We start from the raw sequence: 54887 nt of genomic DNA on the forward strand, positions 1-54887 counted from the left end.
GAAGAGCGGTTTGAAGCCGTTGAAGAGCAGGGTGAGGTCGAGCGCGGGCGTGGTGCGCTCCAGGGGGATCGTGTCCCCTGACCGGAGGGTGCCGGACAGGTCGCCGCTGCCGCGGTCGAGGGAGACGTACCGCTGGCCGACCATGTTGAGGTACTTCACGGCGGCGGTCGCGGAGCGGGGCAGGGTGCGGTCCTCGCGGACCGTGAAGGTGACCTGGGCGGTGCGCCGTTCGACGACGCGCACGTCGGTCACCTCGCCGACCTTCACCCCGGCGATGCGGACGGAGTCGCCCTCGGTGAGGCCGGTGACGTCGGTGAACAGCGCCTTGTACGAGGAGGTGTCGGAGCCGACGCCGGTGTTGGCGATGCTGAGGCCGAGGACGGTGGTGGCGAGCGCCGTGACGAGGACGAACACCAGGGACTTCAGGACCGTGCCGGTCAGGCCGCGCCGGCGCGTGTGGGCGGGGGGCTTCGTCATCGGAGGGTCACCTCCGCTCCGCGGAAGGCGGGTCCGGCCAGGAGGCTGCTCCAGTCGGGGAGGTCGCCGGGCCGTTTCTTCGCGGCGGGGGCGAGGAGTTCGTTGACGAGGTCGTTCTCCTGCGGGGAGTTGGCGGGCCCGAGGTCCTGGCCGGCGGCGGCGGAGGCCTGGGCGGCGGGTGCGGCCGGGGCGCCGAGGTAGGGCACGGGGTGGCAGCGCGGGCCGCCGCCGGAGCCGTACGAGGGGGTGTCGCGGCCGGGGACGTAGGCGCCGCGCGGGGCCACGGCGGTGACGTTCACGTGGAGTCCCGGCCGGTTCGTGCCCTTGCCGAGCGCCTTGTCCATGGCGGGCACGAACTGGGCGAGGGTGCGCAGGGTGCACGGGAAGGACGGGGAGTACTCGGCGAGCCGTTCCAGGGTGGGCCTGCTCGTGGCACTGAGCCGGATGATGTTGTCCTTGTTCTGGCGCAGGAAGGCGGTCAGGTCCTGGGACGTCCGGGTGGTGGCGCCGAGGGTGCCGGCCAGTTCGGCCTCCTTCTCGGCGAGGGTGCCGCTGGTGGTGGTGAAGTCGGTGAGCGCGGTGAGGATGTCCGGGGCGGCGTCCGCGTAGAGGTGGCTGACCTTCACGAGTTCTTTCAGGTCCCTGTTGAGGGTGGGCAGGTGGGGGTTGAACTCGCGCAGGTGGGCGTCGAGTTGCGTGAGGGTGTCGCCGAGCTTGTCGCCGCGTCCCTCCAGTGCCCGGGAGACGGCGGAGAGGGTCGCCGAGAGCTTCTGCGGCTGGACGGCGGTCAGCAGGGGCAGGACGTTGTCGAGGACCTGCTGGAGTTCGACGGCGTTGTCGGAGCGGTCCTCGGGGATGACGGCGCCGGGGCCGAGCGGCTTCGCCGAGGGGTTGCCGGGCGGTACGAGGGCGACGAACCGTTCGCCGAAGAGGGTGGTGGGCAGCATCTGGGCACGTACGTCGGAGGGGACGTGGCCCAGGGTGCCGGGCCGCATGGCGAGGGTGAGCCGGGCTCCGGTGCCGGTGGCCTCGATGGCGCGGACCTCGCCGACGACGACGCCGCGCAGCTTGACCTCGGCGCCGAGGTGCATCTCGTTGCCGACGCTGCCGGTCTCGACGACGACCGGGTCGGAGTCGGTGAAGCGCTTCTCGTAGACGGCGACCGCCAGCCAGGCGAGCAGGGCGGGCACCAGGAGGAAGACGACGCCGGCGCACCGGCGGCGCAGGGTCTGGGCTCGTGGATCGCTCATCTCACCCCGCCACCTTCACGGTCGTGGTCGCGCCCCAGAGGGCCAGCGACAGGAAGAAGTCGGTGACGCTGATCAGCACGATGGCGTTGCGCACGGAGCGGCCGACGGCGATGCCGACGCCGGCGGGGCCGCCGGAGGCGCGGAAGCCGTAGTAGCAGTGGGCGATGATCACCATCACGCTGAAGATCAGCACTTTGAGCACCGACAGGAGGACGTCCGTCGGTGACAGGAAGAGGTTGAAGTAGTGGTCGTAGGTCCCCGCCGACTGTCCGTTGAAGAGGACGGTGACGTAGCGGGAGGCCAGGTAGGAGGAGAGCAGGCCGATCGCGTAGAGCGGGACGATGGCGACGACGCCGGCGATGATCCGGGTGGTGACCAGGTACGGCACGGAGCGGATGCCCATGCCTTCGAGGGCGTCGACCTCCTCGTTGATGCGCATGGCGCCGAGTTGGGCGGTGAAGCCGGCGCCGACGGTCGCGGAGAGGGCGAGTCCGGCGACGAGGGGGGCGATCTCGCGGGTGTTGAAGTAGGCGGAGACGAAGCCGGTGAAGGCGGCGGTGCCGATCTGTTCGAGGGCGGCGTGGCCCTGGAGGCCGACGACGGTGCCGGTGAAGAGGGTCATCGCGACCATCACGCCGATGGTGCCGCCGATGACGCCGAGGCCGCCGGAGCCGAAGGCGACTTCGGCGAGGAGCCGCTGCACCTCCTTGAGGTAGCGGCGCAGGGTCCGCGGGATCCAGAGCAGCGCCTTGACGTAGAACAGGAGCTGGTCGCCGGAGCGGTCGAGCCAGACGAACGGGGAGGCCATCGGCCTCAGCCTCCCTTCGGCGGGACGATCTGGAGGTAGAGGCCCGTCAGCACCATGTTCACGAAGAACAGCAGCAGGAAGGTGATGACGACGGACTGGTTGACGGCGTCGCCGACGCCCTTGGGGCCGCCGCGGGGGTTGAGTCCCCGGTAGGCGGCGACGATGCCCGCGATGAACCCGAAGATCAGGGCCTTGAGTTCGCTGATGTACAGGTCGGGCAGCTGGGCGAGGGCGGAGAAGCTGGAGAGGTAGGCGCCGGGGGTGCCGTCCTGGAGGACGATGTTGAAGAAGTAGCCGCCCAGGGTGCCGACGACGGAGACCATGCCGTTGAGGAGCACGGCGACCGCCATGGTGGCGAGGACGCGCGGGACGACCAGGCGCTGGACGGGCGAGACGCCCATGACCTCCATGGCGTCGAGCTCCTCCCGGATCTTGCGGGAGCCGAGGTCGGCGCAGATGGCGGAGCCGCCGGCGCCGGCGATCAGGAGGGCGACGATGAGGGGGCTGGCCTGCTGGATGACGGCGAGGACGCTGGCGCCGCCGGTGAAGGACTGGGCGCCGAACTGCTGGGTGAGCGAGCCGACCTGGAGGGCGATCACGGCGCCGAACGGGATCGAGACGAGCGCGGCCGGCAGGATGGTGACGCTCGCGACGAACCAGAACTGCTCGATGAACTCGCGGAACTGGAAGGGGCGCCGGAAGACGGCCCGGCTCACCTCGGCGGCGAGGGCGAAGAGGCGGCCGGTCTGCCGCAGCGCGCCGGTGATCACGCGCCGCTCCCGGCGGCCGGCATGCGCAGGGTGGGGGCCGCGGCGGTCCGCGCGTAAGTGTCCTGGATGGCGGCGCGGGCGGCGGGCGGCAGCCGGTCGAGCATGCCGAGGACCCGTTCGCGGCGGCGTGCGACGGCCGCGCGGGGCGGCAGGCCGGGCGAGGGCTCCAGCTGCGGGACGATGACGCGGGGGGTGTCCGTCCGTACGCCTCCGGCGCTGTCCGCCTCGGCGGCGAGGGTGGCGGCGTCCTTCTCCTCGGACATGCCGATGGGGCCTTCGCGGCGGCCGGCGAGGAACTGGGTGACGACCGGTTCGTCGCTGGTGAGGAGGACTTCGCGGGGGCCGAAGGTGACGAGGTCGCCCCGGAAGAACATGCCCATGTTGTCGGGGACGGTGGCGGCGATGTCCAGGTTGTGGGTGACGATGAGCATCGTCGCGTCGATCCGCGCGTTGAGGTCGATGAGCAGCTGGGAGAGGTAGGCGGTGCGGACGGGGTCGAGCCCGGAGTCCGGTTCGTCGCACAGGACGATCTGCGGGTCGAGGACGAGGGCGCGGGCGAGGCCGGCGCGCTTGCGCATGCCGCCGCTGATCTCGCCGGGCAGCTTCCCCTCGGCGCCGAGGAGGCCGACGAGTTCGATGCGCTCCATGACGATGCGGCGGATCTCGGACTCCCGCTTGCGGGTGTGCTCGCGCAGCGGGAAGGCGATGTTGTCGAAGAGGGTCATGGAGCCGAAGAGGGCCCCGTCCTGGAACATGAGGCCGAAGAGCTTGCGGGTCTCGTAGATGTCGCGTTCGGGGCTGCTGACCATGTCGACCCCGTTGATGAGGACGCGGCCGCGCTGGGGTTTCAGCAGTCCGATGAGCGATTTCAGGAAGACCGTCTTGCCGGTTCCGGAGGGGCCGAGCATCACGCTCACCTCTCCGGCCGGCAATGTCAGCGTCACGTCCTGCCAGATTTTCTGCTTGCCGAAGGACATGGTCAGACCCTCAACGGCTACTTCGATTCCCATACCACCTCCAGCAGGCGTGAGTCGGGGCGTGCACCGCGGGCGCACGTTAAGTCGGTGCGGATCACCGGGACAATAGGCGCGTCGCCGTGATCCTTGCTCCGTTGCCGTTCTTGTCACCGTGGAGACAAACCCCGATCCGGTTTTTGTCTCCGCCGAGACACAGCGGGCGTCGCTTCTCCTCGGGGCCCGGCGAGCGGGTCTCCGTCGCCGGAGTCCCGCACCGGCGCGGCGGCCGGACCGACCTGTGGGTGCGCGCCGACCTGCGACTGAGCGCCGCCCGGGGAACGTTACGGCCGAGTAACCTCCCGGGGCAATACCGGGTTCCGAGTTTTCGGAAGTCGGGGAAGAACGGCCCGATATTTGTCATCGGGGAAACAGGTTCGCCGTCCGACTTGTCATCGGCAAGAGCGAATACGTGCCTCTTCAGGGCCCCCCGGGCCACTGCGCGGAGGCCTCTTCCCGACCCTCGGGCGATCGATCATAATTGTCGACATTGCGCACCCCGGAACCAAGGCGATTCCTGATATCGCTCACCCACTTGACAGGCGATGAGGCATCTTCAAAGAATCATGGACTTCGCCATTGTTCAGCTAAGTTTCCCGCAAGTAACGTCAGGTTTCGCAGCCGGGGAAACCCGAGCCGCCGGCCGCTCGCCCCCCTCCGACGTGGCCGTCCTCCGCTGGTCGATCCCCAAGGAGAGTCCCAGAGCCATGAAGAAGACCATCAGAAAGACCGCCGTCGTCGCCGGAGCCGCCACGGCCGCCCTCGCCCTCGCGGTGACCCCGGCCATGGCGGTGCCCTCGACGGTCTGGACCGTCAGCCCGGCGCCGTCGCCCGTGCCCGTCTCCGCGACGAACACCGGGAACATCGTCCTGAGCGTCAACGGCATCGCCATGACGTGCACGAAGTCGGCCGCCACGGCCTCGATGTCCAGCGCCACGGGCAACCCGGCGACCGTCGCCTCCATCAGCGCCATCTCCTTCGGCGCCACCGGCGCGCCCTGCACCAGCGTCCTGGGCAACGTGACCACCGTCGCCACCACGCCCTGGACCATCGTGGCCCAGGACTACAACTCCTCCACCGGCATCACCTCGGGCTACGTCGGCAACGTCGACGCCAAGGTGACCGTCGGCGCCTGCGTCTTCCGCGTGACCGGCAAGGCCTCCGGCACCTACCAGAACTCGACGGGCAAGCTGGCCGTCAACAGCGTCGCCGGCGAGCTGACCGTCGTGTCGTCGACCAGCTGCGGCGCGGCGGTGCCGGTCGGCGCCAAGCCGCTCTTCAAGGGTGCCTACCTCGTCAAGAAGACGGGCACCACGATCATCCCGACGATCGTCGGCTCCAACCCGTAAGGGTCCGGGAACCCGCGTCCGTCCGGCCGGCGCCACCGGCCGGACGGGCGCGGGCTGTCCGCGCACCCCACCGCCCTTCCCCCTCCGCTCCCGCACGCGGGGGCGACGCCCATCGAGGAGAGTCCCGCACCGTGAAGAAGCCGATCAGGAAGTGCGGCACCGCCGCCGGAGCGGCCGCGGCCGCGTTCGTCCTCGCGACGGCCCCTGCCTCGGCGGCCCCCTCGACCGTCTGGACCGTCGGTCCGTCACCGGTCGGCGTCTCCGCGACGAACAGCGCGAACGTCGTCGTGCTCATCGAACTCGTCAAGGACAACGGCATCGCCGTGACGTGCTCGCGGTCGTCCTTCTCGGGCGGCCTGCGGAGCGCCACCGGCAACCCCGCCACCGTCGGCACCGTCGACTCCTTCGCGTTCGGCGCCTCCGGCGCGCCCTGCAGCAGCGTGCTCGGCACCATGAGCTTCGCCCCCACCACCCCCTGGACCCTCGTCGCCCGGGACCACGACGCCTCCACCGGCGTCACCAGGGGCCACCTCGGCGACGTCGACACCCGGGTCACCTGGGGCGCCTGCGTCTTCCGCGTCCGCGGGACGATACCCGTCGCCTACACCAACGCGACGGGCAGGCTGACCCTCGCCGGCACGACCGGCGGTCTGACCGTCGTCTCGCAGACCAACTGCGGTGCCTCCGCCCCGGTCGGCGCCAGTCTGATCGTCAAGGCCGACTACCTGCTCAAGAAGACGGGCACCGCCACCGTTCCGACGATCGTCGGCTCCCACCCGTAAGGGTGCGGCTCCCCGCCTTCGCGGACCGGCCGCGCCCCGCGCCGACCCCTCCTCCCGTCGGCACCCAACGACCCGAGCGGAGCACACAGATGAGAGGCCCCGGGCCCACCACCCGATCCCCCCGCGTCCGCGTCCGCGCGCGCGGCGCGACGATCGCCGCGTTCGTGGCGCTCGCCCCCCTGCTCCCGGCCTCGGCCGTCGCCGTGGGGACGCTGAAGGTCGACACCGCCCTGCCCTACGTCTGCACCCTGCCTTCGGGACAGCAGCCCGCGACGGTACGGATCACGGCGGCCTTCCCCGAACGGGCGGCCGTGGGCGAGGAGATACGCCCCGTCGACGTCACCACGACGGTGGAGCTCCCCGCCGGGGCCGTGGCCGACCTCACCGCGCCCAAGGCCGCCACCGTACGGGCGGAGACACGGCTCGCGGTCGGCGTGGCGCAGCGGGAGCAGCGCGCGGAAGCCGTGTGGAGCGGTACGTCGCAGCCCGTCGCCGTGCCCGCCGAAGGGCCCCTCGTGCTCACCACGACCGGTGACGTCCCCTCCCTGACGACGGACGTCCCCGGCGATCTGACCCTCGTCGCCGGGGCGTTCGCCGTCGACCTCGCCCCGAGCACGGCCGACGGCGCGGCCACCACCCCCGCGTCCCTCTCCGTCACCTGCGCCCCCGGCCCGGACGCCGGGGAGCGCACGCGGCTCGTCACCCTCCCGGTCGGCGCGGACGCCCCCACCCCGGAACCGACCCCCCTTCCCACGTCACCGGCCGCCCCTTCGCCGTCCGCCTCCTCGTCCGGCCCGCCCGTGCCGTCGCTTCCGCCGGACCGGACGACCCCGGCGGAGCCGGAGACCGCGAACGGGGCGAGCGGGGCCCCGAAGGGTCCGCGGGTCGGCCCGCGGGCGGACGACGGGACCGCGTCCCCCGCACCGGCGGACCGGCCGGCCGCGCCCCCCTGCCTGACCGAGAATCCGACGCCCACGTCGCTGTCCGCCTACGTCACCGGCTACAGCAACGTGCGGAAACAGAAAGGCGCCTCGCTCCTCCCGGTGTCCTGCATGCTGATCGAACAGGGCCTCTCGGGGGAGCCGCCCTATCCCCCTCCGACGGACGAGATGCACTTCTTCGTCCCGTCGACGGCCAACCTGTCCTACCAGGGGCGCAAGCAGACCCCGCCCTTCACCTCCACCTTCCTGTCCTTCGACTTCCAGCCGGTCACGGCGACCATGGTCCTGGAACAGGCCGGCCCCATCACGATCGAAGCGCTCCTGCGCATCTTCATGTCGGACTTCTCGAACTCCACGGACACCGTGGTCCGGGCACCACTCGTCCTGCGCGTCCTCGACGTCGAGGTCAACGGCGTCGCACTGGACGTGGGCCCCTCCTGCCGTACGGCGGAGCCGCTCACCTCCACCGATCCCGACCCCTCCCGGCACCCCGGGAAGCATCTGGTGCTCCAGGGGAAGGGACGACTCGTCAACGGCACCGACGCCGTCGGCTACCTGCTCTCCAGCGGCGGCCCGCTCACCGGCGAGACGACCATTCCGGCCTTCAAGGGCTGCGGTGCCAATGGAGAGAACCTCGACCGGCTCCTCACCGCCTCCATCTCCGGCCCCGGCAACTACGTGAAGCAGACGCAGGGCCAGGCCTGTGCCGTCGACCCCGACGCCTGGAACCCGGCCGAGTGCACCGAGGACTCCCAGCCCCTCGTGATCCCCAAGCCCGAGCGCTGACCCGCCCCGCCCCGTCCCCTTCCGCCAGAAAGGCCTCCGCCATGCCCCTCGTCCCCGCCCGCACGAAGCTGGCCACCGTCTCCGCCCTCACCGCCCTCGGCGCCTTCGCCTCCATGGGCACGGCGACCGCCGCCGCCCCCGAACTGAACGGCGGCTGGGGCCCGTCCACCCGCTGCCCCGTCGACGCCCCCGCGATGCTCGCCACCGACGGCCTCGACAGGTCGCCGCAGTGCGTCGTCTCCTTCTCGCTCAGCGGCTCCATCAAGCTGGGCAAGACGACGGTGCCCACCGGGAAGACCAACCTCCAGATGGGGGTCGTCCAGAACGCCGACGGCACCAGCACGGTCGTCGCCCCGCCCGCCGGCGCGCTCATCGCCGACTCCGCCACCGTCCCCGGCGGCCTGCTCGGCCTGATGTGTCCGAGCGACATCCCGTTCATCACCAGCATCTGCAAGCAGCTCTCCGACGGGAAGCTCAACAAGATCACCGCCACCATGGAGTCGGTCGGCTCCCCCTCGGACTTCGACCAGATCGCGGGCGTCCTCACCGACCAGCCGATCGTCACCCTCCCGGTCCGGATCCGCCTGGAGAACCCGTTCCTCGGCGGCAACTGCTACATCGGGACGAAGGAGAAGCCGATCCTCCTGCGTCCGCGCAACTTCACCGCGCCCGAGTTCGGCCTGGAGCGCTTCGGCACCGACGGCACCCCGAACGAGGAGGGCGACCTGAGCCGCATCAACCTCCTCGGCTCCACCCAGGGCGACAACACCTTCGCCGTCCCCGGCGCCAGCGGCTGCGGCCTCGGGCTGTTCGGCCTGATCGACGGCGCGGTCAACCTCAAGACGGGCCTGCCCTCCCCCGCCGGGAAGAACAGCCTCGTCCTCAACAACACCCAGACCTACCTGACCGGCCTGTACGCGCCGGGCGTCGTCGCCCCCGACGCCGGGAAGGTCTTCTCCCAGAGCTGGCACTCCGCCGTCAAGTAACGGCCACTCAGGGGCGATTACCGGCCTAGTCGGCGGCACACGCCCTCCCCGGGACGCCAACTCCTGCGCAAGTTGTGTACAGCAACGAGCAGGTGTCCTAGCTTCAGCAGTCCCCGCAGGTACGCACCTGACGGTCGTGGCGGCGCCCCGTACTCCGGGCGGGGCGCCGCACCGCCGTTCCCCCACCGGTCGCGCAGAAGAGCAAGGGATCGGTCCATGCCCGCTATCGCACAGCCGCCGAGCGTCGGCGAACCCCTCGACCCGCTCCCCCGGGAGTTCGCCGAGCTGATGAGGCCGGAGATCCCCGGTCTCATCAAGGAGATCGGCGTGGAGGTCCAGCGGACCTACCCGGTGTACGCCCACCTCTTCAACGGGCCCCACTCGGACGCGATCCGCCAGGGCGTGGAGCAGGCCCTGGCGGCCTTCGTGGACCGGGTCGCCGACCCCGGGACGAACTCGGCCCTCCGCGACGAGCTGCTGCGCAAGTTCGGCCGGGTGGAGGCCTACGAGGGCCGCGACCTCGACACCCTGCAGGGCGCCTACCGCCTCGGCGCCCGCATCGCGCTGCGCCGGGCCAAGAGCATCGGGCGCACGTACAACCTCTCCCCCACCCTCATCCTGGCCTTCGCGGACGCCCTCTTCGCCTACGTCGAGGAGCTGGAAGCGCTTTCCCGCGAGGGTCACGCCATGGTCCAGGGGCGCGCGATGTCGGACACGGCGGCGCTGCGCAGACAGCTCCTCCACCTCCTGCTCGCCGGGCCGCCGCTGCCCCGGACGACCATCGCCGAGCTGTGCCGGGAGTCCTCCTGGGAACTGCCCGCCGAGTGCACGATGGTCGCCTTACGGGCCCCGGTCGCCGAGCTCGTCCAGGCGGGCCTGGACCGCGACGTCCTCGCCGACCTCAGCCTCCCCCAGCCGCACCTGCTCATTCCGGGCCCGCTCACCGCCGAGCGCCTCGCGATGCTCGAATCCGCCCTGGCCGGCACCCCCGCCGTCGTCGGCCTGACCGTGCCGCCGCCGCAGGCCGCCCACTCCATCCGCTGGGCGCGGCGCGTCCTCCAGCTCATCGACGACGGCATCGTGCCGGACGCGCCGCTCGTGCGCTGCGAGGAGCACCTGACAACGTTGTGGCTGCTGTCCGACCCGGCGCTCACGCACCACCTCGCCGCGCGCGAACTGGCCCCGCTCGACGGCCTGTCGGGCAGCCGGCGCGACCGGCTGATCGAGACCCTGCGGGTGCACGTCTCCACCCGGGCCCCGGCCGAGCAGGTCGGCGAACTGCTGGGCGTGCACGCCCAGACGGTCCGCTACCGGCTGCGGAACCTGGACAACCACTTCGGCGACCGGCTCCTCGACCCCGATCACCGCTTCGCCCTGGAGGCGGCGCTGCGCGCGCTGCACCTGCGCGACAAGAAGCGGAAGGGCTGAGTCCGGACCGAGTTCGCTCTCGTACGACCGTCATGTGATCGGATGGTGGTCATGAACGATCGGACCCTGTACCTGTTCAGCAGTGCCGCCTCACCCGTCTTCGACGTCGCACGGGTCGTCGAGGAGGCGCAGGCCGACGGCTGGGACGTGTGCCTCGGCCTCACGCCGACGGCCGCCCGCTGGCTCGTCGGCTCCCTCGACGGTCTCGCCGCGCTCACCGGCCACCCCGTGCGCTGGGACCACCTGCTCCCCGGCCAGCCGGACGCGTGGCCGGAGCCGGATGCGATCGTGGTGGCGCCGGCCACCTTCAACACGGTCAACCGGTGGGCGCTCGGGCTCACGGACACATGGCTGGTCGGGGTGGTGGCCGAGGGCATCGGCAGGCGGATCCCCACGGCGGTGATGCCGTGCGTGAACTCCGCGTACGCCGCGCACCCCCGGTTCGACCTCTCCCTGGAGATCCTGCGGGGCGCCGGGGTGCGGGTCCTGTACGGCGAGGGAGGGTTCGTCCCGTACGAGCCTGGCGGGGAGGACCCCGCCGGCTACCCGTGGCGGACCGCGCTCGACGCGGTCGCGGACGTGCTCCGGCCGCTCTGACGCGTCCGCCCCGCACCCCGGGAAGGGGTGCGGGGCGGACGTACGCCTCGGTGGGCCGGCCTAGGGTCTGTCCGGCGGATCAGGGCCTACTTGGCGATCGTGCGGCTGATGACCAGGCGCTGGATCTCACTGGTGCCCTCGAAGATGGTGTAGATGGCGGCGTCGCGGTGCATGCGCTCCACCGGGTACTCGCGGGTGTAGCCGTTGCCGCCGAGGATCTGGATGGCCCGGGCGGTGACGTCCTTGGCGACCTCGCTGGCGTACAGCTTGGACATGGAGCCCTCGGCCGAGGTGAAGGGCTTGCCGGCGGTCGCCATCCAGGAGGCGCGCCAGACCAGGAGGCGGGCCGCGTCGATCCGGGTGGCCATGTCGGCGAGCTGGAAGGCGACGCCCTGGTTCTCGATGATCGGGCGGCCGAACTGGACGCGGGTCTTCGCGTAGTCGAGGGCCACCTCGTACGCGGCACGGGCGGTGCCGACGGCCATGGCGCCGACGGCGGGGCGGGAGGCCTCGAAGGTGGCCATGGCGGCGTTCTTCACGCGCTCGCCGCCCGCCTTGGCCTTCTCCCGGGCGCGGGCGAGGCGCTCGTCCAGCTTGTCCTTGCCGCCCAGGAGGCAGTGACCGGGGATCCGGACGTCCTCCAGGACGACCTCGGCGGTGTGGGAGGCGCGGATGCCGTGCTTCTGGAACTTCTGGCCCTGGGAGAGGCCGGGGGTGTTCGGCGGCACGATGAAGGAGGCGTGGCCCTTGGAGCCGAGCTCCGGGTCGACGACGGCGACGACGACGTGGACGTTGGCGATGCCGCCGTTGGTCGCCCAGGTCTTGGTGCCGTTGAGGACCCACTCGTCCTTGGCCTCGTCGTACACGGCCCGGGTGCGCATGGAGGCGACGTCCGAGCCGGCGTCGGGCTCGGAGGAGCAGAAGGCGGCGACCTTGACGTCGTTCGCGTCGCCGTACATCTGCGGGACCCAGGTGCCGATCTGCTCCTCGGTGCCGTTGGCGAGGACGCCGACGGCGGCGAGGCCGGTGCCCACGATGGAGAGGGCGATGCCCGCGTCGCCCCAGAAGAGCTCCTCCATGGTCATGGGGACGCCGAGGCCGGTCGGGTCGAAGAACTGCTGGGCGTAGAAGTCGAGGGAGTAGATTCCGAGCTTGGCCGCCTCCTGGATGATCGGCCAGGGGGTCTCCTCACGCTCGTCCCACTCGGCGGCCGCGGGACGCATGACATCGGCCGCGAAGCCGTGGAGCCAGTCGCGCACCTGCTTCTGGTCCTCGTTGAGCTCGAACGTGAACTCGCCCATTTTCCCTCCCAGCAGTATGTTACTTGCGGTAACAGCAGTCTGTTACCGCCGGGTAGGGGCTGTCAACCTGCGCGGCGGCGTTCGGCCCGACCGGCACCGGGGCCGGGCCGGGTGTTACGTTGCGACGGCCCGACAAAGACAGCACACAGGACCGCGGGGCCGCCGGGCACGGAACCGCGGGATCGAGACCGTACGGCCGGGGAGACAGGCACATGGACATCGCGCACCGGACCACCGACCAGCAGACGCCCGCCGAGCAGCGGCGGCGCGAACTGCTGGAGGCGGCGGACCGGGTGGTGCTCCGGGACGGCCCCAAGGCCTCCATGAACGCGATCGCGGCCGAGGCCGGCATCACCAAGCCGATCCTCTACCGCCACTTCGGCGACAAGGGCGGCCTCTACCGCGCCCTCGCCACCCGGCACACCGACGCGCTCCTCGACGCCCTGCGGGCCGCGCTCGACGCCCCCTCCGACCGGCGCCGCCGGGTCGAGTCCACCCTCGACACCTACCTCGCCTCGATCGAGGCGATGCCGCAGGTCTACCGCTTCCTCATGCACCCCGCCGAGGAGCCCCACCAGAACGAGCAGGGCTTCGACGTCGGCCGCCACTCGGCCCCGCTGCTGCGCCGCATGGGCGAGGAGCTCGGCCAGGTCATCGCCGAGCGCGTCGACCTGGGGCCGGGCGCCGAGGCCCAGGCCCGGATCTGGGGCCACGGCATCGTCGGCATGATGCACGCGGCCGGCGACTGGTGGCTCGGCGAGCGCCCCTGCTCCCGCGCCGAGCTGGTCCGCAGCCTGGCGGACCTCCTCTGGGGCCGCCTGGCCGAGGCCGACGACCGCGCGGACGGGCCGGGTTTCTGAGGACCCGCGGACGGGCCGGGCTTCCAGCCCCTGGCCCGAGGCCCCCCGGCGACCCCTCAACCCTCCAGTACCGACACCCCACCGCCCCACGGCTGCTTCCGGACCGCCCGCAGCAGACGTGACCTCCGCCACCCCGTGACGTGGTCCGCGTAGACCCCGCCCTCCAGGTGGTCGGCCTCGTGCTGGAGGCAGCGGGCGAAGAAGCCCGTGCCCTCGATCCGCACCGGGGCCCCGTCCAGGTCCACGCCCTCGACCACCGCGCGGTCGAACCGGGGCGTCGGGGCCTCCAGACCCGGCAGCGAGAGACACCCTTCCGGCCCCCTGACCACGTCCCCGTCCGCCTCCACCAGGCGCGGGTTCACCACGTGCCCCAGGTGGCGGACCTCCTCGTCGTCGGGGCAGTCGTACACGAAGACCCGCAGGCCCACGCCCACCTGGTTCGCCGCCAGACCCACCCCGTTCGCCGCGTACATCGTGGCGAACATGTCCTCGACGAGCCGGGCCAGTTCGGGTCCGAAGTCGGTGACGGGCGCGCAGGGCGCGTGCAGCACGGGGGCGCCGAGCAGGGTCATCGCTCGGACCAGGCCGGAACTGCCGGGGATGGGGCGGTTTCGCATGCCGGTAAGGGTACGGTCCGCCGTGACCTGCCTGTTTCGTACGATCGCTCGGCGGTGCCGCTGTTCGGGCTCCTGGCCGGATCTCGATAGGCTGAGCCCGGACCGACGCGAGGAGGAACAAGAACGATGTCAGGACACCCCGGTAATCCAGAGCCGCTGTCGCCGCGTGCCAAGCTGGCCGTGACGGCGGGCAGGGCCGCGGCCGCGGTGTCGCGGGCGGCGGGTCGCGGAAGCGGATCGGTGATCGGCGGCCGGGTGGCGCTGAAGCTCGACCCCGACCTCCTCGGGCGCCTCGCCCAGCATCTGGACGTCGTCCTGGTGTCGGCGACCAACGGCAAGACGACCACGACCCGGCTCATCGCGGAGGCGCTGCGCGCCGCCGGCCCCGTCGTCTCGAACGCGCTGGGCGCGAACATGCCCGCGGGCATCACCTCGGCGCTCGCCGGCGGCTCGGACTCCAAGTACGGCGTGATCGAGGTCGACGAGAAGTACCTCGCGGGCGTCGCCCGGGACACCACGCCCAAGGCGATCGCGCTGCTCAACCTCTCCCGCGACCAGCTCGACCGCGCCGCCGAGACCCGGATGCTCGCCGAGAAGTGGCGCGAGGGCCTCAACGGCACCAAGGCCGTGGTCATCGCCAACGCCGACGACCCGCTGATCGTGTGGGCCGCCTCCTCCTCCCCCAACGTGGTGTGGGTCGCCGCCGGCCAGGAGTGGAAGGACGACGCCTGGTCCTGCCCCGCCTGCGGCGGTGTCATGCAGCGCCCCGGCGACGACTGGTTCTGCGGCGAGTGCGGCTTCCGCCGCCCCGCGCCGAGCTGGGCGCTCAGCGGCGACCACGTGCTCGACCCGCACGGCTCGGCCTGGCCGATCCGCCTCCAGCTCCCCGGCCGCGCCAACAAGGCGAACGCCACCACCTCGGCCGCCGTCGCCGCCGTCTTCGGGGTGCCGCCGCAGGTGGCCCTGGAGCGCATGTACCAGGTGCAGGCCGTCGCCGGCCGCTACGACGTGGTCTCCTTCCAGAACCGCGACCTGCGTCTGCTCCTGGCGAAGAACCCGGCCGGCTGGCTGGAGACGTTCTCGCTGATCGACGGCCCGCCGGCGCCGGTGATCCTCTCCGTCAACGCGCGCGGCGCCGACGGCACGGACACCTCCTGGCTGTGGGACGTCGACTACGGCCGGCTCGCCGGCCACCCGATCATGGTGATCGGCGACCGCCGGCTCGACCTGGCGGTCCGCCTGGAGGTCGCGGGCGTGGACTTCCGCGTCTGCGAGACCCTCGACGAGGCCGTCGCGATGGCCCCGCCCGGGCAGATCGAGCTGATCGCCAACTACACCGCCTTCCAGGACGTCCGCCGCCGCGTCGGCAACTGACCCGTAGAGGACATGCAGCATGAGTGACAGCAGCCTGCGCCTGGTCTGGGTCTACCCGGACCTGCTCAGCACCTACGGCGACCAGGGCAACGTCCTCGTCGTCGAGCGCCGCGCCCTGCAGCGCGGCCTCAGCGTCGAGCGCGTCGACGTCCGCAGCGACCAGCCGGTGCCGACCTCGGGCGACATCTACCTGATCGGCGGCGGCGAGGACCGTCCGCAGCGGCTCGCGGCCGAGCGGCTGCGGCGCGACGGCGGCCTGAGCCGGGCCGCCTCCAACGGCGCGATCATCTTCTCGGTCTGCGCCGGCTACCAGATCCTGGGCCACGAGTTCATCAACGACCTCGGCGAGCGCGAGACCGGCCTCGGGCTGATCGACGTGATCTCGACCCGCGGCGAGGGCGAGCGGTGCGTCGGCGACGTCCTCGCGGACATCGACCCGCGCCTGGGTCTGCCCCAGCTCACCGGGTTCGAGAACCACCAGGGCATCACCCACCTCGGCCCGACGGCCCGGCCGTTCGCCCGGACCGTCCTCGGCAAGGGCAACGGCACCGGCGACGGCACCGAGGGCGCGTACAACGACACCGTCTTCGGCACCTACATGCACGGCCCCGTCATGGCCCGCAACCCCCAGATCGCGGACCTGCTCCTGAAGCTGGCCCTCGACGTGAACGCGCTGCCGCCGACGGACGACCGCTGGTACGAGGCGCTGCGCGCCGAGCGCATCGCGGCGGCCACGCAGCCCGCCTGACCGTCCCGCACGGTCCGTCCGCACCGCTCGTACACACGTACGTTGTCCACTGGGCGGACATCAGGTTCGGCCCCGCCACCCGGCGGCGATAGGGTGGCGGGGATCCAGCCGGACGACGTGGTCCGGGAGTCGGCCCACGTTGCAAAGGTTTTTGGGCTATGCGCATTGGCGTGCTCACCTCCGGCGGAGACTGCCCCGGTCTGAACGCTGTCATCCGGTCCGTCGTGCACCGCGCCGTGGTGGACCACGGCGACGAGGTCATCGGCTTCCACGACGGGTGGAAGGGCCTCCTGGAGTGCGACTACCGCAAGCTGGACCTGGACGCGGTGGGCGGCATCCTCGCCCGCGGCGGCACCATCCTCGGCTCCTCGCGGGTCCAGCCCGCGCACCTGGTGGACGGCGTCGAGCGGGCCCGGGGCCACGTCGCGGACCTCGGTCTCGACGCCATCATCCCGATCGGCGGCGAGGGCACCCTCAAGGCGGCGAACCTGCTCTCCGAGGCGGGCCTGCCGATCGTCGGCGTCCCGAAGACCATCGACAACGACATCGCCTCCACCGACGTCACCTTCGGCTTCGACACGGCCGTCACCGTGGCCACCGAGGCCCTGGACCGGCTGAAGACCACCGCCGAGTCCCACCAGCGGGTCCTGGTCGTCGAGGTCATGGGCCGCCACACCGGCTGGATAGCGCTGCACTCCGGCATGGCGGCCGGCGCGCACGCGATCGTCGTCCCCGAGCGCCCCTTCGACATGGACGAGCTGACCTCCCGGGTCGGCGCCCGCTTCGCCGACGGCAAGCGCTTCGCGATCGTGGTGGTCGCGGAGGGCGCGAAGCCGCGCGAGGGCTCCATGGAGTTCAAGACCGCCGGCACCGACATCTACGGCCACGAGCGCTTCACCGGCGTCGCCAACCAGCTCTCCGTGGAGCTGGAGCGCCGCCTCGGCAAGGAGGCCCGCCCGGTCATCCTCGGCCACGTCCAGCGCGGCGGCACCCCGACCGCGTACGACCGCGTCCTCGCGACCCGCTTCGGCTGGCACGCGGTGGAGGCGGCGCACCGCGGCGAGTTCGGCATGCTGACCGCGCTGCGCGGCACGGACATCGTGATGGTCCCGCTGGCCAAGGCCGTGGAGACCCTCAAGACGGTCCCGGCCGACCGCTACGCCGAGGCCGAGTGCGTGCTCTGAACGGCTCCCGTGCGTGACCGTACGCCTCCCCGTACGTGACACCCGCCCCCGGTCGCGATCGCGGCCGGGGGCGGTTCTAGTCTGGTGCGGACAACAAGCGCGAATCGGGCTCCAGGAGTGTACGGATGGATCACAGCGGGCACGGCATGACCACGGACCTGCCGCCGTTCACGCTGGGGCGGGGCCTGGAGTTCTCTCCCGACCTCTTCTTCCTGATCGGCTGCCTCGCGGCGCTCGGCCTGTACGGGTGGGGCGTGGCGCGGCTGCGGCGGCGCGGGGACGCGTGGCCGGTGAGCCGGACGGTGTTCTTCACGGTCGGCGTCCTCACGGTCGCGCTCGTGATGTGCACCAAGCTGAACGACTACGGCATGGTCATGTTCAGCGTGCACATGGTGCAGCACATGGTGATCTCCATGCTGTCGCCGATCCTGCTGCTGCTGGGCGCGCCGGTGACCCTGGCGCTGCGGGCGCTGCCGGTGGCGGGCCGGGGCTCGACCGGGCCGCGCGAGCTGCTCCTGAAGCTGCTGCACAGCCGGTACATGAAGGTGATCACGCACCCCGGCTTCACGATCCCGATGTTCATCGCGAGCCTGTACGCGCTGTACTTCACGCCGCTCTTCGACTTCCTGATGGGCTCGAAGCCGGGGCACATCGGGATGATGGTGCACTTCCTGATGGTCGGCGTGGTGTTCTTCTGGCCGATCATGGGCGTGGACCCGGGCCCGCACCGGCCGGGGTACGTGATGCGGATGCTGGAGCTGTTCGCGGGCATGCCGTTCCACGCCTTCTTCGGCATCGCGCTGATGATGGCCTCGGAGCCGATGGTCGAGGCGTACGCGAGCCCGCCGGCCTCGCTGGGGATCGACGCGCTCTCCGACCAGAACGCGGCGGGCGGCATCGCCTGGGCGTTCAGCGAGATCCCGTCCGTGCTGGTCCTGATCGCGCTCGTCTACCAGTGGTACCACTCCGAGCAGCGGCAGGCGGTCCGCAAGGACCGGGCCGCCGACCGGGACGGGGACAAGGAGCTGGAGGCGTACAACGCGTACCTGGCCTCGCTCCGGGCGCGGGGGAACTGACCTCCGGAAGGTCGTGGACGGGTCCGGTGCCGGTGCGGCGCCGGGCCCGTTCTCCGTACGGAAGGCGTTTTCCGGCGCACGCCGGAGCGTCCGGGGAGTAGCGCGCGCCCCCTCCGCCGGGTGACGATGGTCGGGACGGCTTCCGCGGCCTCGGTCGCCTCGGTCGGGAGGAGGGCGGGCTGATGTCCGGTCCCACGAAGACGATGACGGTGCTCACCTGCGCCGCGCTGGTGCTGACGACGGCGTACACGGTGGCGCTCGGCAGCAGCGGCTGGCTCTGGTTCGGTCTGCTGGTGCTGATCGTGGTGACGATCGGGGTGGCCGCGTCGGAGAGCGGGACGGCCCCCGCCGGTCCGCGCCGCCGCCCACCGGAGCGCCCCGGGCCCAGCGGTCCCACGGGCCCGATGGGTCCTACGGGGATCTGACCTCCGTACGCCTTCTCAGCGCGGCGCGAGGACGATCCAGACCTGCCCCGGCGCGAAGGCCAGGGGCGCCCCGTCCGGGGTGGTGAAGGTCGTGCCGGACGCGTCGGAGGGGCGGGACCAGCGGGCCTCGTGGGCACGTCCGTCGCGCAGGACGGTCGCGCTGCCCTCGCCGACGGTCTCGGTGTACGGGGAGACCGCGCCGGTCACGTCGCGGAAGTCGGAGGGGCGGACGGTGACGCGCTGGACGACGACCGTCTCCGGGGTGAGCGGTCCGCTGTCGGTGGCGCGGGTCTCGCGGCCGTCCATGGCGACCCGCCAGGCGCGGTCGGCGGCGGACCAGGTGAAGGTGTAGCGGGCCGCCGGGTAGCGGACGGTCGAGGTGGTGGTCGGGGTGCCGTCCGGCGGGGCCGGGCCGAAGCGGAAGCCGATGTCCTCGGCGTCCCCGGCCTGCGGGGCGGCGGCGAGGGCGCGGTCCGGGCGCAGGTAGAGGTTGTGCGGGGCGGCCCGGTCCGGGGAGCGCAGGAAGGCGCCGGGTGCGGTGCTCTCGGTGACCGGGTACAGCGGCGCGGCGGCGAGCAGCGGGTTCAGGGCGGTCTGCGCCCCGGAGTAGGCGAGGGCGGGCCGGCCGAAGGCGGCGAGCAGGGAGATGTCGGACTCGCGGGCGCTGCGGACGGGTCCGACGCGCTCGGGGAGGCGGGAGGAGTAGACGGCCAGGAGCCGGGTGGTGCCGCCCTCGACCTGTTCGACGTAGACGAGGTCGGCCGTGCCGAGCCCGGTGTGGGGGCGGGCCGCCGCCGCGTTGTCGATCTTGACGCCGAGGACGGGAGCGGGCTCGGCGGGCAGGCCCGTGAAGGGCGAGCGGCCGGCCGGGGCCGTGGGGGCCGGGTCGGGCGTGGCCGTGCCGGAGCAGCCGTACAGCCCGGCCGCCGTCAGCGCGCAGAGGAACGCGGTGAGGATCCGGCCGGGGCGTCTCGTTCCGTTCGTTCCGTACCCGTTCGTCATGGTGACGCTCCCCCTCCAGTGGACCACGGGCCCGCGCACGGATACAACGGGCGTGGCGGGAAGACGAACGGATGACAGACGGACTGTCGGACGGGTGAACGGGGTCGCGAGTGTTCTACCAGTTGATGAAGTACGTGCTCCTCGGGCCGCTGCTCAAGCTGCTGTTCCGGCCACGGATCGAGGGCCTCGAACACGTGCCGGCGGAGGGGGCGGCGATCGTGGCGGGCAACCACCTCTCCTTCTCCGACCACTTCCTGATGCCGGCCGTCCTGGAGCGGCGGATCACCTTCCTGGCGAAGCAGGAGTACTTCACGGGTCCGGGCCTCAAGGGGCGCCTGACGGCCGCCTTCTTCCGGGCCGCCGGGCAGATTCCGGTGGACCGCTCGGGCAAGGAGGCCGGGCAGGCGGCGATCCGTGAGGGGCTCGGCGTCCTCGGCCGGGGCGAGCTGCTCGGCATCTATCCCGAGGGGACCCGCTCGCACGACGGGCGGCTCTACAAGGGCAAGGTGGGCGTGGCGGTGATGGCGCTGCGGGCCGGGGTGCCGGTGGTGCCCTGCGCGATGGTGGGGACCTTCGAGATCCAGCCGCCGGGGCGGGTCGTGCCCCGGATCCGCCGGGTCACCATCCGGTTCGGGGAGCCGCTGGACTTCTCCCGGTTCGCCGGGCAGGAGGGCGAGAAGGCGGTGGTCCGGGCGGTCACGGACGAGATCATGTACGAGATCCTGCGCCTGTCGGGGCAGGAGTACGTGGACGAGTACGCGGCGGTGGTGAAGGCCGCGGAGGCCGGAGGCCCTTCGGACGAGGGGCCGGGAAAGTTCCCCGGCGGGGAACGCTGAGGGCGGATCCGCGCACGGCGCAATCCTCTGGGCCCGTGCGCCGGGCGACCGTAGCGTCCCCACCATGACCAAGGGACACGCGTTCGTGCTGGGTGCGTCGGGACAGGTGGGGCGGGCGGCCGTGCGGGCCCTCGCCGCGGACGGCTGGGAGGTGACGGCCGCCTCGCGGGGCGGGGGCGGGGACGACGGGTGGCCGGACGGGGTGCGGACGGTGCGGCTCGACCGGAACGAGGAGGGGGCGCTCGCGGCCGGGATCGGCGACGGCTGCGACGTGCTCGTGGACATCGTCGCGTACGACCGGGGCCACGCCCGGCAGTTGACGGGGCTCGCCGACCGGATCGGTTCGGCGGTGGTGGTGTCGAGCGGCGCCGTCTACGAGGACGACCGGGGGCGCAGCTTCGACACCCAGGACGAGCCGGACGGCTTCCCCGCCTATCCGGTGCCGATCCCGGAGGAGTGGCCGACGGTCGCGCCGGGCGACGGCACGTACGGCACGCGGAAGGTCGCCCTGGAGCGGGAGTTGCTCGCGGCGGGCGGGGCGTTGCCGACGACGCTGCTGCGGGCGGGTGCGATCCACGGGCCGTACTGTCCGGGGCCGCGCGAGCTGTGGTTCGTGAAGCGGGCGCTCGACGGGCGGCCGGTGCGGGTCCTCGCGTACGGCGGGAGGTCGCGGTTCCATCCGGCGCACGTGGACAACCTGGCGGAGCTGGTCCGCCTCGCGGCGGCGAGGCCGGGGAGCCGGGTGCTCAACGGCGCCGATCCGCAGGCGCCGACGGTGGCGGAGATCGGGGCCGCGATCGACGCGGTCCTGGGCGTGGAGAGCGAACGGGTGCTGATCGAGGGGCCGCCGGAGGGGCCCGGGGGCCTGGTGGGGCTCACGCCGTGGACCGCGGAGCACCCGATCGTCTACGACATGGCGGCGGCGGAGCGGGAGTTGGGCTACCGGCCGGTGGTGTCGTACGCCGACTCGCTGCCGGAGACGGTGGAGTGGCTGGCCGGGCGGGCGCAGGGGCGGGAGTGGCGGGAGGCGTTCCCGAACCTCGCGAAGTACGGGGTGGACTGGTTCGACTACGCGGCGGAGGACGCCTGGTTCGCGGCGCGCGGGTGACGCGGGGGTGGAGGGAGGGACGGTCCCTCCACCCCCGCGCCGGTGCCGTTACGGCTGCGGGGTGGCGTGCGGGGCGCAGGTCTGGTCCCTGGCGTCCAGCTTCCCGGTCAGCAGGTAGGCCTCGACCTTGGTGTTGAGGCACGGGTTGACCAGGGTGGTGATGCCGTGCGAGCCGGCGTCCCGCTCCGTGATCAGGCGCGAGCCCTTGAAGCGCTTGTGCAGCTCGACGGCGCCGGCGTACGGGGTGGCGGCGTCGCGCTCGGCCTGGGCGATGAGCACCGGCGGCAGGCCCTTGTGGGTCTTCACCTCGACCGGCCGCTGACGCGGCGCGGACCAGGTCGCGCAGGGCAGGTTCATCCAGGCGTTGGCCCAGGTCATGAACGGGTGGTTCCGGTGGAGGCGGGTGTTGTCCCGGTCCCACTTCTTCCAGCTGGTCGGCCAGGGGGCGTCGGCGCACTCGACGGCGGTGTAGACGGCGTTGCCGTTCTCCGAGGCGATGTTGCCGGCCGTGTCGGTGGGGTCGGCGGCGGCCGCGTCGATCAGCGGCTGCGGGTCGCCGGCGGCGTACGCGCTCCAGGCCTCCGCGACCGGGGCCCACATGGAGTCGTAGTAGGGCGCGTTCTGGAAGAAGCCGATCAGCTCGGCCGGTCCGACCTTGCCGCCCAGCGGGTTCTTCTTGGCGGCGGCGCGCAGCACGTCCCACTGCGCGCGGACCTCGGTGTAGGTGTCGCCGAGGTGGTACGTGGAGTCGTGGCGGGCGACCCAGGTCATCCAGTCCTTGAGGCGCCCCTCGAAGGCGATGTCCTGGTCGAGGTTGGCCTCGTACCAGATCTTGTCCCGGGAGGGGTTGACGACGCTGTCGAGGACCATGCGGCGGACGTGGGTGGGGAAGAGGGTGCCGTAGACCGCGCCGAGATAGGTGCCGTAGGAGACGCCGACGAAGTTGAGCTTCCTCTCGCCGAGGGCGGCGCGGATGACGTCGAGGTCGCGGGCGCTGTTGGGCGTGGTCATGAAGGGCAGCATCGCGCCGCTCTTCTCGGCGCAGCCCCGGGCGTACTCGGCGGCGAGCTTGCGCTGGGCGCGCTTGTCGGCCTCGCTGTCGGGGACCGGGTCGGCCTTGGGGCCCTTGACGAACTCGGTCGGGTCGACGCAGGAGATGGGGGCCGAGTGGCCGACGCCGCGCGGGTCGAAGCCGACGAAGTCGTAGGCCTTGGCGGCGCCCGCCCAGATGGCGTTCTTGGTGGTGACGCGGCGCGGGAAGCGCAGGCCGGAGGCGCCGGGGCCGCCGGGGTTGTAGAGCAGGGCGCCCTGGCGCTCGGCGGGGGTGCCGGTGGACTCGATCCGGTCCACGGCGAGCTTGATCTTCTTGCCGTTCGGCTTCGCGTAGTCGACGGGCACGGTGACCCAGCCGCACTGGATGGGCTTCTCCAGGCCCCAGTCGGCCGGACAGTCCTGCCAGTCGATGCCCGTGGCGGCGGCCCGGGCGGCGGCGACGGCGACGCCGATGGACTCGGCGTCGCGGTGGTCGCGGTCGCTGTGGGCACTCGCCGCCGGAGCCGCGAGGGCGCCCGCGACGAGCGCGCCCGCTATCAGCGTTCCGGCCGAACCGAGCAGTGCCGTACGTCTCATGGGTCCTCCCCCGGGGACGGCGCCGTTTCCCGTGGTGGCGCCGGATGTTGGTGGTCCAGGGGATCCTTTCGCCGGAGGGACCGGGGAGGAAAGGGTGAACAACCGTTTCTTTGCCGAACCCATAACCGGAGACGCCGCACCGCTGAGCGGTGAGCCGCCCGGTCGCGGTCGTCGGCGGTTCAGAAGGGGGCGAGGGCGGCCAGGGCGGTGTCGAGGAGGCGGCGCAGGACCAGGGCGTCCGGGGCCACGGCGGTGACGAGGGCGGCGGGACCCGCGAGCGGAGCGATCACCGCGTGCTCCCCGAGCAGTCGGGTCTCCACCGGCTTATCCGCGAACGCCGGGTCCACGACCAGGAGTTGCCCGGTGGCCCGGTGGCCGCCGAGGACCGCGCCGCCGTCCCAGCCGCCGGGGGCGCCGGGCCCGAAGGACAGTTCCTGGTCGAGCAGGGGGCGCCCGGCGCGGCGGACGGTGAGACGGGTGGCGAGGGTGCCGGGCGGCTCGCCGTGTCGGCCGAGGACCTGCTCCTCGCGCAGCACGAGCCGCGCGGTGGGGGCGAGTTCGACGGTGGTCCGCATGCGCAGGTGCGAGCCCTCGACGGAGACCACCTGCTCGGGCAGCCAGCGGAGCACGCCGTCGTCGGCGACGTCGATCCGGACGTCGTACGCGGCGGGCTCCGCGCTCCGGCCCGGCAGGGCGAGGGTGGCGGCGGCCGCGTCGACCAGGAGCCGGGCCCCGGGCCGTACCGCCGTCTCGATCGCGAGCCGGTCGCCGCCGAGCGGGGCGCTCATCGCCCCGACGACGGTGACCCGGGTGTACGGCTCCGGGGCCCTGGTGCGGCGCAGGGCGAGCGGCCCGTCGCTCACCAGGAGCGGCAGCCCGCCGCCGGCGTCGGCGGCGATCCGGGCGGTGGCGCGCAGGCTCACGCGGTCCATGCCGCGAGCCGCGTCCGGACCCAGTCGGCGACGGGGCCGACGCCCTCCGCCGAGCGCAGGGAGGTGAAGAGGACGGGCAGTTCGCCGCGCTGCTCCTTCGCGTCGCGGGCCATCCGCTCCAGGTCGGAGCCGACGTACGGGGCGAGGTCGGTCTTGTTGACGACGAGGAGGTCGGCGGTGGTGACGCCGGGGCCGCCCTTGCGGGGGATGTCGTCGCCGCCGGCGACGTCGATGACGAAGACCTGGGCGTCCACGAGGCCCTTGGAGAAGGTGGCGGTGAGGTTGTCGCCGCCGGACTCGACGAGGATGAGGTCGAGCGGCCCGACGGCGTCCTCCAGTTCCTCGACGGCTTCGAGGTTGGCGGAGATGTCGTCGCGGATGGCGGTGTGCGGGCAGGCGCCGGTCTCCACGGCCCGGATGCGCTCGGGCGGCAGGACGGCCTCGCGGAGCAGGAACTCGGCGTCCTCGCGGGTGTAGATGTCGTTGGTGACGACGGCGAGCGAGAGGGTGTCGCGCAGGGTGCGGCAGAGGGCGGCGACGGTGGCGGTCTTGCCGGATCCGACCGGCCCGCCGAGCCCGACGCGCAGGGCGCGGCGGGTGCCGTCGGGACGGTGGGCGTCGGCGGAGACGGCGCCGTGGTGGGCGTGGGCGTGGCCGAGGTGCATGGGGCGGCTCCGGGGTGGTCGTGTGTCACGGAAGGGGGACGGGGTGCCGGGTCGTCAGGACGCGAAGAGGCGGACCGGCCAGGACGCGTGCTGTTCGGCGGTGAGGTCGAGCAGCGGCGCGGAGGCGGCCGGCAGGGCGTCCACCCCGTCCCGGGCGGCGGCCGCCGCCCGCTCGGCCAACCGGTCCATGTCGGGGGCGAGGCGGGCGAGGACGGCGGTGGCCCGGTAGGGGTCGAGACCCAGGAGGCGCACCACCGCGGTCGCGGGACCGCCGACCGTCTCGTACGCGACGCAGTGCGCCGCGTCCTCGGGGCCGAGCCCGGCGGCCCGGGCGGCGGCGCCCAGGACGACGGGCTGGTGGGCGCCGCGCGGGAAGGCGGCCGCGAGGGCGTCGAGCCCGGGGTCCGGCCAGGCGGCGCGGGCGGCCCGCATCATCTGGCGGCCGAGCCTGCGGGCGGCGGCGCGCAGGGCGGGCGAGGGGGTGCGGGCGTCGGCCGCCGCGTCGAGCGCGTACGGGTCGAGTCCGTGCGCGGCTCCGGCGGCGAGTCCGGCGGAGGTGAGACCCGTGGTGTGCAGGCGGCCCCGGCAGAAGTCCTCCAGGTCGTCGGCGTCCTTGATCCGGCCGGCCTTGACGGCGGCCTCGGCGCCGCCGGAGTGGGCGTGCCCGCCGGCGGGGAACCGCCCGTCGGCGAGCACCAACAAAGCAGATCGCGCCGTCATCAGAAGAGGAAGTATCTCTGGGCCATGGGCAGTTCGGCGGCGGGGGCCGGTTCGACCGCCTCGCCGTCGATGGTCACCGTGAAGGTGTCCGCGTCGACCTCGACCCGGGGCAGCGCGTCGTTCTCGCGCATGTTGGCCTTGGTGACCCGCCGGGTGCTCCGGATGGGGGTGAACTCCTTGTGCAGGCCGAGGCGTTGCGGCAGGTCGTCCTCGATCGCCGCTTCCGCGACGAAGTTGAACGAGCCGGCCGCGGCGGCCTTGCCGAGCGCGCCGAACATCGGGCGGGGCAGGACCGGCTGGGGCGTGGGGATGGAGGCGTTGGCGTCGCCCATCTGCGCGTACGCGATCTGGCCGCCCTTCATGACGACGAGCGGCTTCACGCCGAAGAAGGCGGGCTCCCAGAGCACCAGGTCCGCGAGCTTGCCGGGCTCGACGGAGCCGATGAGGTGGTCCATGCCCTGGGCGGCGGCCGGGTTGATCGTGTACTTGGCGACGTACCGGCGGGCCCGGTGGTTGTCGGCGCGGCCGTCGCCGGGCAGGGCGCCGCGCCGCTTCTTCATGACGTGGGCGGTCTGCCAGGTCCGCATGACCACCTCGCCGATCCGGCCCATGGCCTGGGAGTCGGAGGAGATGATCGAGATGGCTCCGAGGTCGTGCAGGACGTCCTCGGCGGCGATGGTGGAGGGCCGGATGCGGGACTCCGCGAAGGCGAGGTCCTCGGGGACGGCCGGGTTGAGGTGGTGGCAGGCCATCAGCATGTCGAGGTGTTCCTCGATGGTGTTGACGGTGTGCGGCCGGGTCGGGTTGGTGGAGCTGGGCAGGACGTGCGGCTCGGAGACGACGGTGATGATGTCGGGGGCGTGCCCGCCGCCCGCGCCCTCGGTGTGGTACGCGTGGACGGTGCGGCCGGCGATGGCGGCGAGGGTGTCGCCGACGAAGCCGGCCTCGTTGAGGGTGTCGGTGTGGATGGCGAGCTGGGCGCCGGTCTCCTCGCAGACGTCCAGGCAGGTGTCGATGACGGCCGGGGTGGCGCCCCAGTCCTCATGGATCTTGAATCCGAGGGCTCCGCCGCGCAGTTGGGAGTGCATGGCCTCGCGGGACATGGTGTTGCCCTTGCCGAGGAGGCCGATGTTGACCGGGAAGGTGTCGAGGGCCTCGAACATCCGGGCCAGGTGCCAGGGTCCGGGGGTGATCGTGGTCGCCTTGGTGCCCTCGGCGGGTCCGGTGCCGCCGCCGACGAGGGTGGTGACGCCGGTGGCGAGGGCCTGTTCGACGACGGTCGGCGAGATGAAGTGGACGTGGGCGTCGACGGCTCCGGCGGTGACGATCCGCCCGTTGCCGACGACGATCTCGGTCTCGGGGCCGATGACGAGGTCGGGGTGGACGCCGTCCATGGTGTCGGGGTTGCCGGCCTTGCCGAGGGCGGTGATCCGCCCGTCGCGGATGCCGATGTCGGCCTTGACGATCCCCCAGTGGTCGATGACGACGGCGCCGGTGATCACGGTGTCGGGGGCGCCCTCGGCGCGGGTGGTGCGGGCCTGCCCCATGGACTCGCGGACGACCTTGCCGCCGCCGAAGACGGCTTCTTCGCCGGCGCGGCCGGGGCCGCCGCAGCGGTCCTCCTCGATCTCCACGAGGAGGTCGGTGTCGGCGAGGCGGATCCGGTCGCCGGTGGTGGGTCCGAACAGGTCGGCGTACACGGCGCGGTGCAGCTCAGGCACGGGGGCCTCCGTCCGTACCGGCCGGGGTCGCGTCGAGCGGGCCGGCGGTCTCGCCGCGCAGTCCGGGCACGATCCGGCGGCCGCCGATCGGGACGAGCTCGACCTCGACGGGGATGCCGGGCTCGAAGCGGACGGCGGTCCCGGCGGCGATGTGCAGCCGCCGCCCGTGCGCGGCGGCGCGGTCGAACTCCAGGCCGGGGTTGACCTCGGCGAAGTGGTAGTGGGAGCCGACCTGGACGGGCCGGTCGGCGGCGTTGAGCACGGTGAGGCGGGTGACGGGGCGCCCTTCGTTGAGGGCGACGGGGCCGTCCGCGTACAGGATCTCTCCGGGGATCATCGGCGGCGCCCGTTCAGACGATGGGGTCGTGGACGGTGACGAGCTTGGTGCCGTCCGGGAAGGTGGCCTCGACCTGGACGTCGTGGATCATCTCGGGGATGCCCTCCATGACGTCGTCGCGGGTGAGGACCTTGCGGCCGGATGCCATCAGCTCGGCGACGGTCCGGCCGTCGCGGGCGCCCTCCAGGATGTGGGAGGTCAGGAGGGCGACGGCCTCGGGGTGGTTGAGCCGTACGCCCCGGGCCCTGCGCTTCTCGGCCACGTCCGCCGCCACATGGATGAGCAGGCGTTCCTGCTCGTGCGGGCTCAGTTGCACTCTTCCACCTCACAGTCGTCGACCGGGACGGCACCCGGACAGCTGCGGACCCTACCGACCGTCAACACTCTGTTGAACTGCCTGGATGCGGCCCGCGGCGAGACATTGCACGTTAGGGCGGAAGTTTTTCCGGCTCGTTAACTCCGGCTTTGCGTTCCCATGATCATCCGACCGGTGTCACCCGACGGGCCTCGCGGGCCTCACGGGGCGCCGGGCTCGCGGTGACGGGCGGCGAGGCCGAAGTGCCCCTGTTCCCCGGGAGCGGAGCCGGCGGAGTGGAAGCCGGACACGGAGCGGACGACCTGCTCCTCCTCCGGCCGCGCGGCCCCTTCGAGTACGTCCAGGTCGGCGGCGGACACCAGGGCGACGAGCGGCTCCCCGTGGCGGGTGACGACGACGCGCTCACCGCCGTACACGACGCGGTTGATGAGGTCCGCGAGCTCGGCTCGCGCTTGCGTCACGGGGATCTCGTCCACCGACGTGATCACTCAACTGCTGTACCTGGAGTACGCGGCACCCGACCAGGACATCGCGCTCTACATCAACTCCCCCGGCGGCTCCGTCACCGCCATGACCGCGATCCACGACACGATCCGGACGCTCGCCTGCGACGTGGTCACCACCTGCCTGGGCCAGGCCGCCTCCACCGCCGCCGTCCTGCTCGCCGCCGGCACCCCGGGCAAGCGGATGATGCTCCCCGGCGCCCGCGTCACGCTCCGGCAGCCCGCCATGGAGGAGCCCCTGCGCGGGCAGCCGAGCGACCTCGGCGTCCAGGCCCGCGAACTGGACCGCCGGCGCGCCCTGATGACCGGACTGCTCGCCGAGCACACCGGACGGAGCAGCGAGCGGGTCGCCGCCGACCTCGACCGCCCCACGGTCCTGGACGCCCCGGCCGCCGTCGCGTACGGGCTGGTGGAGCACGTGGTCACGAGCCGCCGCGGCGCGGCGCGGTGAGCGGGCCGTGGTTCCCGAACCGCCGCCGCTGCCCGCCCTGACGCGGGCCGAGGGCGAAGTGGTCGATGCCTGCCTTGCGGTCGTCGACCTCCTGGGGAGAATCAATCCATCCAGGAGTACGCATACCTATGGGGGCCTGAGGGCGGCTCAGGCCCTGGTGGGGCGTGCGGAGGAGCTGCGTGAGGCCCTGGCGCTCATGCACGCGCGGGGCGAGAGCGAGGTGCACGCGGAGACCCTGGCGCGCGCCCTGCGGGTGCTGGATGGGGAGCAGCGGGCGGGCCGGGTCACGCTCCCCCGGGAGCGGCGGAGTTGACATTCCGGCATGTCGTGTCAAGGGCCGGACGGCCGACACGGCGCGCCGGAACCACTCGTCCGTTCGGTGGAGTCGATGAGTCGACATATGACCCGGGCGAGTTGCGCAAGGGGTGTACACATCTGGCGGAACCGGGCGCTCCTTCGCTGGTGCGGGGCTCGTCCGCCAAACCTCCGACGATCACGAAACCATCCTGTCCACCCGAATGGATCAGTCGTGAGGACTCTCACATAACGTCGTTTCCACTCGGATTTCGACCAGGCTGTGGGGCAAGATCCCTGCCGACGACAAGCCCCCGCCATCCGAGGCGGGGCGGTCCGGGCGGACGCCGAGTCCTGCCGCCGTCCCGGACGCCTGGTCGACAGGATTGGATCGGCAGGAGTGGAGGACCCGAGCAGTACGGGCCGTACGCGCTGTTTCCGCAGCGGGGCCGGCCCTTGGGGTGAAGCCGCGAGAGCGGCCGGGCATCTTCGCCTGCCCGAACCCGACAGGTCATCCTTCACAGGCGGCTGACGAAGGGTTGCGCATGACTGCGCAGATGCACGTCCCGTCCCTGCTGTCCCGGGCCGGAGCCGTCTCGGCTCTCACCCTCGCCGCCGTCGGCGGCACGCTGCTCGCGCCGGGCGCGGCGCCGGAGGCCCAGGCAGCGACCGCACACGCGAACAAGGCGCTGAGCGTCGCCGCCTCCAAGAAGGGGGCGCCCTACCGCTACGGGGCCACCGGCCCCTCCCGGTTCGACTGCTCGGGCCTGACGCTCTACGCGTACAAGCAGGCGGGCAAGTCGCTGCCCCGCACCGCGCAGCAGCAGTACAACAAGACCAGTCGCGTCTCCGCCTCCGGCCGGCAGAAGGGGGACCTGGTCTTCTTCCACTCCGGCGGCAAGGTCTACCACGTGGGCATCTACGCCGGCAGCGGCAAGCTCTGGCACTCGCCCAAGACGGGCTCCTGGGTCAAGCTCGACAAGATCTGGACCTCGAAGGTCTCCTACGGACGCGTCCGGTGACCCCGCCCGGGCACTGAGCGGGCGCCGGAGGGGAGGCCGGGGGGTGCGGTGGCGCCGCCGCACCCGAACCGTCGCCGGACGGGCCCCGGCCCCGCCGGACGCGCGCTAACAGACCACCGGTGCCGCGGCCTTCCACGGCAGGGTGATGCCGACCGTCTTGCCGCCGTCCGGGGTCGGGGTCACCGAGAGGCGGCCGCCGGACTCCACCGCGAGGGAGCGGATGATGGCCATGCCGCGGCCGTTGTCCTGCTGGACCGCCGCGGGAAGGCGGCGGGGCCGGCGCGGATGGCTGTCCGTGACGCCGACGTGGAGCTGCTCCCCGTCCTCCAGGCGTACGTCGACCGTGAAGGTGGGCGACTGGCCGAAGGTGTGCAGGACGGCGTTGGTGGCCAGTTCCGAGACGATCAGGCGGACCGCGTCCGCCTGGTCCGAGAGCGCGTCGAGGCCCCAGTCGGTGAGAATCCGCGCGACGTACCGCCGGGCGGTGGGGACCGAGGCGGGCTCGCTCGCCAGGGTGACGGATGCTTCCTGATGGTCTGCCATGGCGACTCTGTCCCTTTCCCGCCGGGGCCACCGCCCCGGATCGCACTGCGCGTCAGAGTCCCACCGATGGTGCCGGGCCGTATCGGGTTCCACCAGGGCAATACCGCATCTGTCGCCCGAAGCGGTGAACCGTACGAACCGTGAACGCCTCCGGACGGTGCGTCAGGCGGCGGGCGCGGTCCGCAGGATCGTCTCCACCGCGCGGTCGATCTGCGCGTCCGTCAGGTCGGCGCGGGCCGTCAGGCGCAGCCGCGAGACGCCGTCGGGGACGGACGGGGGCCGGAAGCAGCCGACCGCCAGGCCCCGTTCCCGGCAGTCCGCCGCCCAGCGCAGCGCCGCCTCCGGGGAGGGGGCGCGGACCGAGACCACGGCCGCGTCGGGCCGGGCGCCGGTCAGACCGGCCGCGGTCAGCCGCTCGTACAGGGTGGTGGCGACGGTACGGGCCCGCCCGGCGAGCCCCGGTTCGGCGGCGATCAGGCGCAGGCTCGCGAGGGCGCCGCCGACGGCGGCCGGGGCGAGGCCGGTGTCGAAGATGAAGGTGCGGGCGGCGTTCACCAGGTGCTCGATCACCCGGGCCGGGCCCAGGACCGCGCCGCCCTGGCTGCCCAGGGACTTGGAGAGGGTCAGGGTGGCGACCACGTCCTCGTCGCCCGCGAGCCCGGCGCCGTGCACCGCGCCCCGGCCGCCGTCGCCGAGGACGCCGAAGCCGTGGGCGTCGTCCACGACGAGCCCGGCGCCGTGCGCGCGGCAGGCGGCGGCGAGCTCCGCGAGCGGGGCCCGGTCGCCGTCGACGGAGAAGACGGAGTCGCTGACGACCAGGGCCCGGCGCCCGGGGTGCGCCTCCAGGGTCTTGCGTACGGCCTCGGGGTCGGCGTGCGGGACGACGGCGGTCTCGGCGCGGGCCAGGCGGCAGCCGTCCACCAGGGAGGCGTGGTTGGCGGCGTCCGAGACGATCAGGGAGTCCCGGCCGCCGAGCGCGGTGAGCACGGCGAGGTTGGCGGCGTAGCCGGAGGAGAAGACGAGGGCCGCCTCGAAGCCGCAGAAGGCGGCGAGCTCGCGCTCCAGGTCGGTGTGGAGCCGGGTGGTGCCGGTGACGAGCCGGGAGCCGGTGGAGCCGGCGCCCCAGCGCCGGGCCGCCTCGGCCGCCGCCCCGGTGACCTCGGGCCTGCGGGTGAGGCCGAGGTAGTCGTTGCCCGCCAGGTCGAGGAGGTCCGAGTCGGCCGTCCGGGGCCGCAGCGTGCGGACGAGACCGGCGTCGGCCCGGCGGCGCGCCTCGGCGTCGGTCCAGTCGAAGGCCGTGCGGCGCGGGACCGCGACCCGCGCCTCGTCCACCCGCGTCTCGTCCACCCGTACGTCGTCCGCCCGTGTGTCGTCCGCCCGTGTGTCGTCGGCCTGTGGCATGCGGGATCCTTCGTCGGCGCCTCCGGCCGGCCGGCCGGTGCCTTTTGTAGGCAGCGCACAGACCCTAACCGCAGGAGACCGGGATCGTGGTGTGGTCATCCACACACCCCGATCGGGGGCGTTTGTTCGGATCCTCCTTGGCCCGGGGGCGGGCGGTAGGCCAGGATCAGCGGTTATGGACCTGCTGAACACGCTGGTGGAGAAGGGGCTGCGGCGCGAGCCGCCGACCCGTGAAGAAGCGCTCGCCGTCCTGGCGACCTCCGACGACGAACTGCTCGATGTGGTGGCCGCGGCCGGCAAGGTGCGCCGTCAGTGGTTCGGGCGGCGGGTGAAGCTCAATTATCTGGTCAACCTCAAGTCCGGCCTGTGCCCCGAGGACTGCTCGTACTGTTCGCAGCGGCTCGGCTCCAAGGCGGAGATCCTCAAGTACACCTGGCTGAAGCCGGACGAGGCGTCCCAGGCCGCCGCGGCGGGCGTCGCGGGCGGCGCCAAGCGGGTGTGCCTGGTGGCGAGCGGGCGCGGTCCGACGGACCGGGACGTGGAGCGGGTCGGCAGGACCATCGAGGCCATCAAGGAGCAGAACGAGGGCGTCGAGGTGTGCGCCTGCCTCGGTCTGCTCTCGGACGGGCAGGCGGAGCGGCTGCGGGAGGCCGGCGCCGACGCGTACAACCACAACCTGAACACCTCCGAGGCGACGTACGGCGGGATCACCAAGACCCACACGTACGCCGACCGGGTGGACACCGTCCAGAAGGCGCACGCGGCCGGGCTCTCGGCCTGCTCGGGCCTGATCGCGGGCATGGGCGAGGCCGACGAGGACCTGGTCGACGTCGTGTACGCGCTGCGGGAGCTGGGCTCGGACTCGGTGCCGGTCAACTTCCTCATCCCGTTCGAGGGCACCCCGCTCGCCAAGGAGTGGAACCTGACCCCGCAGCGCTGCCTGCGGATCCTGGCGATGGTGCGGTTCGTCTGCCCCGACGTCGAGGTGCGGATCGCGGGCGGCCGCGAGGTGCACCTGCGCTCGATGCAGCCGCTCGCGCTGCACATCGCGAACTCGATCTTCCTGGGCGACTACCTGACCAGTGAGGGCCAGGCCGGCCAGGCCGACCTGGACATGATCGCGGACGCGGGCTTCGAGGTGGAGGGCACGGGCACGCCCACGCTGCCCGCCCACCGCGCGGACGCGCTCGCGGCGGCCGGCGGCGGCTGCGGTTCGGGCGCGGAGGCCGGTGGCGGTTGCGGCTCGCACGCCCCGACCGAGGGCGCCCCGGCGGAGGCCGGTGCCGGGTGCGGGTCGCACTCCGGCGGCTGCGGTCCGTGCGGCGGACACGCCCCGGTCCCCGAGCCCGCCGAGGCGCCGGCCGTCGAGGCCGCGCCGGGCGGCGCCCGGACCGATCTGGTGGCGGTGCGCCGCCGGGGAGCCGGGACGGACCTCGCGCCGAATGCGTAACGACGAGCTCCTCGCCCTGGACAGGGCGCACGTCTGGCACCCGTACGGCCCCATGCCGGGCCGCACGGACCCGCTGGTCGTCGCGTCCGCGTCCGGGGTGCGCCTCCGGCTCGCCGAACCCGCCGAGGGGCGGGACGAGTTGATCGACGGCATGTCCTCGTGGTGGTCGGCGGTCCACGGCTACAACCACCCCGTCCTCAACGAGGCGGTGCGCGGCCAGCTCGACCGGATGAGCCACGTGATGTTCGGCGGGCTCACCCACGAGCCGGCCGTCCGCCTCGCGAGCCGGCTCGTGGAGATCACCCCCGAGCCGCTGCGGCACGTCTTCCTCAGCGACTCGGGCTCGGTCTCCGTCGAGGTCGCCGTCAAGATGTGCCTGCAGTACTGGCGTTCGCTCGGTCGCCCCGAGAAGCGGCGGCTCTTCACCTGGCGCGGCGGGTACCACGGGGACACCTGGCAGCCGATGTCGGTGTGCGACCCCGAGGGCGGGATGCACGAGCTGTGGACCGGGGTCCTCCAGCCCCAGGTCTTCACGGACGCCCCGCCGGCCGCGTACGAGGAGTCGTACGCCGCGCTGCTGCGGACCTCGATCGGGCGGCACGCGCACGAGCTGGCCGCGGTGGTCGTGGAGCCGGTGGTGCAGGGCGCGGGCGGCATGCGCTTCCACGACCCGGCGTACCTGCGGGTGCTGCGGGAGGCCTGCGACGAGCACGGCGTGCTGCTGGTGTTCGACGAGATCGCGACCGGGTTCGGGCGCACGGGCACGCTGTTCGCGGCCGACGCGGCCGGGGTCTCCCCCGACGTGATGTGCGTGGGCAAGGCCCTGACGGGCGGTTACCTGTCGATGGCCGCGACGCTCTGCACGAGCCGGGTGGCCGACGGGATCTCGCGCGGCGAGGTGCCGGTCCTGGCGCACGGGCCGACCTTCATGGGCAACCCGCTGGCCTCCGCCGTGGCCCTGGCCTCGATCGACCTGCTGCTCTCCCAGGACTGGCGGGTCGAGGTCAAGCGCATCGAGGCCGGGCTGCGCGACGGGCTCGCCCCGGCCGCGGACCTGCCGGGCGTGCGGGACGTGCGGGTGCTCGGCGCGATCGGGGTCGTCCAGCTCGACCACGAGGTCGACATGGCGGCGGCGACGCGCGCGGCGGTCCGGGAGGGCGTGTGGCTGCGCCCGTTCCGGGATCTGATCTACACGATGCCGCCGTACGTGACGGGTGACGAGGACGTGGCCCGGATCTGCGCGGCGGTACGGGCCGCCGCGGCGGCGGGCTGAACGGAAGGACTGGGGCAGGCATGGGAATCGTCGTCGTCAGCGGCACGGGGACCGAGATCGGCAAGACGGTCGTGACCGCGGCGGTCGCCGCCGTCGCGACCGCCGCCGGGCGGTCGGTCGCCGTCCTGAAGCCGGCGCAGACGGGCGTCGGGCCGGACGAGCGGGGTGACGCGGACGAGGTCGTACGGCTCTCGGGCGCCGCCGCCTCGGCCGAGCTGGGCCGCTTCCCGGAGCCGCTGGCCCCCGGTACGGCCGCCCGGCGGGCCGGTCTCGCGCCGGTCGGGCCCCGGGAGGTCGCCGAGGCCGCCCGGAAGCTGGCCGCCGTGCACGACCTGGTGCTCGTGGAGGGGGCGGGCGGGCTGCTCGTCCGCTTCGACGAGGAGGGCGGCACGCTCGCGGACGCGGCGGCGCTGCTCGGCGCGCCGGTCCTGGTGGTGGCCCCGGCCGGGCTCGGGACGCTCAACTCGACCACCCTGACGGCCGAGGCGCTGCGGGCGCGCGGGATCGGGCAGCTGGGCGTGGTGGTCGGCAGCTGGCCGGCCGCGCCGGACCTGGCGGCCCGCTGCAACCTGGCCGACCTGCCGGAGGCGGCGGGCGCGCCCCTGCTCGGAGCCGTACCGGAGGGTTCGGGCGCCCTGTCCCCGACGGAGTTCCGGGCGGCGGCGGGCGGCTGGCTGGCCCCGTCCCTGGGCGGGACGTGGGACGCGGAGTCCTTCACCCGGACCCACGCGGAGCCGTACGGGGGCTGACGGACGGTCGGGGCGCCCGGCGGCCCGGGGCGGAATGCGGCGCCTCCGCGCGGCCGGGCCGCGGTCTTCTCGTACGGCCGGGGCGTGAGATCCCGTACGGCCGGACCCTCATAAGCACAGGGGTGCAGCCCTGTGCCCCGGGGGCTTCCGTACGGGTCGGGGTTCGGGCGTCAGCCGTGTGGTCGGGGTTCGGCCCGTCGGGCCGCCCCGGGTGGGGCGGCTCCGTAGGGTGGAGGTACGCGCCCCTGTGGAAGGAGTCCCCGATGACGTCTTCGCGGCCGGCGCCCGGGGACCCGCCCCGGGTGCACCACCCCCTCTTCGCCCGCTTCTACGCCCGCTTCAGCGTCTCCGCCGAGACGCGGGGCGGGATCGGGGCCCTCCGGGCGGAGCTGCTCGCCGGGCTCGCCGGGCGGGTGGTCGAGGTCGGGGCCGGGAACGGGCTGAACTTCGCGCACTACCCGGTCGGGGTCACGGAGGTCGTGGCCGTCGAGCCGGAGGCCCGGCTGCGCGCACTGGCCGGGAAGGCCGCGCGGCGGGCGGCCGTTCCGGTGACCGTGGTGCCGGGGACGGCCGAGGCGCTGCCGGCCGAGGACGGCTCCTTCGACGCGGCGGTGGTCTCCCTGGTCCTGTGCACGGTACGGGACGTACCGGCGGCCCTCACGGAGCTGCGCCGGGTCCTGCGCCCCGGCGGCGAGCTGCGCTTCTTCGAGCACGGGGCGGCGGACACGCCGGGGCTCGCGCGGGTGCAGCGGGGCCTGGACCGCACGGTGTGGCCGCTGCTCTTCGGCGGCTGCCACACCTCCCGCGACCCGCTGGCGGAGATCGGGGAGGCCGGGTTCGCCCTCGGCCCGTACCGCTCCTTCGACGTGCCGGAGGGCGGGCCCCGGCTGCCGTCCTCCCCCTGCGTCCTGGGTACGGCGCGCCGGTGAGGCGCCGCCGTCCCGCCCTCCGGAACCCGCTGGCACGGCCGCAGGAGGCCGTGATGGGATCTGGCCATGATCGATCTGCAGATACGTGCCGCCACCGCCGACGAGGCCGAGGCCGTCCTCGCCTTCTGGCGGGAGTCCGCCGAGGGGACGTCCGTCTCGGACGACGTGCCCGGGGTCACCCGGCTCGTGGAGCGCGACCCGGAGGCCCTGCTGCTCGCGCTGGCCGACGGACGGATCGTGGGGTCCGTGATCGCTGGCTGGGACGGCTGGCGCGCCTCCCTCTACCGGCTCGCCGTCCTGCCCGCGTACCGGCGCCGGGGGATCTCCACCGCGCTCCTGCGGGCGGCCGAGGAACGGTTCGCCGCGCTCGGCGGGCGGCGCGCGGACGCCATGGTCCTGGAGGCCAACGGAACGGGGCGGATGCTGTGGGCGGCCGCCGGGTACGAGCGCGAGGACCACTGGCGCCGCTGGGTGAAGCCGCTCGCGTAACGAAGAGCACAGGGGGTGACCGTCACGCCACTTTGCCTCTCCTTTACCATGGTCCCCCGTCCCGACGACCGAAAGGTGTGAACGTCCGCCCATGGGCGAGCCTCCCAGTAGCAGTGGTTCCGCAAGACCCGAAAGACTCGAAAGCCCCGGCTTCGACTCCCGCTCCGGCCTCCGGCGCCGAGCGGTCCTCCTCCCGCCGCGTGATCATGGGACGGAGGTGAACCGATGACCGAAGTGCTGCTGCTCCTCCTCGCGCTCCTGCTCTCCCTCGCGTGCGGCGCCTTCGTCGCGGCCGAGTTCTCGCTGACCACGGTCGAGCGCGGCGAACTCGAAGCCGCCGCGAAGCGCGGCGAGCGCGGCGCGGCGGGCGCGCTCAAGGCCGTCCGGTCGCTGACGTTCCAGCTCTCCGGCGCCCAGCTGGGCATCACCGTCACCAACCTGGTGGTCGGCATGCTGGCCGAGCCGTCGGTCGCCAAGCTCATCAAGGGCCCGGTCGAGGCCCTCGGCCTCTCCCCCACGGTCGCCTCCTCGGTGGCCCTGGTCCTGGGCACCGCCCTGTCGACCGTGGTCCTGATGGTGGTCGGCGAGCTGGTCCCCAAGAACTGGGCCATCTCCTCGCCGCTCGCCGTGGCGAAGGTCGTGGCCACCCCGCAGCGCGTGTTCACGGCCGCGTTCAAGCCGCTGATCAGCCACCTCAACAACACCGCGAACCGGATCCTGCGCCGGCTCGGCATGGAGCCGACCGAGGAGCTGGCCTCCGCGCGCTCCCCGCAGGAGCTGGTGGCGCTGGCCCGGCACTCCGCGAAGGAGGGGGCCCTGGAGGCGGACACGGCCGAGCTGTTCGTCCGCACCCTCAACCTGGCGGAGCTGACCGCCGAGAACGTGATGACGCCCCGCGTGCAGGTCACCGCCCTGGAGGTGCAGGCCACCGCCGAGGACGTGGCGAACGCGACCCGCGCGACCGGTCTGTCCCGCTTCCCCGTCTACCGCAACAGCCTGGACGCGGTCGTCGGCATCGCCCACATCAAGGACGTCCTCGCCATACCGGCCGCCGAGCGGCACCGCCGCCCGATCGGCGAGATGCTGCGCGAGCCGCTGCTCGTCCCCGAGACGCTGACCGTGGACAAGCTCCTCGACCGCCTGTCCGGGAAGCAGACGATGGCGGTCGTCATCGACGAGTACGGCGGTACGGCCGGGGTCGTCACCCTGGAGGACATCGTCGAGGAGGTCGTCGGCGAGGTGCGCGACGAGCACGACCCGCACGAGACGCCGGACCTGGCACGGGCCGGCGAGGACGCGGACGGGCGCGAGCTGTGGTCCGCCGACGGCGCGGCCCGCACCGACCAGCTCGGTGCGATCGGCCTGAAGGTGCCGGACGGCCCGTACGAGACGCTGGCGGGCTTCGTCGCCCACGAGCTGGGCCGCATCCCGGCCGTCGGCGACGGCGTGGAGCTGGCCGGCTGGCGGCTCGACGTCGTGGACGCCTCGGGCCGCCGCGCGGCCCGCGTGCTGCTGCACGCGCCCGTGCACGCCGCCGGGGACGAGACCGGGGAGGTCGGCCGATGATCGCGATCCAGCTGCTGATCGGCCTGCTCACCCTGGTCGTGAACGCCTTCTTCGTCGGCGCCGAGTTCGCCCTGATCTCGGTCCGCCGCAGTCAGATCGAACCCCTGGCCGAGGCCGGGAACAAGCGGGCGCGCAGTGTCGTCTGGGGTCTGGAGCACGTCTCCGCGATGCTCGCGGCGGCCCAGCTCGGCATCACGCTCTGCACCCTGGTGCTCGGCATCGTCGCCGAGCCGGCCATCGCGCACCTGCTCGAACCGGTCTTCGACGCGGTCGGCGTCCCGCACGGCCTGGTGCACCCGATCTCGTTCGTGATCGCCCTGTCGCTCGCGACGTACCTGCACATGCTGCTCGGCGAGATGGTGCCGAAGAACATCGCGCTCGCCGAGCCGACGCGCTCCGCGCTGCTCCTCGGGCCGCCCCTGGTGGCGCTCGCGCGGGCGCTGCGGCCGGTGATCTTCACGATCAACGCCTTCGCGAACACCCTGCTCAAGCTGTTGCGGGTGGAGGTCAAGGACGAGGTGTCCGCGACCTTCTCGGACGACGAGCTGGCCCGCATGGTCACCGACGCCGGTGACGCCGGGCTCCTGGACGGCCGGGCGGCCGAGCGGCTGCACGACGCCCTGGAGCTGGGCCGCCGTCCCGTACGGGACGTGGTGATGCCGGCGGAGAAGGTGGTGTCCACCCCGGTCGGCACCACCCCGGAGGAGCTGGAGGCGCTGTCGGCGCGGACCGGGTTCTCCCGCTTCCCCGTGGTCGACCCGGAGCGGCACATCCTGGGCTATCTGCACGTCAAGGACGCCCTGGACATCGTCCCGCGCGACCTGCCGTTCCCGGTGACGTCGCTGCGGCCGATCGCCCGGGTGCGGGCGGACACGCCGCTGGACGACGCCCTGACCGCGATGCGCCGCAGCCGGACGCACCTGGCGGCGGTGCTCGACGAGAACGACCGGCCGGCCGGTCTCGTGGCGATGGAGGACGTGCTGCGCGAGCTGGTGGGGCGCCCGGCGGCGCCGTGACCGGTCCGCGTGGACGCCCGAAGGGCCCCGGGATCGTCCCGGGGCCCTTCGGGCGTTCTCCCCCGTACGGGTCAGAGCGCGGTGGCCGCCAGCCAGTCGTCCAGGAGGCTTCGGTCGCCGGCGTGCGTGAAGCACGGGTCGTCGGCGGCGTACCGGTGGTGCAGCAGGAGCAGCAGCTCCCCGGCGTCCGCCTCGACGGCGGCGGTCGGCTCGGCGCCGCCGCTCCCCCGGGTCCAGGTGAAGCCGCCCCCGCCGAGGACGAGGGTCCAGACGGCGCCGGTGTCGCGGGCGGTGAGGCGCAGGACCGTCCCGTCCCGGCCGAGCCGGGAGACCGGCTCCGCGATCCGGGCGATGTAGGGGGCGTCGGTCAGGAAGTGGTCGACGGCGTCCGCGGCCGTGGCGGGGTCGAGGGGGCCGGTCTTCCCGTCGACGGCGAGTTCGGCGTCGGCGAGGTGGACCAGGGTCTCGAAGAGCACGTGCCGGGGGTAGTGGCGGACGTGCGGGTCGGCGCCCGGGGACCAGACGGTGGCGTCCGGGTCGGCGTCGCGGGCCGTGGCGGCGAACCGCTCGGCGCCGGCGACGAGCCAGTCGGCGTACGCGGCGGGGTCGGCCGGCGGGTCGAGGGGGACGTCCCGCGCGAGGACGCGGGTGGCGGAACGGGTCCGTACGAGGTGCTCCGCCCAGCGGTGGACGGTGCCGACGTGCCGGGCGAGGTCCGCGAGGGTCCAGTCGGGGCAGCCGGGGACGGGGAGTGCGGGGTCGGCGTCGCGGACGACGGCGGCGAGGCGCCGGGTGTGGTCCAGGACGGCGTCGCAGGCGGCGGCGTGGGCGTCCGCGGAGGGACCGGAGAGGAGTCCGGAGGCGGGCCCGGCGGGAAGTCCGGAGGTGAGTCCGAAGCCCTCCGAGACCTTGAGCAGCACGTTCCGGCGGGGGCCCTCGGGCTCGCGCGGGGCGGTCGCGCGGAACAGTCCGTCGAGGGCGCGCCGGTCGGCCGCCGAGAGCCCGGCGAAGGCGTGTCCGGTGGACTCCAGCCACTCCACCGCCGTGTCGGGGTCGAGGACGTCCTCGTCGGCGGTCTCGACGGCCGTCACCAGTCCGGCCAGGGCCTCGGCCAGGGCGCTCAGGAGCGCGTCGCTCATCGGGTTTCCCCTCCCGGGTTCTCCACGGCATGCCTCGCATACCGCGCGGTATGATCGCTCCGCCATGGAGATCAATGCCACGTACAACAGTTTCGTCGCCCTCGGCGACAGCTTCACCGAGGGTATGTCGGACCTGAGGCCCGACGGTTCCTACGGCGGCTGGGCGGACGCCCTCGCGGGCCGTCTCGCCGCCCGCTCCCCCGGCTTCCGGTACGCGAACCTCGCCGTGCGCGGGAAGCTCATCGGACAGATCGTCGAGGAGCAAGTCGGCCCGGCCGCAACGATGGAGGCCGATGTGGTCACCCTCGTCGGCGGCCTCAACGACACCCTCCGGCCCAAGGTCGACATGGTCCGGGTGAGGGACCTCCTCACCGAGGCAGTGGAACGCCTCACACCCGCCTGCGGACAGCTGGTCCTGATGCGCAGCCCCGGCCGGAACGGGCCCGTCATGGAGCGCTTCCGGCCCCGGATGGAGGAGCTGTTCGCCCACATCGACGCGCTCGCCGCCCGGCACGGCGCCCTGGTCGTCGACCTGTACGGGGCGCCGTCGCTCGGCGACCCCCGGCTCTGGGACGTGGACCGGCTCCACCTGACGGCCGAGGGGCACCGGCGGGTCGCCGAGGCCGTGTGGCAGACCCTCGGCCTGGAGCCCGAGGAGGACTGGCGCACCCCGATGCCGCCGACCGCGCGCCCCCGCTGGGCGAGCCGGCGGCTCGCGGACGCCCGCTTCGCCAGGGAGCACCTGGGCCCCTGGATCGGCCGGCGCCTGACCGGCCGCTCCTCCGGGGACGGCCGCGCGCCCAAGCGCCCGGAGCTGCTTCCGTACGCGCCCTCGGTGAGCGTCCGGTCCGAGCGCCCGTGACCCGCGTCTCGTAGCAAGCTCCACATCGGGCGGCGGCGCCGACCTGCAGAAACCGCCAGGTAAACTCTGCCCACGTGACTGCTGTGACTGCGAAGCCCCGCATCCCCAACGTTCTGGCCGGCCGCTACGCCTCCGCGGAGCTCGCCGTCCTCTGGTCCCCCGAGCAGAAGGTGAGGCTGGAGCGGCAGCTGTGGCTCGCCGTGCTGCGTGCGCAGAAGGACCTCGGGATCGAGGTTCCGGAGGAGGCCCTCGCCGACTACGAGCGCGTCCTCGACCAGGTCGACCTCGGCTCCATCGCCGAGCGCGAGAAGGTCACCCGGCACGACGTGAAGGCCCGCATCGAGGAGTTCAACGCCCTCGCCGGCCACGAGCACGTCCACAAGGGCATGACCTCGCGCGACCTCACCGAGAACGTCGAGCAGCTGCAGATCCGGCTCTCCCTGGAGCTGATGCGGGACCGCACGGTCGCCGTCCTCGCCCGCCTGGGCAGGCTCTCCGGCGAATACGCCGAGCTGGTCATGGCCGGCCGCTCGCACAACGTCGCCGCGCAGGCGACCACCCTCGGCAAGCGGTTCGCGACGGCGGCGGACGAGCTGCTCGTGGCGTACGCGCGCCTGGAGGAGCTGCTCGGCCGCTACCCGCTGCGCGGCATCAAGGGCCCGGTCGGCACCGCGCAGGACATGCTCGACCTGCTCGGCGGCGACGCCGGCAAGCTGGCCGACCTGGAGCGGCGGATCGCCGGCCACCTCGGCTTCGCGCACGCCTTCACCTCGGTCGGCCAGGTCTACCCGCGCTCGCTCGACTACGACGTGGTCACCACCCTGGTCCAGCTGGCCGCCGCGCCCTCCTCGACCGCCAAGACGATCCGTCTGATGGCGGGCCACGAGCTGGTCACCGAGGGCTTCAAGCCCGGCCAGGTCGGCTCCTCGGCGATGCCGCACAAGATGAACACCCGCTCCTGCGAGCGCGTCAACGGCCTCATGGTCATCCTGCGCGGCTACGCCTCGATGACCGGCGAGCTGGCCGGCGACCAGTGGAACGAGGGCGACGTGTCCTGCTCCGTGGTCCGCCGGGTCGCGCTGCCGGACGCCTTCTTCGCCCTGGACGGCCTCCTGGAGACCTTCCTGACCGTGCTGGACGAGTTCGGCGCCTTCCCGGCCGTCGTCGCCCGCGAGCTCGACCGCTACCTGCCCTTCCTGGCGACCACCAAGGTCCTCATGGGCGCCGTGCGCGCCGGGGTCGGCCGCGAGGTCGCCCACGAGGCCATCAAGGAGAACGCCGTGGCCTCCGCGCTCGCCATGCGCGAGCAGGGCGCCGAGCGCAACGAGCTGCTCGACAAGCTGGCCGCCGACGAGCGGATCCCGCTGGACCGGACGCAGCTGGACGAGCTGATGGCGGACAAGCTGTCCTTCACGGGCGCCGCCGCCGACCAGGTCGCCGCCGTGGTCTCCCGCATCGACGAGATCGTGAAGCAGCACCCGGAGGCCGCCGCCTACACCCCCGGGGCGATCCTCTGACGCCCTCCCCCCGGTACACCCGGCAGGAGCTGGAGGCCGCTCGCGACCGCGTCGTTCCAGACGTGGTCGCGGACGGCCTCTCGGTGCTCTTCTGCGGGATCAACCCGGGCCTGATGACGGCGGCGTCCGGCCACCACTTCGCCCGGCCGGGCAACCGGTTCTGGCCGGTGCTGCACCTGTCGGGGTTCACCCCGAGGCAGCTGCGGCCGGACGAGCAGGACGAGCTCCTGACGTACGGCCTCGGGATCACGAACGTGGTGGCGCGGCCGTCGGCGCGGGCCGACGAGCTGACCCGCGAGGAGTACCTGGAGGGCGGGCGGCTGCTCTCCGAGCGGGTGGAGCGGCTCGTTCCGCGCTGGCTCGCGATCGCCGGCGTCACCGCGTACCGCGCGGCCTTCGACGAGCCGAAGGCGGCGATCGGGCCGCAGGAGCGGACGATCGGCACCACCCGGATCTGGGCGCTGCCCAGCCCGAGCGGGCTCAACGCCCACTGGTCGACGGCGGCGATGGCCGAGGAGTTCGCCCGGCTGCGCGAGGCGGCGGGGGTCGAGCGGCGCACGGAGACGTAGGGCGGTTCCGGTCCCGCCGTACGGGCCGGGGTCCGGCGGCGGGGTGGACCCCGGCCCGCCGGGCGGAGGCGCGGAAGGCCGCCGTCACCGCGCGCGCGGACCGTCAGACCTCGCCGCGCCGTCCGGGACGCCGGGGACCCCGTCGTCACCGCGCGCGGACCGTCACCCAAGCGTGACGGGGGCGGCACTCGCCGCGTCCGGGCCCATTGAGTACCATCCGGCTGAATGGCTCACGAGCTGGGAGGACACACGGTGGGGCGGCTGACCGGCGGGGATCCGTCTCTGCTGCGGCGGATCAACTCCGCGGTGGTACTCCATGCGCTGCGGGGCGCCGACGCGCCCACGCTGACCGATCTGACCCGGATCACGGGTCTGTCGCGGCCCACGGTCGAGGGGGTCGTCGAAGGCCTCATGGAGGGCGGGCTCGTCGTCGAGTCGGCGCCCGAGGAGGGCGAGGCCCGGCGGCAGGGGCGTCCGGCGCGGAGGTTCCGCTTCCGCGCGGAGGCCGGTCATCTGCTCGGCATCGAGATCGGCCCGCACCGGGTGGCCGCCCTGCTCTCCGGTCTCGACGGCCGGATCATCGGCGCCGGGTCCCGCGAGGTGTCGGAGACGGCGCCCGAGGACGAGCGGCTCGACCGGGTGCGCACGGTCGTCGCGGACGTGCTGCGCAGGGCCGGGGTCGCCCGGTCCAATCTGCGGGCCGTGGGCGTGGGCACGCCCGGGATCGTGGAGGCCGACGGGACCGTACGCCTCGGGACGGCGCTGCCCGGCTGGACGGGCCTCGCGCTCGGCGAGCGGCTGCGGCGCTCCTTCCGCTGCCCGGTGATCGTGGAGAACGACGCCAACGCGGCGGCGGTCGCCGAGCACTGGAAGGGTGCCGCGACCGACTCCGACGACATCGTGTTCGTCCTGGCCGGGCTGAGCCCGGGGGCCGGTTCGCTGATCGGCGGCCGGCTGCACCGCGGTTTCGGCGGGGCGGCCGGGGAGATCGGCGCCCTGCACCTGCTCGGCCGGGGCGTCACCCCCGAGCATCTGCTCTCGACCACGGACGAGCCGCTGCACCCGCTGGACGAGCAGGCGGTCGCCGAGGTCTTCGCGCTGGCCAGGAAGGGCGACGCGCGGGCCGAGGCCGCGGTGGAGCGGTTCATCCAGCGGCTCGTGCACGACGTGGCGGCGCTCGTGCTGGCCATCGATCCCGAGCTGGTGGTGGTGGGTGGCTGGGCGGCCGGTCTCGACGGGGTGCTCCAGCCGCTCCGCGAGGAGCTGGCGCGGTTCTGCCTGCGGCCGCCCCGGGTGGTGCTCTCCCTGCTCGGCGAGGCCGCGGTGGGCACGGGGGCGCTGCGCCTGGCCCTCGACCACGTCGAGGAGCAGCTGTTCGCCGTCGACGGAACGGTGACGGCCCGCCGCTGAACCGCCGGAGGGGCGGTCCCGGGGCGGGCCGGTGCCTGTCGGGGAGCGCGGGTTACGAGGCCATGACCAGGTCGACCGAGTCGCCGAAGGTGAGGCGGCAGGTGTCGGCGCGGTAGGTGGCCACGGAGACGGCGGCGGTACGGCCCCCGGAGAGGTAGCGGGTCGTCACGACGAGGACGGGCGCGCCGGGCAGCCGGTCGAGCTCCTTGGCGTCGTCGGCGCGGGCGGAGCCGAGCTCGACGGAGCGGTCCTGGCCGTCCAGGGCGAGGTGCTGGAGCTCGCGGAGCACGGCGCGGGCGCGGGCGGGGCCCGCGGGGGCGTCGATGCCGCTGAGGCCGGGGACGGAGCCGACCGGCACGTAGAGCAGTTCGGCGGCGACCGGCTGGCCCTGGGTGATCCGGAGGCGGCGGACGACGTGCACCCGGTCCTCGGCGCCGGTCTCCAGGACGCGCGCGACGGCGGCCGGGGGGACGTCCGAGGCGGAGTCCAGGGCCTGCCAGGCCTCGTCGCCGACGCCCGGCCAGGTGTGCTGGGTGGTGGAGACGTCCACGCCGACGCGCGGCGGGGCGACCGTGGTGCCGACGCCGCGGCGGCGCTGGAGGCGTCCTTCGAGCTCCAGCTGCTCCAGGGCCTGCCGGAGCGTGGCCCGGGCGACGCCGAAGCGCGCGGCGAGCTCGCGCTCGTTGGGGAGGATCTCCCCGACGGCGAAGTCCGAGTCGAGCGCTTCGCCGATCACTGTCTTGAGGTGCTGGTACTTCGGTTCCGGCACCGATGCCAGCTGCGTGGTCCCCACCCTGATCCTCCGCAATTCGCCGTGTCCCGCGGCGTTTTTCCGCGCCCTTGTTTATTAAAGGTTCCTGCACTAACTCTGCGACCATAAGGCGAGCCACCCCCTTGGTCAAGACCAATCCTCCGTCGAAAACCCCGGAATGCGGCCCTCTGACCTAGATCGTTCACAGGACGTTCGCACCCCAGTGAGGCCCTGGTAGCGGAAAACCCCCGCCGGGAGGCGGCGGGGGCGGGGGTTCGTGCGGCGCCGGGGCGCCGGGAGGGCCCCTCGAAGGTCCTGGGGGGAGAGAGCGCCGTGTTATGGCCAAGTGTTATTACCGCGTTCGCCCTCCTCTTCGGAATCATGGGTCATGTCCATGCCGAGTTACCGCCCCGCCGGCGGGACTCCGGCATGCGCGCGGCCCCCCGGGGCCGCCGCCCCCCACACGCGCGCCCGACCGGCGCGCCCGTCCGAATAGAGGAACCCTTGCGCATCACACGGCTCGTGCCCGCCCTCGCGGCCGCGGCGGTCTCCGTCCTCGCCCTGCTCGCCCCCACCGCCTCCGCGGCACCGGCGCCCGCGCCCCCGGCCGTCCAGGCCGTGCAGCCGATCATCGGCGGCGGCTACGCCTCCAACGCCCCGTGGGCGGCCCGGCTGTTCTCCAACGGCCGGGAGACCTGTTCGGCCACGATCATCGCCCCGACCTGGATCCTCACCGCCAAGCACTGCGTCACCGGCGGCGGGCTCTCGTTCCGCATCGGCAGCCTCGACCAGCACAGCGGCGGCACCGTGGCCAACGGCGCCCAGACCTACACGCACAGCTCCGACCTGGCTCTGGTCCGCCTCGACCGCTCCGTGTCGGCGACCTACGCCACGCTCGGCCAGCCGGGCACCGTGCGCGTCGGCCAGAGCGTCCAGGTGTACGGCTGGGGCGCCACGTCCCAGTGCGGCTCGGAGGCCAACTGCCAGTCCCGCTACCTGAAGGTCGCCAACGTCACCGTCACCGGCGGCTGCACCGACGCCTACGGCGGCTCCGCGATCTGCGCCCGCCGGGGCAACGGCATCACCGCCGGCGGCGACTCCGGCGGCCCGATGATGGCCGCCGGGGTCCAGGTCGGCGTCGCCTCCACCAGCGACCGCCAGACCACCACCGCGTACACCAACGTGACGGCGTACCGCTCCTGGATCAGGTCGATCGCGGGCGTCTGACGCACTTCCGTCCCGGCGGGCGAGGGGCCTTCCACCGCGGCGCACTCCGGCGCGGTGGAAGGCCCCTCCTCGTCCCCCGGGGAGGTCAGGCGTCCTTCAGACCGTGGAACTTGTCGGGGTTCCGGATGATGTGGACCGTCTGGACGCGTCCGTCCCTGACCTCGATCTGGATGACCGTGTCGGGGCGCCCGCCCACGAACGCGACCAGGGCCGGGGCGCCGTTGAGCTCGACGATCCGGCGCTCGTACCGGAAGTTCTCGTCCCCGGCGACGGCGTGGAGGAAGCGGCCGACCTTGTCGGCGGTCTCGATGACCCGCAGCGGCGCCTTGGCCCTGCCGCCGCTGTCGCCGACGAGGCGCACGTCCGGGGCGAGCAGGGCGAGCAGTTCGCCGAGGTCGCCGCCGGCCGCCGCGGCGAGGAAGCGGTCGGTGAGGTCGCGGCGCTCGGCCGGGTCCACGTCGTAGCGCGGCCTGCCCTCGTCCACGTGGCGCCGGGCGCGCCCGGCGAGCTGGCGCACGGCCGCCTCCGAGCGGTCCAGGGCGGCGGCGATCTCCCCGTACGGGAAGCCGAAGGCCTCGCGCAGCACGAAGACGGCCCGCTCCAGGGGCGAGAGGGATTCGAGGACGACGAGGACGGCGAGCGAGACGGAGTCGGCGAGCAGGGCGCGCTCGGCGGTGTCGGGGGCGGCCGGGCCGAAGTCGGTGACGACGGGCTCGGGCAGCCAGGGGCCCACGTAGGTCTCGCGACGCGTGTGGGCGAGCCGGAGCCGGTCGATGGCGAGGCGGGTGGTGATCCGTACGAGGAAGGCGCGGGGCTCGCGGACGGCGGCCCGGTCCTCGGCGGTCCAGCGCAGCCAGGCCTCCTGGACGACGTCCTCGGCGTCGGCGGCGCGCCCGAGCATCCGGTAGGCGACGCCGAGGAGCATCGGACGGTGCTCCTCGAAGAGTTCGGTCAGGGGGTCGACCGGAGAGCCGTCGGCGGTGGGGCCGGTGGGGTCGGCAGGGACGGAGCCGGTGGGACCGTCGGCGGCAGGGCCGGTGGGGCCTGTAGTGCCGTCGGTGGCGGGGCCGGTGGCGGCAGTGGCGGTGGGGTCGGTGACAGCGGGGCCGGTGGGGTCGATGGGGATGTCGGTGGGCACTCGTCCATCCCAGCCCACCTCCTCCGGCCTGTCCAGTTCGGGCCGGGCCCTTGAACTCCGGGCTACCGACCGGTAATTGTTACTGACGGGTCGTCTAAGAGGTGTCACGACAGGGAGTCCGCATGCCCGCACGGATCACGTTCACGATCGAGACTCCCCGGGGTCCCCGGACGACGTCCCTGACGTACGAGCGGAGGGGCGCGGGCGAGCCGCTGCTGCTCCTGCACGGCATCGGGCACCACTGGCAGGCCTGGGAGCCCGTCCTCGACGTCCTGGCCGCCGAGCGGGACGTGATCGCCGTCGACCTGCCCGGCTTCGGCGCCTCCGACGCGCTGCCGGAGGGCGCCCCGTACGGCCTGCCCACCGTCGTCCCCGTCCTCGGCGCCTTCTGCGACGCCCTCGGCGTGGAGCGTCCGCACGTGGCCGGGAACTCGCTCGGCGGGCTGCTCGCGCTGGAACTCGGCCGGGAGAAGCTGGCGCGCTCGGTCACCGTCCTCTCCCCCGCCGGCTTCTGGACGGAGGCCGAGCGCCGGTACGCCTTCGGGACGCTGCGGGCCATGCGCGGCGCGGCCCTGTCGCTGCCCGTGCCGGTGATCGAGCGGCTCTCCCGTACGCCCGCCGGGCGCACCGCCCTCACCAGCACCATCTACGCCCGGCCCGCGCGGCGCTCACCCGAGGCGGTCGTCGCCGAGACGCTCGCGCTGCGCGGCGCGACCGGCTTCCACCAGACCCTGGCGGCGGGCCGGACCGTGCTCTTCCGCGACGACTTCTCCTCCTCGGTGCCTGTCACCGTCGCCTGGGGCACCCGCGACCGGCTGCTCCTGCGCCGTCAGGGCGTCCGCGCGAAGCACGTCCTGCCCGGCGCGCGCCTGGTCCGGCTGCCCGGCTGCGGCCACGTGCCCATGAACGACGACCCGGCCCTCGTCGCGCGCGTGCTCCTGGACGGCAGCCGCTGAGGCCGCTTTCGTACGGGTGAACAGGCCGGTGCCCAGGGCGGCGCCGGCCCCCACGAGCAGGCTGCCCGCCACCTGCGGGAGGCCGAAGGCCGCGCCCGCGACCAGGGCGGCGCTCAGCGCGGCGGCAACCGGGATCGCCCCGGTGAAGAGGGTGGCCCGCTCCACGCCGATCCGCTGGACGCCCATGTAGAAGAGGACGAAGCCGACGACCGTGGCCAGGACCGCCTGCCACGCGAGCGCCCCCGCCTCCGTCCCCGTCGGCATCCGGACGAAACCGGTGCCGTCCACGAGCAGGCCGAGGAGCGCCGCCTCGGCCGTACCGATCCCGCAGACGGCGGCGGTGAGCAGCTTCGGGCCGAGGATCCGCAGCACCGGGACGGCGAGGACCGTGAACCCCACCTCGCCGGCGAGCGCCGCCAGCGACCAGCCGATCCCGGCCGCGTCAGTGCGCCCCCAGCCCTGCACGGTGAAGGCGCCGGCGGTGACGAGCAGCGCCCCGTACAGCACGGCGCGGGCCGGCCTGCGGCCCTCGGCCAGCGGGACCAGGACGGCGACGACGACCGGCGCGCAGCCCACCAGGACGCCCGGGACGGCCGGTTCGGCGGTCCGCTCGGCGGCCAGGACGGCGAGGTTGAAGCCGACCATGCCGACGGCCGCGAGGGCGGCGAGCCGCAGCCAGTGGCGGGCGGTCAGGAGCCGGAGCGGGGCGAGCCCGCCGCGGCCGAGCAGCGGGAGCAGGAGGAGGCAGGCGGCCCCGTACCGGATCGCCTGGCCGCCCGCGTACGGATAGGCGCCGAGCAGGCTGTTGGCGGTGAAGGATGCGCCGACGAGGGCGTAGGCGAGGGTCACGAGCAGGACCCCGCGCAGGGAGTTCGCGTTCATGGTTCCGACGCTAGGGATCCGCGCGGTCCTGGTTGAGGTCCACTTCCACGACGTCATCGGGGACCACTTCGGGGAGCGGCGGGCCGTGGGCGGTGGGCGGTGGGCGGTGCGGCTAGTATATGGACATGATTTCCATTACCAATATGTAGTGGACGCAGAGAGAGGCAGGTAAGACCCATGTCCGCCCACTGCCAACTGACCGGCGCCAGGCCGGGATTCGGCAACACGATCTCCCACTCGCACCGGCGCAGCTCGCGCCGCTTCGACCCGAACATCCAGCGCAAGCGCTACTGGCTGCCCAGCGAGGGGCGCCACGTCCGCCTCACCCTGAGCGCCAGGGCGATCAAGACGGTGGACGTGATCGGCGTCGAGGCGGCCGTGGTCCGGATCCGGGCGCGGGGAGGGAAGGTCTGATGGCGAAGAAGAGCAAGATCGCGCGCAACGAGCACCGCAAGGAGGTCGTCGAGCGGTACGCCGCCCGGCGGGCCGAGCTCAAGGAGATCGTCCGCCGCCCCTCCAGCACCCCGGCCGAACGGGAGGCCGCGCAGGCCGAACTGCGCCGCCAGCCGCGCGACGCCAGCGCCACCCGCGTACGCAACCGCGACGGCGTCGACGGGCGCCCCCGCGGCCACCTGCGCAAGTTCGGCCTCTCCCGGGTGCGCGTACGACAGCAGGCGCACGCCGGCTTCCTGCCCGGAGTGACCAAGTCCTCCTGGTGACCGGTTCCTTCGGCCCTTGGGGCAGGAGCCCGAGCCCTGTGGTTCGTCCGTACGCGCGACTGTGCCCGCACCCCCCCGGGGGGTGCGGGCACAGTCGGTGCGGGTCAGTGCTTGACGCCGCTGATCTCGTTGGGCGTCGCGGGCAGGGCGGCGGAGGCGAGTGCCTTGCCGGTCTCGACGTCGACGGCGTGGATCTTCTTGGTCGCGGGGTCGGTGACGTAGGCGGTGTGGTCGCGGACGAAGAGGGCGGGGCGCGGCTGCTGCCAGTCCAGGGGCTCCTGCCAGGCGCCGATGACCGGGATCGTCCTGGTGACCTTGCCCGCTTCGGGGTCGATCACGTGGATCCCGCCGTCGGTGCCCAGGACGAGGCCTTCGCCGTGCGGGCCGCGCGCCAGGGAGCGGAAGGTGTAGCTGGTGCCGAGGTCGAGCAGACGCAACTTTCCGGTGGTGGTGTCGATCAGCGAGACCTGCCGGGGGCGTTCGAGTTCGGCGTCCTTGTCCTTCTTGAAGTCGCCCAGGACGATCGGGGACAGGTCGGATCCGGCCTGGTTGCCGATCCGGCCGTAGGCCGTGGGGCTCTTCACCTTGGTGAAGGTGCCGCCCTCGGCCCCGCCCTTGGCGCCGTCCTTGTAGATGAGGACTCCGTCCTCGCAGCCGACGACCACGACATCGCCCTCGCCCTTGGCGGTGGCCTCTCCGTGGACGCCGGGGCACTGCTCGTTGCGGGCGATCTCCTTGCGGTCCTTGTCGAGGACGACCAGGCCGGTGCGCTTCTCCTCGGTGCCCAGGGTGCTGACCAGCCGGCCGTTCTTCAGCTCGACGGCGACGCCGTGGTGGGGACTGGCGGAGGTGTACGTGGTGGTGGCGGGCCTGCCCCCGGCGAGGTCGTGGGGGCCGAAGGAGGTGACCTGTCCGGTGCCGTCGGTGAACAGGACGGTCCTGTCCGCGTGCCGTACGACGTGGCCGGGCTTGGGGCCCTTGAACTCCATGTCGGTGAGCCGTCGGCCGACGGCGTCCAGGACGCGGAAGCCGTCGGCGGTGGAGAGCATGACGTGGCGGTCGTCGCCGGCGGGGTTGACGCGGTTGAAGCCGGCCAGGGGTATGTCCTCGGCGACCTCGAGACTCTGGCCGTCCAGGACGTAGAGGCCGCCCTCGTAGGTGGCGACGAGCGGGTCGGTGACCGGCTTCGCCGAGGTACCGGGCTTGCTCTGGTTCTCCTTGGCCGCGGGCTTGTCGGTGGTGCCGGTGGTGTCGGTGCCGCAGGCGGTCAGGGCGAGGGAGGTGGCGATCAGGAGGGTGATGCCTGCCGCGGCGCGCGAGCGCGTCGTGGTGGTCATGGGGTCTTCCTTTCGGTGCCCGCCGTGGGGCGGGCGGTGGGGGTGGGTGCGCCGAGGCCGTCGGCTATGGCCGTGGTGTTGGCGCGCATCATTTCGAGGTAGGTGGCGGCGCCCCCGCCCCGTTCCGTCAGGGATTCGGAGAACAGGGGCAGGACGCGTACGTCCACGTGGCTTTCGCGTTGGAGGGCTTGGGCGAGCCGGTCGGGCTGGGAGGAGTCGGCGAAGATCGCCGGTACCTTCGCCTTCTCGATCGCCGTGGCCAGGGACTTGAGGTCGGAGGCGCTGGGTGAGGCGAGGGTGGTGCCGCTGGGGATGACGGCCCCTATGACGCGGAAGCCGAAGCGCTGGGCGAGGTAGCCGAAGACGTGGTGGTTGGTCACCAGGTTGCGCTTGTTCGGTGGCATCGCGGCGAAGCGGTTCTCCATCCAGGCCGTGAGGTCGGCGAGTCGGGTGTCGTAGCGGGTGGCGTTGGCCCGGATGACGGCGGCGTCGACTCCGTCGACGTGCTCGATCAGTCGGTCGGTGATGAGGCGGACCGCGGTGCGTACGCGGGTGGGGTCGGTCCAGAAGTGCGGGTCGGGCCGGCCTGCCATGTCGTCCGAGGCGTAGGTGAGGGGGTCGACGCCCTCGCCCACGGCGAGCGCGGCCACACCGCTCTCCCGCGCCGCTTCCACGTGGCGCAGGACGTTCTCCTCCAGGCCCAGGCCGTTGTGGACGATCAGGTCGGCCTGTTCGATCTTCGCCGCCTGGGGTGCGGAGATGCCGAAGGAATGGGGGTCGGCGCCGGGTCCCATCAGGACGGTGACCTCGGCCTGGTCTCCGACGATCTCCCGGGTGATGTCACCGAGGATGTTGGTGGTGACCACCACGCCGGGACGCTGCGCACCGGTGGGGGTGCAGGCCGTGAGCCCCAGGAGCACCGCGCCGATCAGGGCGAGGACGGCGGCGAGAGCGGTGGAACGGTGGCGGTGGTGAACGGGGGTCGTCATCGTCCGGTCTCCACCATGTGCGACGGGGTGAAGTCGAGGGAGAAGGTGCGGGCGCGGCGCAGCCGGTCGTTGAAGTCGATCTCGTACACCTTGCGTCCGGCCGGGTCGTTGACGTAGGCGCGGCTGGTGTCCACCTCGATGACCGGTGCCGGACCGCGGGAGGCCGGCGGCAGCAGCGGCGTACGAACCGTGCGCTTGCCGGTGGCCGGGTCGTGGGCGCTCAGGTGTCCGTCGGCGCCGAGGGCGAGCAGCGGGGTTCCCTCTCCGGCCGTGTTCACGGCGACGACCGGGCCGGTCTCGATCCGCTTCCACCTCAGCCCGGTGACGTCGAGGATCCAGACCGCGTTCCGCCCGGCCCGGGCGGCGAGGGTCGTGCTCCCGGCCCGGTGACGGAAGTCGACAGCCCGCTCGGCCGGCGCCACGGACGTGCCGTAGGGGATCTTCCGCGCGGTGAACGCACCACTGTTCTCGCTGATGAGCAGGGCGCCGTCGGCGCAGCCCAGCACCGCGCCGCGGCGGGTGAGCGCCGTGCCGCGCGGTTCGGGGCAGGTCTCGTCCGGCGAGGAGACCGGCTTGCCGTCGCGGTCGCGGATCTCGACGCGGTCGTGGGCGGCGCCGGTGCCGGGTACGACCAGGTGCTCCCCGTAGGGGATCACGGGCGCAGTGGCGTCGGGCAGGGCCCTGCCCGCGCCGGGGCGGGCGTCCTCCAGCGCCTCGCGGTCGAACAGGCGGACCGAGCCGTCACCGAAGGACAGGGCGGTGACGGCGGGGTCGGAGTGGGCACGGACCGGGCCGGGCCCCTCGGCCCGGCCCGCGCGGCGGATCTTCGCGCGGTAGTAGTGCACGTGGTCGCCGTGGTCCACCGTCCAGGCGCCGCTGTCGACGATCTCGGTGCCGGTGCCGGTGGCGAGGTAGGCGAAGCGGCCGTCGGTGGTGACGTCCGTGACGGGGCCGACCGCTCCGAGGGTGGCGGTGTCGCCGGTGACCAGGTCCAGGACGCGCACCGTGCCGGTGGCGGCGTCGGCCATGACCAGGCGGGACTGCTGTTCGGCGGCCTCCTGCGCGCCTTCGACATAGCCGTGCGGGACCGCTTCCTTCCCCTGGTCCCCGGCCGGTTCCGGCTCGTCGCCGCCGGCGCATCCCGAGGCGAGCAGGCAGGCGGTGAGGATCATCGCGGTGGAGGTCTTCCTGAGGTCGGTCACGAGGGCACCTTGTCCGTGCGCGGTCCGGGCCGCGCGATGAGGGTGGAGGCGCGCCGGGAACGGCCGCCCCGGCATCCGGCGGCGAGATGGGAGAGGAGGAACTGCAGGACCGCGACGGCCGAGACGGTCGCCCCGGCCGCGGTGCCCGCGTACCAGGACACCAGCAGTCCCAGGAACACCGCGGCGGAGCCGAGGACCGCCGCGCCGGCCATGATCACGGGGATGCGGCGTGCCCACGGCAGCACCGTCGCCGGGGGCGCGATGAGCAGGCCGAAGACGAGCAGGGTGCCCACGATGTGGAAGGAGGTGACGATCGCGAGCGTCAGCAGGCCGAGGAGGGCGACGTGGGCCGCCTTCGGCCGCAGACCCAGCGTGTGGGCCTTGCGCTCGTCGAACGCCAGGGCGACGAAGGGCCGGTAGCCCAGGACCGAGACCGTCAGGGCCAGGGCGAGGGCGATCCCGAGC

At 73.3% G+C, this 54887-nt stretch carries 57 protein-coding genes, 1 pseudogene and 1 riboswitch (2 of these 59 running past the window's edge); of the genes and pseudogenes, 32 read left to right on the forward strand and 26 right to left on the reverse strand.

Features of this window, described 5'->3' with window-relative positions; translation table 11 throughout:
- The 5 genes in view from CP977_RS04980 to CP977_RS05000 are tightly spaced (at most 5 nt apart) and all read right to left on the reverse strand, a layout consistent with a single transcriptional unit that may run on beyond the window.
- Positions 1-477 carry the beginning of an MCE family protein gene (locus CP977_RS04980; RefSeq protein ID WP_062757942.1) on the reverse strand. The gene continues 579 nt to the left of window position 1, outside the view, so the window shows 477 of its 1056 coding nt (coding positions 1-477); its start codon is at positions 475-477; the stop codon falls past the left edge of the window.
- A complete protein-coding gene (locus tag CP977_RS04985) occupies positions 474-1727 on the reverse strand; it encodes an MCE family protein (RefSeq protein ID WP_062757944.1) in 1254 nt (417 codons plus the stop codon). The genes CP977_RS04980 and CP977_RS04985 overlap by 4 nt, the downstream gene beginning before the upstream one ends.
- Position 1728: 1 nt before the next feature.
- Positions 1729-2535, reverse strand: a complete 807-nt coding sequence (locus CP977_RS04990; RefSeq protein ID WP_062757946.1) for an MlaE family ABC transporter permease — start codon at positions 2533-2535, stop codon at positions 1729-1731.
- 5 nt (positions 2536-2540) lie between these two features.
- Positions 2541-3305 (reverse strand): MlaE family ABC transporter permease, encoded by a 765-nt coding sequence (locus CP977_RS04995; protein ID WP_062757948.1) that lies wholly within the window; start codon positions 3303-3305, stop codon positions 2541-2543.
- Entirely contained in the window at positions 3302-4315 is a 1014-nt protein-coding gene (locus tag CP977_RS05000; protein ID WP_062757950.1) for an ABC transporter ATP-binding protein, read from the reverse strand. The genes CP977_RS04995 and CP977_RS05000 overlap by 4 nt, the downstream gene beginning before the upstream one ends.
- Before the next feature lie 710 nt (positions 4316-5025).
- On the opposite strand from CP977_RS05000, the gene CP977_RS05005 reads away from it, so the two are divergent.
- The 6 genes from CP977_RS05005 to CP977_RS05030 all read left to right on the forward strand — a co-directional run bounded on the left by CP977_RS05005 (position 5026) and on the right by CP977_RS05030 (position 11187).
- On the forward strand, positions 5026-5667 hold the full coding sequence (locus tag CP977_RS05005; RefSeq protein WP_062757952.1) for a hypothetical protein: 642 nt from the start codon (positions 5026-5028) through the stop codon (positions 5665-5667).
- A gap of 131 nt (positions 5668-5798) precedes the next feature.
- Positions 5799-6449 carry a hypothetical protein gene (locus tag CP977_RS05010; RefSeq protein WP_062757954.1) on the forward strand — a complete coding sequence of 217 codons (651 nt, stop codon included), beginning with the start codon at positions 5799-5801 and terminating at the stop codon, positions 6447-6449.
- Between the two features lie 89 nt (positions 6450-6538).
- Positions 6539-8176, forward strand: coding sequence for a DUF6801 domain-containing protein (locus CP977_RS05015; RefSeq protein ID WP_152369687.1), 1638 nt, complete (start codon positions 6539-6541; stop codon positions 8174-8176).
- Between the two features lie 41 nt (positions 8177-8217).
- Positions 8218-9162 (forward strand): hypothetical protein, encoded by a 945-nt coding sequence (locus CP977_RS05020; protein WP_062757959.1) that lies wholly within the window; start codon positions 8218-8220, stop codon positions 9160-9162.
- 216 nt (positions 9163-9378) lie between these two features.
- Positions 9379-10590 (forward strand): PucR-like N-terminal domain-containing protein, encoded by a 1212-nt coding sequence (locus CP977_RS05025; protein ID WP_062757961.1) that lies wholly within the window; start codon positions 9379-9381, stop codon positions 10588-10590.
- A gap of 51 nt (positions 10591-10641) precedes the next feature.
- The gene (locus CP977_RS05030) at positions 10642-11187 is read left to right on the forward strand and encodes a flavoprotein (protein ID WP_062759243.1); all 546 of its coding nucleotides are present in this window, start codon (positions 10642-10644) and stop codon (positions 11185-11187) included.
- Positions 11188-11273: 86 nt separating this feature from the next.
- Here the strand turns inward: CP977_RS05030 and CP977_RS05035 are convergent, their stop codons facing one another.
- A complete protein-coding gene (locus tag CP977_RS05035; protein WP_062757963.1) occupies positions 11274-12488 on the reverse strand; it encodes an acyl-CoA dehydrogenase family protein in 1215 nt (404 codons plus the stop codon).
- A gap of 212 nt (positions 12489-12700) precedes the next feature.
- Here CP977_RS05035 and CP977_RS05040 point away from each other — a divergent pair, with 212 nt between their 5' ends.
- On the forward strand, positions 12701-13348 hold the full coding sequence (locus tag CP977_RS05040) for a TetR/AcrR family transcriptional regulator (protein ID WP_062757965.1): 648 nt from the start codon (positions 12701-12703) through the stop codon (positions 13346-13348).
- 56 nt (positions 13349-13404) lie between these two features.
- On the opposite strand, the gene def is transcribed toward CP977_RS05040, so the two are convergent.
- The gene (gene def / locus CP977_RS05045; protein ID WP_062757967.1) at positions 13405-13965 is read right to left on the reverse strand and encodes a peptide deformylase; all 561 of its coding nucleotides are present in this window, start codon (positions 13963-13965) and stop codon (positions 13405-13407) included.
- Positions 13966-14091: 126 nt separating this feature from the next.
- Here def and CP977_RS05050 point away from each other — a divergent pair, with 126 nt between their 5' ends.
- The 5 genes from CP977_RS05050 (at position 14092) to CP977_RS05070 (ending at position 18772) form a co-directional block, all read left to right on the forward strand.
- The gene (locus CP977_RS05050; protein WP_062757970.1) at positions 14092-15339 is read left to right on the forward strand and encodes a Mur ligase family protein; all 1248 of its coding nucleotides are present in this window, start codon (positions 14092-14094) and stop codon (positions 15337-15339) included.
- 19 nt (positions 15340-15358) lie between these two features.
- A complete protein-coding gene (locus CP977_RS05055; RefSeq protein ID WP_062757972.1) occupies positions 15359-16087 on the forward strand; it encodes a type 1 glutamine amidotransferase in 729 nt (242 codons plus the stop codon).
- 158 nt (positions 16088-16245) lie between these two features.
- The gene (locus tag CP977_RS05060) at positions 16246-17271 is read left to right on the forward strand and encodes a 6-phosphofructokinase (protein WP_062757974.1); all 1026 of its coding nucleotides are present in this window, start codon (positions 16246-16248) and stop codon (positions 17269-17271) included.
- Positions 17272-17396: 125 nt separating this feature from the next.
- A complete protein-coding gene (locus CP977_RS05065) occupies positions 17397-18347 on the forward strand; it encodes a cytochrome c oxidase assembly protein (protein ID WP_062757976.1) in 951 nt (316 codons plus the stop codon).
- 182 nt (positions 18348-18529) lie between these two features.
- On the forward strand, positions 18530-18772 hold the full coding sequence (locus CP977_RS05070) for a hypothetical protein (protein WP_062757978.1): 243 nt from the start codon (positions 18530-18532) through the stop codon (positions 18770-18772).
- Between the two features lie 15 nt (positions 18773-18787).
- Here the strand turns inward: CP977_RS05070 and CP977_RS05075 are convergent, their stop codons facing one another.
- On the reverse strand, positions 18788-19774 hold the full coding sequence (locus tag CP977_RS05075) for a DUF3048 domain-containing protein (RefSeq protein ID WP_062757980.1): 987 nt from the start codon (positions 19772-19774) through the stop codon (positions 18788-18790).
- Positions 19775-19884: 110 nt separating this feature from the next.
- On the opposite strand from CP977_RS05075, the gene CP977_RS05080 reads away from it, so the two are divergent.
- Positions 19885-20610, forward strand: coding sequence for a lysophospholipid acyltransferase family protein (locus CP977_RS05080; protein WP_152369688.1), 726 nt, complete (start codon positions 19885-19887; stop codon positions 20608-20610).
- A 64-nt stretch (positions 20611-20674) separates the two neighbouring features.
- On the forward strand, positions 20675-21718 hold the full coding sequence (locus CP977_RS05085; RefSeq protein WP_183953348.1) for an NAD-dependent epimerase/dehydratase family protein: 1044 nt from the start codon (positions 20675-20677) through the stop codon (positions 21716-21718).
- Positions 21719-21766: 48 nt separating this feature from the next.
- Here CP977_RS05085 and CP977_RS05090 read toward each other — a convergent pair whose 3' ends face one another.
- From CP977_RS05090 to CP977_RS05125, 8 genes are all read right to left on the reverse strand, one after another.
- Positions 21767-23347: an alpha/beta hydrolase gene (locus CP977_RS05090; protein WP_062757986.1), complete on the reverse strand. Its 1581-nt coding sequence runs from the start codon at positions 23345-23347 to the stop codon at positions 21767-21769.
- A 179-nt stretch (positions 23348-23526) separates the two neighbouring features.
- Positions 23527-24270, reverse strand: a complete 744-nt coding sequence (locus CP977_RS05095) for an urease accessory protein UreD (protein WP_152371509.1) — start codon at positions 24268-24270, stop codon at positions 23527-23529.
- The gene (gene ureG, locus CP977_RS05100) at positions 24267-24944 is read right to left on the reverse strand and encodes an urease accessory protein UreG (RefSeq protein ID WP_062757988.1); all 678 of its coding nucleotides are present in this window, start codon (positions 24942-24944) and stop codon (positions 24267-24269) included. The genes CP977_RS05095 and ureG overlap by 4 nt, the downstream gene beginning before the upstream one ends.
- A 54-nt stretch (positions 24945-24998) precedes the next feature.
- Complete coding sequence (locus tag CP977_RS05105) at positions 24999-25664, reverse strand: urease accessory protein UreF (RefSeq protein WP_152369689.1); 666 nt, start codon at positions 25662-25664, stop codon at positions 24999-25001.
- Complete coding sequence (locus tag CP977_RS05110; protein ID WP_152369690.1) at positions 25664-27385, reverse strand: urease subunit alpha; 1722 nt, start codon at positions 27383-27385, stop codon at positions 25664-25666. Before CP977_RS05110 ends, CP977_RS05105 begins: the two co-directional genes overlap by 1 nt.
- A complete protein-coding gene (locus CP977_RS05115) occupies positions 27378-27722 on the reverse strand; it encodes an urease subunit beta (protein WP_152369691.1) in 345 nt (114 codons plus the stop codon). The genes CP977_RS05110 and CP977_RS05115 overlap by 8 nt, the downstream gene beginning before the upstream one ends.
- Before the next feature lie 13 nt (positions 27723-27735).
- Positions 27736-28038, reverse strand: coding sequence for an urease subunit gamma (locus tag CP977_RS05120; protein ID WP_030214289.1), 303 nt, complete (start codon positions 28036-28038; stop codon positions 27736-27738).
- 200 nt (positions 28039-28238) lie between these two features.
- Positions 28239-28499: a type II toxin-antitoxin system Phd/YefM family antitoxin gene (locus CP977_RS05125; protein WP_229991536.1), complete on the reverse strand. Its 261-nt coding sequence runs from the start codon at positions 28497-28499 to the stop codon at positions 28239-28241.
- Between CP977_RS05125 and CP977_RS05130 the strand changes: the two genes are divergently transcribed.
- The 3 genes from CP977_RS05130 to CP977_RS05140 all read left to right on the forward strand — a co-directional run bounded on the left by CP977_RS05130 (position 28426) and on the right by CP977_RS05140 (position 30308).
- Positions 28426-28992, forward strand: coding sequence for a ClpP family protease (locus tag CP977_RS05130; RefSeq protein ID WP_372460739.1), 567 nt, complete (start codon positions 28426-28428; stop codon positions 28990-28992). The genes CP977_RS05125 and CP977_RS05130 overlap by 74 nt on opposite strands.
- A 7-nt stretch (positions 28993-28999) precedes the next feature.
- On the forward strand, positions 29000-29305 hold the full coding sequence (locus CP977_RS05135) for a hypothetical protein (protein WP_062757999.1): 306 nt from the start codon (positions 29000-29002) through the stop codon (positions 29303-29305).
- Positions 29306-29697: 392 nt separating this feature from the next.
- Positions 29698-29828: riboswitch (cyclic di-AMP (ydaO/yuaA leader) on the forward strand.
- A 3-nt stretch (positions 29829-29831) separates the two neighbouring features.
- Positions 29832-30308 carry a C40 family peptidase gene (locus CP977_RS05140; protein ID WP_062758001.1) on the forward strand — a complete coding sequence of 159 codons (477 nt, stop codon included), beginning with the start codon at positions 29832-29834 and terminating at the stop codon, positions 30306-30308.
- Positions 30309-30413: 105 nt separating this feature from the next.
- Here CP977_RS05140 and CP977_RS05145 read toward each other — a convergent pair whose 3' ends face one another.
- Both CP977_RS05145 and CP977_RS05150 read right to left on the reverse strand, forming a co-directional pair.
- The gene (locus tag CP977_RS05145; protein WP_062758003.1) at positions 30414-30851 is read right to left on the reverse strand and encodes an ATP-binding protein; all 438 of its coding nucleotides are present in this window, start codon (positions 30849-30851) and stop codon (positions 30414-30416) included.
- A 162-nt stretch (positions 30852-31013) separates the two neighbouring features.
- On the reverse strand, positions 31014-32252 hold the full coding sequence (locus CP977_RS05150; protein ID WP_152369694.1) for an 8-amino-7-oxononanoate synthase: 1239 nt from the start codon (positions 32250-32252) through the stop codon (positions 31014-31016).
- Positions 32253-32427: 175 nt separating this feature from the next.
- Here CP977_RS05150 and bioB point away from each other — a divergent pair, with 175 nt between their 5' ends.
- The 7 genes from bioB (at position 32428) to CP977_RS05185 (ending at position 39724) form a co-directional block, all read left to right on the forward strand.
- Positions 32428-33702, forward strand: a complete 1275-nt coding sequence (bioB, locus tag CP977_RS05155) for a biotin synthase BioB (RefSeq protein ID WP_062758005.1) — start codon at positions 32428-32430, stop codon at positions 33700-33702.
- The gene (locus CP977_RS05160) at positions 33695-34975 is read left to right on the forward strand and encodes an adenosylmethionine--8-amino-7-oxononanoate transaminase (protein ID WP_062758007.1); all 1281 of its coding nucleotides are present in this window, start codon (positions 33695-33697) and stop codon (positions 34973-34975) included. The genes bioB and CP977_RS05160 overlap by 8 nt, the downstream gene beginning before the upstream one ends.
- A 20-nt stretch (positions 34976-34995) precedes the next feature.
- Positions 34996-35724, forward strand: coding sequence for a dethiobiotin synthase (gene bioD / locus CP977_RS05165; protein WP_062758011.1), 729 nt, complete (start codon positions 34996-34998; stop codon positions 35722-35724).
- Between the two features lie 263 nt (positions 35725-35987).
- A complete protein-coding gene (locus CP977_RS05170; protein ID WP_152369695.1) occupies positions 35988-36653 on the forward strand; it encodes a class I SAM-dependent methyltransferase in 666 nt (221 codons plus the stop codon).
- Positions 36654-36719: 66 nt separating this feature from the next.
- Positions 36720-37142, forward strand: coding sequence for a GNAT family N-acetyltransferase (locus tag CP977_RS05175; RefSeq protein ID WP_062758015.1), 423 nt, complete (start codon positions 36720-36722; stop codon positions 37140-37142).
- A gap of 225 nt (positions 37143-37367) precedes the next feature.
- Positions 37368-38708, forward strand: a complete 1341-nt coding sequence (locus tag CP977_RS05180; RefSeq protein ID WP_109186545.1) for a hemolysin family protein — start codon at positions 37368-37370, stop codon at positions 38706-38708.
- Positions 38705-39724, forward strand: coding sequence for a hemolysin family protein (locus CP977_RS05185; protein ID WP_062758019.1), 1020 nt, complete (start codon positions 38705-38707; stop codon positions 39722-39724). Before CP977_RS05180 ends, CP977_RS05185 begins: the two co-directional genes overlap by 4 nt.
- Positions 39725-39795: 71 nt before the next feature.
- Here the strand turns inward: CP977_RS05185 and CP977_RS05190 are convergent, their stop codons facing one another.
- Positions 39796-40863 carry a maleylpyruvate isomerase N-terminal domain-containing protein gene (locus CP977_RS05190; protein ID WP_152369696.1) on the reverse strand — a complete coding sequence of 356 codons (1068 nt, stop codon included), beginning with the start codon at positions 40861-40863 and terminating at the stop codon, positions 39796-39798.
- A gap of 64 nt (positions 40864-40927) precedes the next feature.
- Between CP977_RS05190 and CP977_RS05195 the strand changes: the two genes are divergently transcribed.
- From CP977_RS05195 to CP977_RS05210, 4 genes are all read left to right on the forward strand, one after another.
- Positions 40928-41725: an SGNH/GDSL hydrolase family protein gene (locus CP977_RS05195; protein ID WP_062758024.1), complete on the forward strand. Its 798-nt coding sequence runs from the start codon at positions 40928-40930 to the stop codon at positions 41723-41725.
- A 74-nt stretch (positions 41726-41799) separates the two neighbouring features.
- Complete coding sequence (purB, locus tag CP977_RS05200) at positions 41800-43242, forward strand: adenylosuccinate lyase (protein ID WP_152369697.1); 1443 nt, start codon at positions 41800-41802, stop codon at positions 43240-43242.
- Between the two features lie 62 nt (positions 43243-43304).
- Positions 43305-43811 (forward strand): G/U mismatch-specific DNA glycosylase, encoded by a 507-nt coding sequence (gene mug, locus CP977_RS05205; protein WP_062758028.1) that lies wholly within the window; start codon positions 43305-43307, stop codon positions 43809-43811.
- A gap of 252 nt (positions 43812-44063) precedes the next feature.
- Positions 44064-45221 (forward strand): ROK family transcriptional regulator, encoded by a 1158-nt coding sequence (locus tag CP977_RS05210; protein ID WP_125662371.1) that lies wholly within the window; start codon positions 44064-44066, stop codon positions 45219-45221.
- Between the two features lie 52 nt (positions 45222-45273).
- Here CP977_RS05210 and CP977_RS05215 read toward each other — a convergent pair whose 3' ends face one another.
- A complete protein-coding gene (locus CP977_RS05215; RefSeq protein WP_062758033.1) occupies positions 45274-46014 on the reverse strand; it encodes a GntR family transcriptional regulator in 741 nt (246 codons plus the stop codon).
- Positions 46015-46476: 462 nt separating this feature from the next.
- Between CP977_RS05215 and CP977_RS05220 the strand changes: the two genes are divergently transcribed.
- The gene (locus CP977_RS05220) at positions 46477-47199 is read left to right on the forward strand and encodes a S1 family peptidase (RefSeq protein ID WP_062758035.1); all 723 of its coding nucleotides are present in this window, start codon (positions 46477-46479) and stop codon (positions 47197-47199) included.
- Between the two features lie 85 nt (positions 47200-47284).
- Here the strand turns inward: CP977_RS05220 and CP977_RS05225 are convergent, their stop codons facing one another.
- Complete coding sequence (locus tag CP977_RS05225; protein ID WP_260321859.1) at positions 47285-48154, reverse strand: RNA polymerase sigma-70 factor; 870 nt, start codon at positions 48152-48154, stop codon at positions 47285-47287.
- A 305-nt stretch (positions 48155-48459) separates the two neighbouring features.
- Between CP977_RS05225 and CP977_RS05230 the strand changes: the two genes are divergently transcribed.
- Positions 48460-49293 (forward strand): alpha/beta fold hydrolase, encoded by an 834-nt coding sequence (locus CP977_RS05230; RefSeq protein WP_152369698.1) that lies wholly within the window; start codon positions 48460-48462, stop codon positions 49291-49293.
- Positions 49294-49386: 93 nt separating this feature from the next.
- Here CP977_RS05230 and CP977_RS05235 read toward each other — a convergent pair.
- Positions 49387-50232, reverse strand: a pseudogene (locus CP977_RS05235) (EamA family transporter); the annotation flags it as partial.
- 120 nt (positions 50233-50352) lie between these two features.
- On the opposite strand from CP977_RS05235, the gene rpmB reads away from it, so the two are divergent.
- Both rpmB and rpsN read left to right on the forward strand, forming a co-directional pair.
- The gene (gene rpmB / locus CP977_RS05240) at positions 50353-50589 is read left to right on the forward strand and encodes a 50S ribosomal protein L28 (RefSeq protein WP_062758039.1); all 237 of its coding nucleotides are present in this window, start codon (positions 50353-50355) and stop codon (positions 50587-50589) included.
- Complete coding sequence (gene rpsN, locus CP977_RS05245; protein WP_062758042.1) at positions 50589-50894, forward strand: 30S ribosomal protein S14; 306 nt, start codon at positions 50589-50591, stop codon at positions 50892-50894. Before rpmB ends, rpsN begins: the two co-directional genes overlap by 1 nt.
- A gap of 104 nt (positions 50895-50998) precedes the next feature.
- On the opposite strand, the gene aztD is transcribed toward rpsN, so the two are convergent.
- The 4 genes in view from aztD to aztB are tightly spaced (each overlapping or abutting the next) and all read right to left on the reverse strand, a layout consistent with a single transcriptional unit that may run on beyond the window.
- A complete protein-coding gene (gene aztD, locus CP977_RS05250; protein WP_152369699.1) occupies positions 50999-52231 on the reverse strand; it encodes a zinc metallochaperone AztD in 1233 nt (410 codons plus the stop codon).
- The gene (gene aztC / locus CP977_RS05255) at positions 52228-53220 is read right to left on the reverse strand and encodes a zinc ABC transporter substrate-binding protein AztC (RefSeq protein ID WP_152369700.1); all 993 of its coding nucleotides are present in this window, start codon (positions 53218-53220) and stop codon (positions 52228-52230) included. The genes aztD and aztC overlap by 4 nt, the downstream gene beginning before the upstream one ends.
- Positions 53217-54422 (reverse strand): hypothetical protein, encoded by a 1206-nt coding sequence (locus CP977_RS05260; RefSeq protein WP_372460738.1) that lies wholly within the window; start codon positions 54420-54422, stop codon positions 53217-53219. Before CP977_RS05260 ends, aztC begins: the two co-directional genes overlap by 4 nt.
- A protein-coding gene (gene aztB / locus CP977_RS05265) for a zinc ABC transporter permease AztB (RefSeq protein ID WP_152369701.1) crosses the window boundary here: on the reverse strand, positions 54419-54887 show its 3' portion. 410 nt of this gene lie beyond the right edge of the window; 469 of the gene's 879 nt are visible here — the last part of the coding sequence; its start codon lies off the right edge, out of view — the gene reads right to left on this strand; its stop codon occupies positions 54419-54421. Before aztB ends, CP977_RS05260 begins: the two co-directional genes overlap by 4 nt.

It is taken from the genome of Streptomyces cinereoruber, from assembly GCF_009299385.1.
Taxonomy (GTDB): Bacteria; Actinomycetota; Actinomycetes; order Streptomycetales; family Streptomycetaceae; genus Streptomyces; species Streptomyces bikiniensis.

Coding starts and splice junctions, on each gene's coding strand:
- CP977_RS04985 (WP_062757944.1), bottom strand. CDS start 1,727: ATGAGCGATCCACGAGCCCAGACCCTGCGCCGCCGGTGCGCCGGCGTC.
- CP977_RS04990 (WP_062757946.1), bottom strand. CDS start 2,535: ATGGCCTCCCCGTTCGTCTGGCTCGACCGCTCCGGCGACCAGCTCCTG.
- CP977_RS05000 (WP_062757950.1), bottom strand. CDS start 4,315: ATGGGAATCGAAGTAGCCGTTGAGGGTCTGACCATGTCCTTCGGCAAG.
- CP977_RS05005 (WP_062757952.1), top strand. CDS start 5,026: ATGAAGAAGACCATCAGAAAGACCGCCGTCGTCGCCGGAGCCGCCACG.
- CP977_RS05015 (WP_152369687.1), top strand. CDS start 6,539: ATGAGAGGCCCCGGGCCCACCACCCGATCCCCCCGCGTCCGCGTCCGC.
- CP977_RS05020 (WP_062757959.1), top strand. CDS start 8,218: ATGCCCCTCGTCCCCGCCCGCACGAAGCTGGCCACCGTCTCCGCCCTC.
- CP977_RS05025 (WP_062757961.1), top strand. CDS start 9,379: ATGCCCGCTATCGCACAGCCGCCGAGCGTCGGCGAACCCCTCGACCCG.
- CP977_RS05030 (WP_062759243.1), top strand. CDS start 10,642: ATGAACGATCGGACCCTGTACCTGTTCAGCAGTGCCGCCTCACCCGTC.
- CP977_RS05035 (WP_062757963.1), bottom strand. CDS start 12,488: ATGGGCGAGTTCACGTTCGAGCTCAACGAGGACCAGAAGCAGGTGCGC.
- CP977_RS05040 (WP_062757965.1), top strand. CDS start 12,701: ATGGACATCGCGCACCGGACCACCGACCAGCAGACGCCCGCCGAGCAG.
- def (WP_062757967.1), bottom strand. CDS start 13,965: ATGCGAAACCGCCCCATCCCCGGCAGTTCCGGCCTGGTCCGAGCGATG.
- CP977_RS05050 (WP_062757970.1), top strand. CDS start 14,092: ATGTCAGGACACCCCGGTAATCCAGAGCCGCTGTCGCCGCGTGCCAAG.
- CP977_RS05055 (WP_062757972.1), top strand. CDS start 15,359: ATGAGTGACAGCAGCCTGCGCCTGGTCTGGGTCTACCCGGACCTGCTC.
- CP977_RS05060 (WP_062757974.1), top strand. CDS start 16,246: ATGCGCATTGGCGTGCTCACCTCCGGCGGAGACTGCCCCGGTCTGAAC.
- CP977_RS05065 (WP_062757976.1), top strand. CDS start 17,397: ATGGATCACAGCGGGCACGGCATGACCACGGACCTGCCGCCGTTCACG.
- CP977_RS05070 (WP_062757978.1), top strand. CDS start 18,530: ATGTCCGGTCCCACGAAGACGATGACGGTGCTCACCTGCGCCGCGCTG.
- CP977_RS05075 (WP_062757980.1), bottom strand. CDS start 19,774: ATGACGAACGGGTACGGAACGAACGGAACGAGACGCCCCGGCCGGATC.
- CP977_RS05085 (WP_183953348.1), top strand. CDS start 20,675: ATGACCAAGGGACACGCGTTCGTGCTGGGTGCGTCGGGACAGGTGGGG.
- CP977_RS05090 (WP_062757986.1), bottom strand. CDS start 23,347: ATGAGACGTACGGCACTGCTCGGTTCGGCCGGAACGCTGATAGCGGGC.
- ureG (WP_062757988.1), bottom strand. CDS start 24,944: ATGCACCTCGGCCACGCCCACGCCCACCACGGCGCCGTCTCCGCCGAC.
- CP977_RS05105 (WP_152369689.1), bottom strand. CDS start 25,664: ATGACGGCGCGATCTGCTTTGTTGGTGCTCGCCGACGGGCGGTTCCCC.
- CP977_RS05115 (WP_152369691.1), bottom strand. CDS start 27,722: ATGATCCCCGGAGAGATCCTGTACGCGGACGGCCCCGTCGCCCTCAAC.
- CP977_RS05140 (WP_062758001.1), top strand. CDS start 29,832: ATGACTGCGCAGATGCACGTCCCGTCCCTGCTGTCCCGGGCCGGAGCC.
- CP977_RS05145 (WP_062758003.1), bottom strand. CDS start 30,851: ATGGCAGACCATCAGGAAGCATCCGTCACCCTGGCGAGCGAGCCCGCC.
- CP977_RS05150 (WP_152369694.1), bottom strand. CDS start 32,252: ATGCCACAGGCCGACGACACACGGGCGGACGACACACGGGCGGACGAC.
- bioB (WP_062758005.1), top strand. CDS start 32,428: ATGGACCTGCTGAACACGCTGGTGGAGAAGGGGCTGCGGCGCGAGCCG.
- CP977_RS05160 (WP_062758007.1), top strand. CDS start 33,695: ATGCGTAACGACGAGCTCCTCGCCCTGGACAGGGCGCACGTCTGGCAC.
- bioD (WP_062758011.1), top strand. CDS start 34,996: ATGGGAATCGTCGTCGTCAGCGGCACGGGGACCGAGATCGGCAAGACG.
- CP977_RS05170 (WP_152369695.1), top strand. CDS start 35,988: ATGACGTCTTCGCGGCCGGCGCCCGGGGACCCGCCCCGGGTGCACCAC.
- CP977_RS05175 (WP_062758015.1), top strand. CDS start 36,720: ATGATCGATCTGCAGATACGTGCCGCCACCGCCGACGAGGCCGAGGCC.
- CP977_RS05180 (WP_109186545.1), top strand. CDS start 37,368: ATGACCGAAGTGCTGCTGCTCCTCCTCGCGCTCCTGCTCTCCCTCGCG.
- CP977_RS05185 (WP_062758019.1), top strand. CDS start 38,705: ATGATCGCGATCCAGCTGCTGATCGGCCTGCTCACCCTGGTCGTGAAC.
- CP977_RS05190 (WP_152369696.1), bottom strand. CDS start 40,863: ATGAGCGACGCGCTCCTGAGCGCCCTGGCCGAGGCCCTGGCCGGACTG.
- CP977_RS05195 (WP_062758024.1), top strand. CDS start 40,928: ATGGAGATCAATGCCACGTACAACAGTTTCGTCGCCCTCGGCGACAGC.
- CP977_RS05230 (WP_152369698.1), top strand. CDS start 48,460: ATGCCCGCACGGATCACGTTCACGATCGAGACTCCCCGGGGTCCCCGG.
- rpmB (WP_062758039.1), top strand. CDS start 50,353: ATGTCCGCCCACTGCCAACTGACCGGCGCCAGGCCGGGATTCGGCAAC.
- rpsN (WP_062758042.1), top strand. CDS start 50,589: ATGGCGAAGAAGAGCAAGATCGCGCGCAACGAGCACCGCAAGGAGGTC.
- aztD (WP_152369699.1), bottom strand. CDS start 52,231: ATGACCACCACGACGCGCTCGCGCGCCGCGGCAGGCATCACCCTCCTG.
- aztC (WP_152369700.1), bottom strand. CDS start 53,220: ATGACGACCCCCGTTCACCACCGCCACCGTTCCACCGCTCTCGCCGCC.